Below are 57,671 nucleotides of genomic sequence, written 5' to 3'. Positions count from 1 at the left end.
CACCTCGTGGCCGGCCTCGCTGAGCATCCGGCGCATCTCTTCGAGAGCGGCGCGGCCCACGCCGACCGCCATCGCGGCCACCATCGGGCGCGTGTTGTCGAAGGTCTGCATCACGCCGCCGAAGCCCTTTTCGACGTTGATCTCCGCGGTGCCGAGCAGATTGCCCGACGGCACGCGGACGTCGTCGAAGCGGATCACCGCGGTGTCCGACGACTTGATGCCGAGCTTGTGCTCGAGGCGGACCACGGCGATACCGTCGGCGTCGAGGGGCACCACGAAGCTCTTGATAGCCGCGCGGCCCAGGTTCTTGTCCAGCGTCGCCCACACCACCACGTGGTCGGCCCGCGAACCCGCGGTGACGAAGATCTTCTCACCGTTGATCACGTAGTCGTCGCCGTCGAGCACCGCGGTGGTGGTGACCGCGGCCGAGTCGCTGCCGAAGCCCGGCTCGGTGATCGCCATGGCCGCCCACACGTCGGCGAAGCGCTCGAGCTGCTCCTCGTTGGCGACCGCGGCGATCGCAGCGTTGCCGAGACCCTGACCGGGGATCGACAGCATCAGACCGACGTCGCCCCAGCTCAGCTCGCGGGCGTTGAGTACCGACCGCAGATTGGTGCCGTTGACGGTGTCCTCGCCCGACGCTTCCGCGTCACCCGACCGTTCCTGTCCGCGCGACTGCTTGGCCAGTTTGCCCAGCTCATCGAGCTCGACGGGGTACTCGTGCTCGGCCAGGTCGTACTTGCGGCTGATCGGCCGGAAGATGTGCTCGGCCGCCAGGTGCGCGCGCTCGACCGTGGAGTTCAGCTTCTCCGGGAGCTCAAGATTGATCGCCATGGGAATTTATCTTACTACTCGGTAAGATAGTTTGCCAAGGGTCCCGCCACGACGCCTGCCAGACTGGGATCCGTGCACCCCCGCCGCCGGCTCAGTCCTCCGTCCCCCGCGTCTTGGCTCCGGCGGCTCGCAGCGACCGATCCCGGGCGTGCGCGAGCGATCAACGCCGCGTCCATCGCCCTCGCCGTGGCGGTCAGCGCGACCGTCGCCTGGTCCCTGGTGCACTTCGGCCACAGCGATCATGCGTTGCTGGCGATGGGCCCGTTCCTCGCCCTGTTCTCCGGCCTCGTCGTCAAGGACTCGACCCGCCGCGACCGCCTGATCACCACCGCACTGTTGGTGTTCCCGCTGGTGACCACCCTGAGCCTGGGCGCCCTGCTCGACCGCTGGCGCGCGGTGGAAATCGTGGTCTTCATCGGCATCGCCGGCACCGCCACCTGGCTGCGGAAGTACGGACCGCGCGCCAATGCACTGGGGATGATGGCCTTCTTCGGCATGTTCTTCGCTGTCTTCCTCCGGCCGCCAGTCAAGGAGCTGCCCCAGTTCTGGCTCGTGGCCGCGTGCGCCGTGGGCTCGGTCCTCCTGATCAATCTGACGCTCCTGCGCAGGGTTCCCCGTCGACAGATCACCACCCTGCTCAGCGAGTTCCGCAGCGCCTGCGTCTACTCGCTCGACGCCGCCCTCGACACGATCCCCGGTACGAAGGACGCCGAGCAGCGTCGTCTGGGACTGTCCCGGATCGACGACGTGAGTCGCGCCATCGACGCCTGGCAGTCCGAGTTCCGCACCGAAGCGGTGATTCACAGCCCGGCGACCGCCTTCGCCGCCGCCGTGCTCGATGCCCGCATCAGCGTGGAGCACGCCTGCCTCGAGATCCTGCACAGCCGCGGCCCCGAGGGGGCCACTGCCCTGCCGAGCCCGCTCACCGCGGCCGTCCACGAACTGCGGACCGCACTGTTGCCGGGCGCCGCGCCGGCCGCCGTCGCCGCTGCCGCCGAACGGGCCCGCTCGCACCAGCGCCTGATCGAGTCCGACAGCCCGGACGAACTCGCCGTCGTCATCACCAATCGCGCCGTCATCGCGCAGGCGACACTGCGCGCGATCGACCTGACCCGCCCGTATCCGGCAGCGGACGCCCCGGCGACTGCCCCCGCGACTCCCCCGGCGACTCCCCCGGCGACTCCCCCGGCGGCGCAGGCCGGTCCGCCCCCGCCGCACTCGCGCTGGCGGCCATGGCTGGGTTGGGAGCCCACCACCCGGATGGCGGTGCAGGTGATGGTCGCGGCGGCCTTGTCGACCGTCGTCGGCGAGCTGATCTCGGCTGATCGCTGGTATTGGGCGGTCATCACCTCGTTCATGATCTTCACCGGCGCCACCACGCGCAGCAGCATCTTGACCAAGGCGTGGCGACGACTGCTCGGCACGGTCGGCGGCGTCACCGTGGGCTTCGGCATCGCCTTTCTGCTCGCCGGCAATCCGGTGACCTTGATCGCGCTGTGCGTGGCCAGCGTCTTCTGCATGCTCTACTTCGGTCCGCTGAACTATCTCTGGCAGACGCTGTTCGTCACCATCCTGATCGCGTCGCTGTTCGGCCTGCTCGGCATCCTGTCCCCGCACGTCCTGGAACTGCGCGTGACGGAGACGGCGGCGGGTGTGGTCATCGGTACGGCCAGCGCCTACCTGGTCTTCTCGACCAGTTCCCGACCAGCGCTGCTGCATCAGATGGCCGCGTACTTCGACGCCCTGGACCATCTCCTGGAGCAGGTCCGCGCCGCCCTGAGCGGCCCCGGGCTCGAGCAGTCCGTGCTCGTCGGCGTCAGTCGGCTCGATGCGGCCCAGATCGCGCTGCAGGACTTCACCAAGAGCATGTCGTTGGGCTTTCTCACCGGTAAACGCGGTCTCGCCGCCTCGCTCGGTCGCTTGATGACGGTGATCACGCAGCGGGCCAATCAGCTCGGCCGGATGGCGGTCGTGTCGACCTCCGAGCCGCCCGCGCCGCACCGCGACGTCCTGGCGCCGATTCTGACCGGCGCCGTCGACCATGTGCTGGCATCGTCGGATCGGGCCCGCACCGCCATGGTGGAGAACCAGTACGCCGACACGCGTTCCTCGGACACCACGATCGTCGACATGTTCACGGAGTTGCCACCGGATCTGCGGGTCGCCCAAGCGGACATCGCGCAGATGTTGTCCCAGCTGAACTGGGCATTGCTGCGCGTCGTCGAGGTACGCGAACACTACTGAGCGCCGACCGGCTACCTTCGTATCCGATGTCCATTCCCGTGTATCCCCCGTCGCCCGTCGCGCCGCCGCCCGCCCTCGTGGTGGACGGCCAGTACCAGTTCGGCACCTACGACGGCCCCATCCCGATCATCAACCCGCTCGATGTCGGCGGCGCCGACCAGCGGTTCCACCCGCTGCGCCGGGCCAACCGGAACATGCGGCTCAAGGAGTGGGAAGCCTTCCAACTGGGCGACGACGACTGGTTCGTCCTCGGCGCGGTGTACAACGCGAAGGCCCTGGGCCTGATTCAGGTGATCGCGGTGAACAAGCATGCGGGGACCCTCACGCGCTGGCAGGTCAAGATGCCGCCGCCGACCCTGTCGGTGGCCCGCGGGCTGCTGGGCTCGTCGTCGCGCGGCCGCGTGGCCGACTTCCGCGTCGAAGTGGGCAATCACCTCGATCGCGGGCGCCTCGACGTGGACGCCCACCACCCCGGCAAGCGCGACCTGCCCTCGATGGGCCTGCACGTGACCGGCCGCTGCGGCCCCGACGAGGCGGCCCACCTGGTGGTGGTCCACCCGTTCAGCGCGGACCGTGCCCTGTACTCGCACAAGGTCATGATGCCGATGGCCGGCAACCTGGTGATCGGCGGCGACCACGTGGGCTTCGCCGAGGACCGCGGCTTCGCGATTCTCGACGACCACCACGGCGACTATCCCCGACCGATGCGCTACGACTGGGTCACCGCGGCCCGCCGCAACGCCGCCGGCGTGGTGGAGGGCTTCAACCTCACGCACAACCAGATCCTCGACCCGGCGCAGTTCAACGAGAACGCGATCTGGATCGGCGATCAGCTGCACCGCCTGCCGCCGGTGACCGTCGAACGGCCGCAGGGACCGTGGGGCAAGTGGCTGATCCGCGATGCCTCCGGCGCCGTCGACATCACTTTCACGCCGACCGTACGGTCGACGATGCACGTCGGCCCCGGCAAGGTGCTCGCCGAGTACTACGCGCCGTACGGCTGGTACGAGGGCGCCATCGAAGCCGAGCACGCCTCGCTCAACGTCGACGGCATGTTCGGCGTCGGCGAGCAGAAGCGCATCACCCTCTGACCCCGCCCCGCAGACCCCACCCCGCCCCGGCGTGTCGCGACCCTGACAGCGGGTCGCCGCCGGAGCCCGGAGCGCGAGGCGGCAACAGGGTCGCGACACGCTCGGCGGGCGGGCGGGGGTCGGCGGTTACGGGACGACGTTGACCATCTTGCCCGGCACGTAGATCACCTTGCGCGGTTCGCCGTCGAGCAGTGCGGCGATCTTCTCGTCCGCGAGGGCGGCCGCGACCACGGTGGCTTCGTCGGCGTCGGCCGCCACCTGGATCCGGCTGCGCACCTTGCCCTTCACCTGAACCGGAACCTCCACGGTGTCCTCGACGAGGTACGCCTCGTTCACCTCGGGGAAGGGGCCGTACGCCAGAGAAGCGTTGTGCCCCAAGCGATTCCAGAGTTCTTCCGCCAGGTGCGGGGCCAGGGGAGCGAGCATCAGGATCAGCCCCTCCACCGCCTCGGACGGTGCACCGCCGGGGTAGCTCTTGGTGAGGTGATTGGTGAACTCGATGAGCTTGGCGCCCGCGGTGTTCATCCGCAGCGCCGCCAGATCGGCGCGCACGCCGCCGATCGTCTTGTGCATCACCCGCAGGGTCTCGTCGGTCGCCGGGACGTCCTGCACGCGCACCGCGCCGGACTCCTCGTCGACCACGAGTCGCCAGACGCGCTGCAAGAAGCGCTGCGCACCCACCACGTCCTTGGTGGCCCACGGGCGCGACTGATCCAGCGGACCCATCGACATCTCGTAAACCCGCAGCGTATCGGCACCGTAGTCGCGGCAGATGTCGTCCGGCGCCACGGAGTTCTTGAGCGACTTGCCCATCTTTCCGTACTCCTGCGACACCTCCTCGTCGCCGTAGAAGAACCTGCCGTCGCGCTCGACGACCTCTTCCGCGGGGACGTAGACGCCGCGCGCGTCGGTGTAGGCGTAGGCCTGGATCATGCCTTGGTTGTAGAGGCGACGGTACGGCTCGCGGCTCGTCACGTAGCCGAGGTCGAAGAGGACCTTGTGCCAGAAGCGCGAGTACAGCAGGTGCAGCACCGCATGCTCGACGCCGCCGATGTACAGGTCCAGGCCGCCCGGGTCGTTCGCACCGTGCAGCTCCGGCCGCGGACCCATCCAGTACGCCTCATTCTCCTTGGCGCACAACGTTTCCTGGTTGGTCGGGTCGATGTACCGCAGCTGGTACCACGAGCTGCCGGCCCACTGCGGCATCACGTTGGTGTCCCGCGAATAGGTCTTCAGACCGTCACCCAGATCGAGGTCGACGGTGACCCACTCGGTGGCCTTGGCCAGCGGGGGAGACGGACGACTGTCGGCGTCGTCCGGATCGAACGAGACCGGCGCGTAGTCGGCCACCTCGGGCAGTTCCACCGGAAGCATGGACTCCGGCAGCGCCACCGGCGCGCCGTCCTCGCCGTAGACCACTGGGAAGGGCTCGCCCCAGTAGCGCTGACGGGCGAACAGCCAGTCGCGCAGCTTGAACTGGACGGTGCCCTCTCCGGCGCCGTCGGCCTCCAGCCGCTCGACGATCGCGGCCTTGGCATCGTCGACGGCCATGCCGTCCAGGAAACCCGAATTGACCAGCGGTCCGTCGCCGGTGAACGCGGCCTCGGCGATACCGGCCTCGCTGCCGATCACCTCGCGGATCGGCAGGCCGAAGGCGCCGGCGAACTCGTAGTCGCGCTCGTCGTGCCCGGGCACCGCCATGATGGCGCCGGTGCCGTAGCCGATCAGGACATAGTCGGCGATGAAGACCGGCAGCTGCTCCCCGTTGACCGGGTTCGTCGCGTAGGCACCGGTGAAGACGCCGGTCTTCTCCTTGTTCTCCTGCCGCTCCAGGTCGCTCTTCGCGGCGATCGACGCCCGGTAGGCGGCGACGGCGGCCTTCGGGTCGGCGGCGCCGCCCGTCCAGCGCGCGTCGGTGTCGGCCGGCCACTGCTCGGCCACCAGCTGATCGACCAGCTCGTGCTCGGGCGCCAGCACCATGTAGCTCGCACCGAACAGGGTGTCCGGACGCGTGGTGAAGACCTCGATCGCGGCGCCGCCGGGCACCGGGAACTGCACGCGCGCACCGTGCGAGCGGCCGATCCAGTTGCGCTGCATGGTCTTGACCTTGTCCGGCCAGTCCAGCAGGTCCAGGTCGTCGAGCAGCCGGTCGGAGTACGCGGTGATCCGCATCATCCACTGGCGCAGGTTCTTACGGAACACCGGGAAGTTGCCGCGCTCGCTGCGTCCGTCGGCGGTGACCTCCTCGTTGGCCAGCACGGTGCCCAGTCCCGGGCACCAGTTGACCAGCGAATCGCTAAGGTACACCAGGCGGTACGAGTCGAGCACCTCGCGGCGGGCCGCCTGATCCAGCTCGGACCAGATCCGTCCGTCGTTCAGAGTCCGTGCGCCGGAATCGAATTCGGCGATCAGCTCGGACATCCGACGGGCCTTGCCCTGCTCGGCGTCGAACCACGAGTTGTAGATCTGCAGGAAGATCCACTGCGTCCAGCGGTAGAAGTCGACGTCGGTGGTGGCGACGCGCCGTCGTTCGTCGTGGCCCAGACCCAGGCGGCGGATCTGCTGCAGGTACCGCTCGATGTTGGCCTCGGTGGTGGTCCGCGGATGCGTGCCGGTCTGCACCGCGTACTGCTCGGCCGGGAGACCGAACGAGTCGAAGCCCATCGTGTGCAGCACGTTGCGTCCGGTCATCCGCGCGAAGCGCGCATACACGTCGGAGGCGATGAAGCCGAGCGGGTGGCCCACGTGCAGGCCGGCCCCGGACGGGTAGGGGAACATGTCCTGGACGAACAGCTTGTCCGGCGCCTGCGCGTCCGAACCGGAGAAGGCGGAGAAGTCACCGGCGAGCGGCCCCACCAGGTTCGGGGCCGCGAAGGTCTGCTCGGTGGTCCAGTACTCCTGCCAGCGCGATTCGATGTCACCGGCGATCTGTGCGGTGTAACGATGTCCCGGGGTGCTGTCGGCGATGCTCACCCGACCAGGGTAAATCCTCGCCGATGTCGCTCGCACAGCGCCTCGGTCGTACAGTTGGGGGCGTGTATGCCGCCTCCTTGATCGTCGCCGTCCTCGCGTTCGCGCTCGCCGCGCTGTGGATCGTCGTCGGCGCGGCCGGGCTGGCGCAGAAGCTGCCCGGCAATCGGTGGGTCGGAGTCCGCACCCCGGAGACGATCCGTTCCGAGCGCGCGTGGGTGTTGGCGCACCGCGTCGCGGCTCCCGGTTTCCTCGGCGGCGGTGTGGCGGCAGCCCTCGGCGGCGCGCTCGCGCTGGTCAACTCGTGGGGCTTCCTCTACGCCCTCGGCGGCATCCTCCTGGGCCTGCTGGCCATCTCGGTGGTGAGCGGCGTGGCCGTGCGGGCCGCCGAAACCGTCGCCGAACCCGTCGAGTCGAGCGGCTGCAGCAGCGATTGCTGCTCCTCGACGCCCGACGACGCGGCTGCGCCCGACGCCGCGGGGGAGGCCGCCGCGGCGGCCGACTGCGGTGAGTCGAGCTGCGGATCCTGCGCACTGAGCGGCATGTGCCTGCCGCAATCCGAGGCCGCCTCCTCCGAATCGGGCAGCACCAGCGGGCGCTGATGTTCGGCAGAATCATGGCGAAGTCGCCGCTGGACGGCTTCGTTCTCTCCATCATGCTCGCGGTGGTCGTCGCCGCTTTTCTCCCGGCGACCGGTGTCTTCGCCGAGGTGCTCGACTACGTCGTCATCGCCGCCATCGCGCTGCTGTTCTTCCTGTACGGCACGCGGCTGCATCCCCGGGAAGCGCTGGAAGGCCTCACGCACTGGCGCCTGCACCTGACCATTCTGAGCTTCACGTTCATCCTGTTCCCGATCGTCGGCTTCGTGCTCGCGCCGCTGCTCAAGCACCTCATCGGTGCCGATCTGTCGATGGGCATGCTGTACCTGACGCTGGTGCCGTCGACCGTGCAGTCGTCGATCGCGTTCACGTCGATCGCCCGCGGCAACGTCCCGGGCGCCATCGTGAGCGCCTCGGTCTCCAACCTGCTCGGCGTCTTCCTGACGCCGTTGCTGGTGGTGGGGCTGATGAGCACCGATTCGGGCGTGCAGTTCTCCGGGGCGTCGATCACCAAGCTGATGCTGGAGATCCTGCTGCCGTTCATCGTGGGTCAGCTGCTCCGCCCCTGGGTGGCTCCGTGGCTGGCGCGCTACGCCGAACCGACGAAGTACGTGGACCGCGGTTCCATCGTGCTGGTGGTCTACGTGGCATTCAGCGAGGGCGTCCGCGAGGGCCTGTGGTCGCTGGTGAGCGCCTGGCAGGTGGTTCTGATGACGATCATCGCGACGGTGCTGGTGATCGTGATGCTGATGCTGTCCGGATGGCTGCCCAAACGCCTGGGCTTCTCGCGCGAGGACACCATCGCCATCCAGTTCTGCGGCACCAAGAAGTCGCTGGCCACGGGTCTGCCGATGGCCACCGTGCTCTTCGCGGGATCATCGGTGGGCCTGATCGTGCTCCCGCTGATGATCTTCCACCAGGTGCAGCTGATCCTGTGCTCCTGGCTGGCCACGCGCTACGGGCGGCAGTCGGAACCGGAGCCGGCGCCTGCCGCCTGAGCGGCCCCGTGGGATCAGCCCCGTCGGACCGCTGTGCGAGGCTGAGACGATGGGAACCTCACAGTTGCACGGACTCGTCGTCGCGGTGACCGGCGGCGCCGCCGGTATCGGTCGCGAGATCGCCGCCGCCGCACAGGCCGCAGGCGCCCGCGTGGCCATCGGCGACCGGGACCTCGATCAGGCGACCACGACCGCCGCCGACCTGGGCATCCGCGGCTATCCGCTGGACGTGACCGACGAGGCGTCGTACCGCGGGTTCCTCGACGCCGTCGCCGCCGATCTCGGACCGATCGACGTCCTGGTGAACAACGCCGGCGTGATGTGGGTGGGGCCGTTCGACGACGAACCGGAAGCCGCCACGGCCGCCATGTTCGACGTGAACGTCATCGGCGTGATCCGCGGCGTGCGCTTGGTCGCCCCCGAGATGGCCGCCCGCGGCCGCGGCCACATCGTCACCATCGCGTCGGCGGCCGCCAAACTCTCGCCGCCGGGGGAGTCGACCTACGCCGCGACCAAGCACGCCGTGCTCGGCTACCTGACCGGCGTGCGCGAGGAACTGCGGGGGAGCGGCGTGCAGATCTCGGCGATCCTGCCGGGCGTCGTGGACACCGAGCTGGCCGTCGGGACGGCGACCGGCGCGGCCAAACTACTGACGCCCCAGCAGGTGGCGCGGACCGTCGTCGACGTGATCGCGGCACCGCGGTTCGTCACCACCGTGCCGGGGTACATCGGCCCCTTGGTCGCGGTCACCGGCCTTCTTCCGCAGGCGCTGCGCGATGCGGTGCTGCGTCGAGCGGTGCCCGATCAGGTCGCCGCCACCGGTTCCGGTCGGTCCGCCTATCAGCGGCGGACCTTCGGCTGATCGGCGCGCACGGCGGAAGCCGCGCCGCAGCACTACGGCAGCCGACCCGATTCCGCATGACGGACCTGGACGCGATGGACCAGCCATCGCACCAGCACCAGGACCGCGGCCGCGCCGATCAGCCCGATGACCAGGACGCCCATCAACTGCACTCCGACGGTGGCACCGAGCACGTACGCGAGGAGCAGCACACACGTGGCCCACGTGCTGCCGCCGAGGAAGGTCGCCAGTGCATAGCGGTGTGCGGGCACTTCGGACATGCCGGCGGCGATCGGCACCAGCGTTCGGACGTAACCGATCCAGCGTCCCACCGGGACCGTGACGTAGCTGTTGTGCCGCACGCGCTCCTCCGCGCGTATCCATTGCTCGGCACCGAACTTGCGGCCCGCCCACGAGTTCTGGATCCGCGGCCCCGAATAGCGGCCGAGGGCATAGCCGGTCATGTCGCCGCACAGGGCCGCGACACAGGCGCAGGCGATGAGCACATAGATGTTGGGCTGACCGATCGCGGCAGCCACGCCCGCCGCGATCAGCACCGCTTCGCTGGGCAGGATCAGGCCGAGGATCAGCACCGACGTCTCGAGGAAGACCACGCAGCAGACGACGAGATACACCGCCCACGCCGGTGCCATGTCGACGACCGACGTCAACCAGTCGGAGATCTCGTCCATGTCAGTTGGTCAGCGGATCCATCGGGTAGGTGGCCAACAGGGGCAGCGGCCAATCCTGCCTGCGCAGAACGGCCTGCCAGACGTCGACGGTGGCCGGCGCCAGCAGGTCCGACGGCAGGCCGGGCGCGACCAACCAGCTGCCCTCGGCGAGTTCGTCGGCCAACTGGCCCGCATCCCAGCCGGCGTAACCGGCGAAGATGCGCAGGCCCGTGAGGACCGGTTCCAGGTCTTCCGGATCGGCATCGAGATCGACCATGCAGACTGGGCCGCGCACCTGGTGCAGCTTCGGCTGGGTCGCCAGATCGATGCCGGTCTTAGCCACCGCCAGACACACCGCCGACTCGGCTTGCACCGGTCCGCCGATGAAGACCGCGCGCGGCGACGCCGCCAATTCGGACCAGGCGGGGAGCACGTTGAAGACGGCGGCTTGGCTCATGCGGTTGAGCACGACACCCAGCGTGCCGTGCTCATCGTGCTCGATGACATAGATGACCGTGCGGGCGAAGGTCGGACCGGTCAACGTCGTCGACGCGATCAACACCGAACCCGGTCCCACCTGCGCCGGATCGCGAAAATCATCGCCAGTCACCAACCAATCATGGCACAGCGATCTTCGAGTCGTCTCCGCCCTCCCGACGCCTGCGAGATCGGTAGGCTCAATAAGTGGGATTCACTCGAGCGCTAGGGCATTCACCCGGTCTGTGGCGCTTGCTGCTGGTGCGGCTCACAAGCCAGCTCAGCGACGGCGCCTTCCAGGCCGCCCTCGCGTTCTCGATCCTGTTCAACCCGGACCGCCACACCGATCCGATGGCCGTCGCGCTCGGGTTCGCGGTCCTGCTGCTGCCGTATTCGGTGGTCGGCCCGTTCGCCGGCGCCCTGCTGGACCACTGGGATCGACGCCGAGTCCTGGTCTGGGTCAACGTGCTCCGGGCGATCGCCATCGCGCTGGTCGCTCTCGCGATGGGCACCAGCGCACCCGACGGCTTCGTGCTGGTCGCAGCGCTACTGGTGACCGGCTGCAGCCGATTCGTGGCCTCCGGCCTCTCGGCCGCGCTCCCGCATGTGGCCCCCCGCGACGTGTTGATCGAGATGAACGCCTTCTTCACCACCCTGGGCGCCGGGCTACTGGCCGGCGGCACCCTGATCTCGGTGGGCCTGCGCGCCGTCTTCGGAGCCAACAACGCCGGCTCGGCCGCCACGCTGCTCGCCGGCGCCGCGATCGCCCTCATCTCCGCGAGCATCGCCGTCGGTTTTCCCCGCCGCTTCCTCGGTCCCGACGTACCCGACGACGCCGGGCACAACGCGGTCTACGCGATGGCCCACGGCCTCGGGCACGGCCTGCGCGCCGCCGCGACCACGCGGACGGTCGCCGTGGTGCTCTCCGCGATCGGGGTGCACCGGTTCGTCTTCGGCATCAACACCCTGATGCTCCTGCTCATCGTGCGCTCGGCCGACCTCGGGCCGATTCGCGGGCACGACGTCGGGGCGTTGGCGGTGATCGGTGCGGGGGTGGCGCTGGGCGCCCTGGTCGCCGCGTTCACCACCCCCGCCGCGGTCCACCGGCTGGGTCGACGATGGACCATCGTCGCCTCGCTCGCCGTGGCGGTCGTGGCCGAAGCCATGCTGGCGCACATCACCTGGATCACCGTCATCGTCAGCGCCCTCCTGCTCGGGCTGGTCGGCCAGACCATCAAACTGTGCGGCGACCTCGCGATGCAGGCCGATATCTCGGATACCTATCGCGGCCAGGTCTTCGCCGTGCAGGACGGCCTGTTCAACTCAGCATTCGTCTTCGCGATGATCCTGGCGGCGACCGTCCTGCCCGCCGACGGCATCGACCCGATGCTGGTGATCCTCGCCGCCGGCCTCTATCTGTTCGCCGCGATCGGCGTGACGCTGATGCATCCCCGGCATGTCCCCACCCGACTCGAGACACCGGTCGACGTCCAACCCGTTCGATGAGCCGGTCACGCGCCCCCACCCCGGTCGGGAAAGTCTCTCCAGGAATCGTGAAATAAACCTCTCGGCGGGACTTCGCTGCGGCGGTGCCAGCTCGAATGGCTGCAGTTCCAGTACGCGATGTCGATGTTCGATCGCTTGCTGGCGCAGAGTCCGAACCCGGTGGCGACGCAGCACTCCCTGTTGGATCTGGAAGTGCAGACCGCGCTGGAACTGCAGCTGAGCATGCGGACCACCAACTACGCCGCCCATCGCCTGCTCGGTGACGCTCTCTGCGCGCGCGACCGGCTGCCGAAGGTGTACGACACCATGCGGTCCGGGCTGATCGATCACGATCGTTTCCACAAGATCGCCACGGCGACGGCGCAGCTGTCGGTCACCGCGACCGCCGAAGACGTGCGTCTGGTCTGGCAGATGTTGGACGCGGTGATCGCCGGTCGCTGCGATGACGACCCGCGGACCAAGGCGCAGGCGCGTTCGGACGCGGCGATCGCGTTGCTGCAGCGCAAGCCGTTCACCTGCCTGTGTGAGAGCGACGGCTGCACCGCGCAGATCGCGGAGCCGCAGCTCGATGCTCGGGCGGCGCGGATCGTGGTGCATGTGCTGTGCGACGCCGCGACCCTCGCGGGCGGTGATCAGTGCGGGTATCTCGACGGCTATGGGCCGATCTCGGGTGATCACGTGCGGCAGATCGCCGAGCGTGACGATGCGGTGATTCACGAACACCGCCTCGACGATCTCCTCGAACCCGATCCTGCCGCCGCGCAGATCGGCGACGACCTCGACGAGGCGGCGGTCCATCGAAAAGGACCCCGCCCCGACAGCCCGGACGAGTGCCGGGCCGATGACGCACACCCTGATCCGGAAAATCGTGAGAATGGCACTGCCGCAAGCGAATCCGAGCCCGGATCGGCGTTGAAGCCGCGGTTCCTGATCGCGAGAACGGCGTTGCCGAGCGATCCGTATCGGCCGAATCTGCTCGTCGATCTCCTCGCCCGGTTCCTGTGGGGAACGTGCTCGATCCCGGGGTGTGAACGGGCGGCTTTCGCCTGCGATCTGGACCATGTGGCCGAGTTCGACAACATCTGCCCGGACCGCGGCGGCCCTACTTGCATTTGCATTCTACTTCCCAAGTGTCGCTTCCATCACCTGTTGAAAACCAGCCTGGAAGGCTTCGTCGACGAGCTCTGGATCGACGCCGACGGCCGGTATCACTCGGCCGTCACCACTCCGGGCGGGCAGACCGTCGAAGCCCTGGCGCCGAATCAGTGGCTGATGCCGCGGCTCGCGCAGCTGCGGTGCCGGCACCAGCTGGCCGAGCCGTCGGCCACCGGGATCGCGACCGGCAGCGTCGACGAGTGGCCGCAGCGGGCGAGCGGGCTGACGCGGACCGAGGCCAAGCACGCACGACGCCGGGCCGAGCGGAACGCGAACGCGGCACGACGGCGGGCGGCCGAAGCGCACCTGACCAAGACACAGCTCGACGCGCGCGCAGCCGGCCGGGCTGCGACCCGACTCACGATGGATCCGGAGAGCGAACCGCCGTTCTGACCGCAGTGCTCAGAACAACGGCACCACCCGGTCGGCGCGACCGTCGCCGTCGGTGTCTTCCAGGGCCTGATCGGGCAGGCCGTCGCCGTCGTCGTCGATCTCCAGGCGGCCGAGGGTGGCGGGGAGCTCCCACAGTCCGGCCCCCGAGTCGGTGAAGCCGGTTTCGGCGATGCCGTCGTCGTCGAGGTCGAGCATCGCCCGGTCGGCGACGCCGTCGGCATCCGTGTCCCACATCGCATCGTCGCGCAGACCGTCACCGTCGAAATCCAGCGCGACGGCGTCGAGGGTGCCGTCGTGATCCAGATCCAGATCCGCCGGGCTGTGCCACGTCGACAGCGTGCCGTCGCCGGTGCCGAAGAAGTACTCGAGGCCGTCCATACCGGTTAGACGCTCGGCGCCCCGGCACGGTTCCGCGACACGCCCGACGGCGGGTCCCCGGGTAACGGATCCGGCGTCAGTAGCCCATCGTGCGGATGGCGGCGGCGAGGTCGTCGAGCTGCGAGCGCTGCACGTCCAGGTGCGGCGAGATGCGCAGCAACGACTGGTCGCCGGCCAACGGTGCGCGCCACGACTCCGCGGCGGTCACCAGGATGCCCGTCTCGCGCAGCGCGACCTGCGCGGTGGCGACGTCACTGGCCTGCCAGCCCGGGGGCGGCGCCAGGGTCACCAGGGCCGACGGCTCGTCGATCGGCTCCAGTACCTCCCACGAACCGATGCCGTCGAGTCGCTCCCGCGTGATCTGACCGATCTTCGCCAACTCCCGGTACACCCGCTGCTGACCGAACGCCTGCAGGTCGGCCACCGCCTGTCCCAGACCGAGACCGCCGGCCACGTAGGCCTCCGACGACTCCACTTCCACCGGACGGATCGCGTCGCCGCGCACCGCGAGGAAACCCACGCCGCGCGGCCCGGTGAGCCACTTGCGAGAGGTGCCGTAGACGATGTCGGCCCCGGTCACGGTGGGGACGTGCCCGACGGCCTGCGCCATGTCGACGACCACCGCGACGCCCGCATTGTGGGCCACCTCGACGATGTCCATCACCGGCTGCACCACGCCGCTGGCCGAGCCGACCTGACACACGTGGATGAAGTCCGGCTGCTCGAACTGCAGCATGTTCTCCAGCGCGTCGGTATCGACATGCCCGTATCGGTCCGCCGACGGCATGGTCCGCACGGCGATGCCGCGGCGCTCGAACTCGTCGAGGTTCGGACCGAACTCGTTGACCGCCACCCAGACGGTGGCCGCGAGCGGCAGGTTCCAATTGTTCAGCAGCGCGCGCAGGCAGGTCCGTGCACTGTCCCGGAACGAGAGCTCCTCGGGCAGATGTCCGATCAGGGTGGCGAGATCGCGGCGTCCCCGCGCCAGCTGCTCCGCCTGCTCATCGGCGGCGACGTACGAACCGCGCTCGGCTTCGCGCCACAGGTGCGCGGTGATCGTGTCGATGGTCGCGCGCGACGCACGGCCCGCCGAGGCGGAGTCCAGGTGCGCGATCGTCGGCTCGATTCGCGCGGCATGCCACTGTTCGCCCAGATCGCTGCAGTACATACTCTCGAATCTACCGTTGTGCCCACCATTGGCGTAATGCCGCGGCTGCGTCGTCCCGGGACAGCGGTCCCGCATCCAGGCGCAACTCCTTGAGGAAGCGCCACGCCTCGCCGACCTCGGGGCCCGGCGGGAGATCGAGGATCTCCATGATGGCGTTGCCGTCCAGGTCCGGGCGCACCCGATCCAAATCCTCGGCCGACTTCAGGTCGGCGATGCGGTGCTCGAGGTCGTCGTAGGTCTCCTGCAGGCGACGCGCACGACGCCGATTGCGCGTGGTGCAGTCGGCCCGCACCAGCTTGTGCAAGCGATCGAGCAGGGGACCGGCGTCGGTCACGTACCGGCGCACCGCCGAATCGGTCCACTTGCCTTCGCCGTAGCCGTGGAAGCGCAGATGCAGGAAAACGAGCTGGGCGACGTCGTCGACGGTCGCCTTCGGATACTTCAGCGCCCGCATCCGCTTGCGCACGAGCTTGGCGCCGACCACCTCGTGGTGGTGGAAGCTGACGCCGCCGCCGTCTTCGTGCCTGCGCGTGGCCGGCTTGCCGATGTCGTGCAGCAGCGCCGCCCAGCGCAGGATCGGATCGGGGCCGTTCTCCTCCAGCTCGATCGCCTGCCGCAGCACCGTCAGCGAGTGCTGGTAGACGTCCTTGTGCTGGTGGTGTTCGTCGATGGTGAGCTGCATGCCGGGGATCTCCGGAATGATCCGCTCGGCCAGCCCGGTCTGCACCAGCAGGTCGATCGCCTCGATCGGGTGCTCGCCGCACAGCAGTTTGTCGAGCTCCACCGCGATGCGTTCGACGGTGATGCGGTCGATCTCCCCGGCCATCGCCGTGGTGGCCGCCAACGTCCGCGGCGACAGAGTGAAGCCGAGCTGGGAGACGAACCGCAGACCCCGAAGCATGCGCAGCGGATCGTCGTGGAACGAATCCTCCGGCGCGGCGGGGGTGTCGATAATGCCGGCGAGCAGATCGTCCATGCCGTTGAGCGGGTCGACGAACTCCTGGCTGCCGTCGGCGGCGAGCTTCACCGCCATCGCGTTGATGCGGAAGTCACGCCGAATCAGGTCGCCGTCCAGCGTGTCGCCGAAGGTGACTTGCGGGTTGCGGCTGATCCGGTCGTAGACGTCGGCCCGGTAGGTGGTGATCTCGATGGTCTGGTCGCCCTTGGCGGCGCTGACCGTGCCGAACTCGATCCCCGTCTTCCAGATCACGTCGGCCCACGCGTCGAGGATGTCGGCGATCACCTCGGGTCGGGCGTCGGTGGTGAAATCCAGGTCGTCGCCCAAGCGCCCGAGGACGGCGTCGCGCACACTGCCGCCCACCAGGTACAGCTCGTGCCCGCGCGCGGTGAAGAGCTCCGCGAGGGGCGTGAGGACGTCGCCGAGGTCGCGCAGGGTGATCGCGGCGGCGGCGAGGAGCCGAGCGCGTCGCTCCGCTCGAGCCGCGATCACGGCGGCATCTGCGGCAGCACTTTCGGTCATGACATGCCAGCCTACCGAGCCTGCCGGGTCGCTTGAGCTAACGGTGGGTAACGAGCGGATAGAGTCGTAGTGTGTCTGCTGAGTCGTCGGTGAGCCGACCGGACGTCGTGAACGACGGTCCGGCATCTGCCGACGGCCAAACCCCCCGGTCCCGATCCAAGCGCAGGGGCCGTCGACGCGGTCGTCGACGCGGTAAAGGCGGCGGTCAGAACGCCGCGGCCGTCCCGTCCACCACCGGCCAGGGCGACGCGGCCCGCGACAACGGCGGCGACCAGAAGAACTCGCAGAACCAGAAGAAGAAGCCGTCGGCACCCACCGGCCCGAAACCGTCGGATCTGGCGGGCCCGCGCGTGCGCAGCGAAGCCGGCACCCCGGCCGCCATGCCGCCCACCCGCCGGCGTCCGAACAGTGCGTCCCGGTCGTCGACCAAACCGGCGAGCCCCGCCGGCGGCAAGACCGCCGAGACCCATCAGCGGACCAACACCGGCGGCACCAACGGCCAGCAGCCCGCCCAGCGACTGCGCACCGTGCGGGAGACGTCGGCCGGCGGTCTGGTGCTGTCGAACCTGCACGACCCGTTCGATCAGTTGAAGGCCGTGCTCATCGGCCGGATCGATCGTCGCGGACGCATGATGTGGTCGCTGCCCAAGGGGCACATCGAGACCGGTGAGACCGCGGAGACCACCGCGATCCGGGAGATCGCCGAGGAGACCGGCGTCAGCGGAACCGTGGTGGCGACCCTCGGCAAGATCGACTACTGGTTCGTGAGCGACGGGCGCCGCATCCACAAGACGGTGCACCACTACCTGCTGCGCTACACCGGCGGCGAGCTCTGCGACGGCGACTACGAAGTGAGCGCCGTGGCGTGGGTGCCGTTGAGCGAGCTGCCGCGTCGGCTCACGTATTCTGACGAGCGACGGCTCGCCCGCACCGCCGAGAAGGTCATCGAGGAACTCCGCGATGACCCGGCTCGGCTGGCGCAGTCGGAAGCCGAGGCCAATCGCACCGAGCCGAACGACTATGAGAAAGCCGCCGCAGCCCGCAATCAGCGCCGCAACGAGCCGCCGGCCAAGCCCCGACGGCGACGCCGTCGACCGCGACGCGGGGGAGCCGGGAATCGTACCGACGGTGCGGGCTGACCTCGCGCGGCATCTGGCCGCCCTGCTGGCGAGCGTGCTGCTGGTGCTCGGTCTGTCCGCGGCACCGTTCCTGGCGGCACCCGCCCACGCCGAAGAGCCCCGCTACGCGACGTTGACCGTCACCGAACTCACCCCGTCGTCGGTCACCAGCGCCGGCGAAGACGAGGTGAAAGTGCGCGGTCGCCTCACCAACACCTTCGACCGGCCGATCAACAACCTCCAGTTCCGGCTGCAGCGCGGTCCGCTGGTGCGGACCGCCGTCGCCCTGCGGACCTCGCTGATGGCGCCGCCGTCGAGTTTCGCGGTGCAGACCGCACCGCAGACCATGGACCAGACCCTCGCGCCGGGGGAGAGCGCCGAGTTCGAGCTCACCGCCCCGGTCAGCGGACCGGAGGGCCTGCAGATCGACACCACCGGCGTCTATCCGCTGCAGATCACCGCCAGCGGGGTGCCCGAATCCGGCGGCGCCGTCCAGCTGGCGCAGTCCCGCACGCAGTTGCCGGTGGTCTCCCTGCCCGCCGACGCCCGACGCGCCGCCGAGTTCACCGGCGCGGCCGGCGACGGCAGCGACTCACGACTCGGCCGCGACGGCTCGCTGGCACCGGACACCTCGGCACCGGCCGCCCTCACCATGATCTGGCCGTTGGCGGCGGCACCGCAGCTCGCGCCCGGAGTGCTCGGCGGCGGCACCGAACCCGTGCGGCTGATCAGTGATCAACTCGCGGCTTCCCTCGCCCCACAGGGCCGCCTCGGCGCCCAACTCGAGGCCCTGGAGAAGGTCCGCGAGGGTGTCGATTCGCGCGTGGCGGAGACGCTCTGCGTCGCCGTCGACCCCGATCTCCTGGTCACCGTCCACGGCATGACGCTGGGGTACGAAGTCAGCGACGATCCAGCCGATCCGACGTCGGGGAGTAGTCCGGGCACCGGCCAGGAGGCGGCGACGGACTGGCTAGCCAAGCTGCGCGCGATCGCCGACGACCTGTGCATCACCGCTCTGCCGTTCGCGCAGGCCGGCCTGGACTCCCTGGCGACGATCGACGACGCCGGCCTGTCGACGGTGGCGGTCACCGGCGCCTCGGACATCGTCGACGCACTGCTCGACGTCGAATCGCTGCGCGGGATCGCCATCCCAGCCGTCGGCACGCTGTCCGAGGCCGGCCGCACCGTCCTGTCCACGCACGATCTGCAGGCCGCCGTCGCCTCGTCGTCGCTCGAGCCGGAACGTCCCGACGAGGCCGGTCGCTACCGTTCCGGACCGGTGGCACTGCAGTCGTACGAGGTGCCGATCAGCGCGGCGCTCGGCGCTGCGGGCACCGCACCGGTGGTGCCGTCGATCCTGCCGAGCTGGCAGCAGCCCACACTCAACGACGAATCCGCCGTCACCCGCCGCCAAGCCGCCGTCGCGGCCCTGGCCTTCCCGATGCTGACCGTTCCCGACTCCGAGAACGGCGACGGCCCCGGTCCCCTGACCGGGCGCAGCGCCTTCGTGATGCCGCCGACCTACTGGTCACCGACGGTCGACGACGCGATGAGCCTGCTCAACGCGGCCGATCTGCTGCTGGCCTCGGGCACCGCCGAACCGCTGAGCCTGCGCACCCTGTCCGAGCAGCTGCCCGCGGCGTCGAACGCCGCGAAGCTGGTGACACCGGGCGACGTCGAACCCCTGGTGGCGCAAGGCTTCCCGATCAGTGCGGCCGACGCGGCGATGGTGCGGAGCAATCAGGGCGTCACCGGCGCCCTGGAGGGTTCCCTGGTGCGCTCGCCCAATGTCACCGCGACCCCGCAGTCGTACCTGGCGCCGCTGCGCGAGGACGCGCTCCGCGCCATCGCCACCCCGCAGTCGCAGACCCTGGAGCAGACTCGCGCGGCGCGGTCCATGCGAATCACCGCGGTCACCACCACACTGGATCGCATGAAACAGTCGGTGGCGCTGCTCGACCCCGGAGGCCGGTACACGCTGGCCTCCGAGCGCAGTCCGCTGCTGCTGATCGTGCGGAACGACCTCGCGCTGCCCATTCGCGTCCAGATGGACATCGAGGCGCCGGACGCTCTCAACGTCGGCGACGTCGGCGTGCAGGAGATCCCGCCGCTGGGCACCCGGCAGATCCAGATCCCGACGCGCGCCTCCACCTCGGAGCGCGCCACCGTCGAGATCTCGATGCTGACCTCCACCGGCGTCCCGCTCAGCGAACCGATCTCCCTCTCCATCTACTCCAACGCCTACGGCAAGCCGCTGTTCTGGATCACCATCGCCGCCGGCGTCGCCCTCGTCCTGTTGACGGCACGACGCCTCTGGCACCGCTTCCGGGGCGAACCGGATCCGGCCGACGAAGACCGACCGGAGCCGGACGCCGATTCGCTCCGCGTCGCTTCCGCTCCTTACGCCGAGCGCGTCGAACGGGCCCGCGAGCAGCCCGAGGCGCCACTGCCTCCGCCCACGAGCGACCGGGAGGACGACTCATGAGTGCAGATCGACACCGCCCGCCCGGATCCCCGCGGCCGTCCGGCCCGCTCGCCGAGGCGCCCGAACCCCACGCGCTCGCCAGCAGTGAGATCCTCGCCGAGGAGACCGCGGCCCAAGGCGCCCAGCGAGACGGGGGAGTCGACGACTCCGACGCCTCGGTGATGCGGACCGGCGGCTCCATCGCCGTCGCCACGCTCGTCAGCCGCATCACCGGCTTCGTGCGGACCGTTCTGGTTCTGGCGATGCTCGGCGGCGCCCTGTCGTCCGCCTTCCAGGCCGCCTACGTACTGCCGAACATGATCGCCGAGGTGGTCCTCGGCGCGGTGTTGACCGCGATCGTCATCCCGGTCCTGGTGCGCGCGGAGATGGAGGACTCCGACGGCGGCGCCGGCTTCATCAATCGGATCTTCACGCTCACCGTGGTGATTCTCGGCGCGGCCACCGTGATCGCGGTCATCGCCGCGCCACTGTTGACCTTCCTCAACGTGGGCGACGGCAAGGTCGACAGACAGCTGACCACAGCGCTGGCCTACCTCCTGCTGCCCGCGATCCTGTTCTACGGCCTGTCGGCGCTGTTCATGGCCATCTTGAACATGAAGAACGTGTTCAAACCGGGTGCCTGGGCCCCGGTCCTGAACAACGTCGTGCAGATCGCGACGCTGGTGCTGTTCTACGTCATGCCGGGCGAGTTGACCCTCAACCCGGTCAAGATGAGCGACCCGAAGCTGCTGGTCCTCGGCGTCGGCACCACCATCGGCGTGGTGATCCAGGCCGGCATCCTGCTGCCGTACCTCAAGCGCGCCGGAATCAAGCTCCGCCTCCAGTGGGGGATCGACGACCGGCTCCGTCGCTTCGGCGGGATGGCCGTGGCGATCGTGGCGTACGTGCTCATCCTGCAGGTCGGCATGGTGATCACCTACCGGATCGCCGCCTCGGCCACCGACTCGGGCATCTCCGTCTACGCCACGCACTGGCAACTGCTGCAGCTCCCGTACGGCGTTCTCGGCGTCACCATTCTGACCGCGATCATGCCGCGGCTGTCGCGCAACGCTGCCGCCGACGACACCGACGCGGTGATCGACGACATGTCGCTGGCGACCCGGCTGACCATGCTCGCACTGGTGCCGACCGTGGTCTACATGACCTTCTTCGGGCCGGCCCTCGGCGTGGCCGTCTTCAACTTCGGCCGATTCGACCAGGGGCAGGCCGCCCAGCTGGGTTCGGTCCTGGCGTGGGGCGCCTTCACCCTCATCCCGTACGCGATGACCCTCGTCCAGCTGCGTGTCTTCTACGCCCGCGAGGACGCCTGGACCCCCACCCTGATGGTCCTCGGCATCACCGTCGTCAAGGTCGCCGCGTCGTTCCTCGGTCCGGTGCTGTTCTCCGACCCCGAACTGGTGGTGCGCTGGCTCGCCCTCTCCAACGGTCTGGGGTACCTGGTGGGCGCCCTGGTGGGTCACTACCTGCTGTATCGACGCCTGGGCGACGCGAAGATGCGACACCTGGCGCGCACCACGACGCTCACCATCGTGGTCTCGCTGGCCGTGACGGCGGCCGTCTGGGGCATCGCGCGACTCACCCGGTTCTCCGCGATGGCCACCCAGGCCGGCAAGATCGGCTCGGTCGCGTACCTCGCCATCACCGGCATCGTGGTCCTCGGCGTGATCTACCTGCTGCTGGTGGCCCTACGCATCCCGGACATGGTCACCATCAGCAACGCGGTGATGCGCCTCGTCGGCCGGTTCATTCCGGCGCTGGCACCGACGCCGTCGAGCTCGGACGCGGACGACCAGCGCGACGCCACCACCATGACGGTGCAGTTCCCGCGGATCAATCCGGACGAGGCGCTCCCGTACTCCGGCCAAGTCGAGGTTCGACGACGGTTCGACCGCGGTTCCGCCAGCTGGCAGGAGTACGCGGTGACCAGCGGTGGCGCTGCCGGGGAGACCACCGTGATTCCGCGCATCGGCGCCGATCCCCGCCCCCTGCCGTCGCAGATGGTGACGCGCACCGACCTGCCCAAGCCACCAGCCACGCCCGGACGAGGACGACCCCCGATGACCGACACTTCGCCCGCGCAGCCGCGCGGACCCCGACTGGTCGCGGGCGCGGCGATCGCCGGCGGACGCTACCGACTGCTCGAGCCGCACGGCGGCACACGCGGTCTCCAGTTCTGGCAGGCGCACGACGGCCAGCTCAACCGCGAGGTGGGCCTGACCTTCGTCGACCCCGATCAGCTCGCTCCGCCGTACCGGCCGGAAGACCGCGACACGGCGCCCGACGGTCCGCAGGCCATTCTGAACCGCACGCGTCGCCTGGGGCAGCTGCACACCGCCGGTGTGGCCCGCGTTCTCGATGTGATCCGCGGCGCGTCCGGCGGCATCGTCGTCACCGAGTGGATCCCCGGAACGTCGCTGGCCGACGCCGCGCAGGCCAACCCGTCCGCCACCGGTGCCGCCCGCGCCGTACGCACCCTCGCCGCCGGTGCCGAAGCCGCGCATCGCGCCGGGGCCGCACTGTCGATCGATCACCCGGACCGCATCCGGGTCAGTATCGACGGCGACGCCGTCCTGGCCTTCCCGGCCGTCCTGTCCGGCGACGACCGGGCCTCCGACGTGCGCGGTCTGGGCGCGGTGCTCTACGCCCTGCTGCTCGATCGCTGGCCGCTCGACGCCGAGACCGGCCGCACGGTGATGACCACCGCACAGCGCACCGACCCGATCGGCGGCCTGGCGATCGCCGACCCGGACACGCGGGGCAGCGACCCCGACCGGCCGGTGCCGCCGGTGCGCGTGCACCCGGAGATCCCGTTCGAGATCTCGGCGGTGGCCACGCGCGCACTGGAGGGCGGCGGCGGCATCCGCACCGCCGGCACCGTGCAGCACATCCTGGACCAGGCGACCGTCGTCGACCTCGCGACCGATGTGATTCCTCGCGTCGCCGACGACCGGACTCCGGTGTCGGTGGCCCCGCTCAGCCGCACCCGCAAGGAACGGCTGCTCGGCGAGGGTGAGGCGGGCAAACGGAACGGGGCACTGCTGATCGGCGCCGGACTGTTCGTCCTGTTCGTCATCGTCGCGCTCGTGCTGTGGCTGACCAACGCCTTCAGCGGCGACGATCCGAACGATCTGGACGCCTTCCTGCCCGACAACACGTCCTCCGCACCCGCGTCGCCGGGGAAGAGCGTCCCGGTGACGCCGCTCGGGGTCACCGTCTTCGATCCGGAGGGCGAACCCGACACCACGGCCGCCGCGAACGTCGGCAACGTGCTGACCGGGGCCGCGCCGGCGTGGAAGACGTCGCAGTACCGCGGTCTGGCCGCATACGGCGGTCTCAAGGACGGGATCGGGCTCATGTTCCGCCTGCCCGAGGGTGCCTCGGTCTCGCAGATCCAGGTGCGCACCCCGACGCCGGGGTTCGCCGTCGACATCCGGACCGCGAACAGGGCCAAGCCCGCGTTGAACAGCACGTCGGTGGTCGGCAGCGGGAAGGTCGACAAGACCACCACCACGCTGACGCTCGACGCGCCGGCGAAGTCGGGCTACCTGCTGATCTGGATCACGGCACTGCCCGGGAACGACGACGGGCTGTATCAGGCGATCATCAAGCAGATCTCGTTCACCCGGTCGTGACCGGCTCCGGCCGGCGCGCCGGAGTCCATCCGGGCGGACCGAGGACGTAACCGAGTTTGTCGCGGAAGCGCGGCGCACCGGCGACATCGCGGGCGAGGCAGAAGATCCAGCATGGTCCTCCATTCGGACGAATCTTCGCCTGCTTCTGACATTCACACTGCTCAGAATTTGCCCGGCGCGGTTTTCGAGGAGAACGCTCGATAGTATGAGCGTGATGACGAACGACAGTGAACGGGTCTACCGCGGAGTGAGCGCCGACCAGCGCCGCAAGCAGCGCCGTGCCGCGCTGATCGAAGCCGGCCTCCAGCTCTTCGGTACCGAGGGATATCCCAATGTGCCGGTGAAGGCCATCTGTGACGAAGCCGGACTCACCCAGCGCTATTTCTACGAGTCGTTCAGTGAACGCGAAGCACTGCTCGATGCCGTGTACCGCTTCTGCGTCGAAGAGGCGCGCACCGGAATCACCACCGCGGCGCTCGGTTATCTGGCCGAGATCCCGGAAGTGATGGCGGGGGAGCCCATTCCGGACGAGCACATGCCCGGCCTCGCCAACGTCACCTTCGGCGCGTTCCTGCACCAGCTGACGTTCGATCCGCGGCGCGCACGCATCATCTTCATCGAGGTGGTCGGTGTGAGCCCGGCACTGGAACGGCTCCGCATCGGCGCCATCCACGACTGGGCCGACTTGATCCTGAGTTTCACCGCACCGACCGAGCGCGAATCACCGCGTCGGCGCCTGGCCGCGATCGGTCTCGTCGGCGCCATCACCCAGCTGCTGGTCGACTGGCAGATGGCGACGGTGGATCCGATCGGCCCGCAGTCCGGTCCGGAACTCTTCTCCACCGAGGCCATTCACGAGGTCATCACCTCGATGCTCGTCGCCACGTACGAGCACATCCTGCGACTCTGAGCCCCCTCATGCTCGGCGCGGCACGGCGGCACCGAGCACGGTGACCACCTCGGGAAGATCGTCGACGACGAACTCCCACTGCGAACCGTCGCCCAGGGTGAGGCACAGGCGCTCGATCTTCCGGGCGAAGCGTCCGCCCTGACCTTCGATCGTGCCGATGGCCGCCACATGCTTGGTCGCCACGGAGAAGCGCATCCCGTCCACCCGCGCCGCGAGACCCTTCGGCTCGAAGGTGATGTGCGTCTTCGTCAGTATCAGTCGGCCGGCGGCCAGGCCGCGCCCCACCGGGCGACGAGCCTTCCAGACCTGCAGCGGCGCGTCGTCGTTCATCGGTAGCTCCCCTTCGGGTGTCGAATGCGGCGGTCGGACGAGGACCGGCGGGTGATGACCCGAATCTACCGTTGCGACCGCGGACTCACCTGAATCGCGGCCGCGGGAACACCACCACCTAGGCTGTTGTTGAAGCTTGACGACGCATCCCGCCCCAAACCCTGCAGCACGGAGGACCCATGACCGAGACCGACAACACGATCCACGACCTCATCATCGTCGGATCCGGGCCGGCCGGTTACACCGCCGCGATCTATGCCGCGCGCGCAGAGCTCAAACCCCTTGTCTTCGAAGGCATTTCGTACGGCGGCGCGCTGATGACCACCACCGAGGTGGAGAACTTCCCCGGCTTCCGCAACGGCATCCAGGGTCCGGACCTGATGGAGGAGATGCGCGAGCAGGCCACCCGCTTCGGTGCCGACCTGCGAACCGAGGACGTCGATGCGCTCCGCCTGGAAGGCGAGATCAAGGAAGTCGAGGTCGCCGGTGAGGTCTACCGCGCCCGCGCCGTGATCCTGGCGATGGGCGCCGCCGCCCGCTACCTCGACGTGGTCGGCGAGCAGGACTTCCTCGGTCGCGGCGTCTCGTCGTGCGCCACCTGCGACGGCTTCTTCTTCCGCGACCAGGACATCGTCGTCGTCGGCGGCGGCGACTCGGCGATGGAGGAAGCCACCTTCCTCACCAAGTTCGCACGGAAGGTCACCCTGATCCACCGTCGCGACGAGTTCCGCGCGTCCAAGATCATGCTCGAGCGGGCCCGCGCCAACGAGAAGATCGAGTTCCTCACCAACGCCACGGTCAGCGAGGTACGCGGCACCAACGGTGTGGAGGAACTGGAGATCACCGACACCCGCACCGGCGAGGCCACCGTCCTGCCGATGACGGGCATGTTCGTCGCGATCGGACACGATCCGCGCAGCGAGCTCGTTCGTGGGCAGGTGGAACTCGACGACGACGGCTACGTCCAGGTCGAGGGTCGGTCCACCTACACCGCGCTGCCCGGCGTCTTCGCCTGCGGCGATCTGGTCGATTCCACCTACCGCCAGGCCATCACGGCCGCCGGGAGCGGCTGCAGCGCAGCCATCGACGCCGAACGCTGGCTCGCCGCCCGCGAGTCCTGACCATCTGCCTATCGAAGGAGAAACCCATGGGCGCCCACACCATCGATGTCACCGACGACACCTTCCAGAGCACGGTCCTCGAGTCCGACAAGCCCGTTCTCGTGGACTTCTGGGCCACCTGGTGCGGTCCCTGCAAAATGCTCTCCCCGGTGGTCGAGGAGATTGCCCGCGACCACGGCGATGCCCTCACCGTCGCGAAGGTCGACGTCGACGCCAACCCGCGGACCGCGCGTGATCTTCAGATCATGGCGGTGCCGAGCCTCATCCTGTTCCAGGGCGGCAAGGCGGTCACCACCATGCGCGGCGTGAAGTCGAAGGCGGCCATCCTGCGCGAGCTGGCACCCGTCCTCGGCTCGGCCTAACGGGATACAGCATTCGGCCGGATCACCTGAAGCAGCATTCGGCCAGAACATTTGTCGGGTTCCACGCCGACCTGAGAGAATGAGCGGTGTCGTCACGTCCACGAACCGCCGTCGCGGGCGTCAGATCGATGAGGGAAGCGGGTTTTGTATGGCAACGTTGCGTCCGGGGGACCGTGGCTCGGGTGTGGCCGAGATCCGCGCCATTCTCGTCGGTCAGGGACTGCTGGCAGCCTCCGACCAGGCGGACGATCTCTTCGATGCAGCCTGCGAGCGGGCCGTGCGGGCGTTTCAACAGCAGCGCGGGTTGATGGCGGACGGCATCGTCGGACGCTCGACCTATGCTGCCCTCCGCGAAGCCTCCTACCGGCTCGGCAGCCGGGTGCTCACCTACCGGCTGTCGGCACCGATGTCCGGCGACGACGTCGCCACCCTCCAGGGGCGCCTGCAGAACCTGGGCTACTACCACGGTCTGGTCGACGGCATCTTCGCCGAGACCACCCACGATGCGGTGCGGCTGTACCAGGCCGAGTACGGCCTCACGTCGGACGGCATCTGCGGACCGGCGACGCTGCTCTCGCTCAATCGGCTCGGCTCCCGAGTGACCGGCGGATCGCCACACGCCATCCGGCAGGAAGAGCTGGTCCGCAGTTCCGGTCCGCAGCTCACCGGCAAGCGGATTCTGATCGATCCGTACGGCACCGACGTCGACGAGGCCGAGAAGGCGATTCTCTGGGATCTGGCCGCGCGGTTGGAAGGCCGCATGGCCGCCGCCGGCATGACCACATCGCTGTCTCACGACCGCACGTCGTCGCCCAGTGACGACGAGAAGGCCCGCATCGCGAACATGATCGACGCGGACCTGATGATCTCGCTGCGAATGGGCCACTATCCGAACGCGCAGGCGCACGGCGCCGCGAGCTTCTACTTCGGCAACCATCACGGCTCCTACTCGACGATCGGTCGGCACCTCGCCGGCTACGTCCAGCGGGAAGTGGTGGCTCGGACACCGCTGCTGGATTGCCGCGTGCACGAGCGCACCTGGAATCTGTTGCGGCTCACCAGGATGCCCGCCGTGATGCTCGACGTCGGCTACTGGACCAATCCGTCCGATGCCCGGCTGCTGAGCTCGCCCGAGTTCCGAGACACCATCGCCGAAGCGATTTTGGTGGCGGTCAAGCGGCTGTATCTGCAGGGTCAGAACGACCGCCCCACTGGGACGTACACTTTCGCCGATCTCCTTGAGGCAGAACGGCTTTCGTACTAGCTCTCGGACAACCGACCGACGAAAAAGGGCTGAGGTTCCACGTGAAACCTCAGCCCTTTCTGCTGCTCGGCGATGGACGACGACACTCGATCAGTGCACGGCCTGCAGCGAGATCGTCTCCGAGATCACCAGCTTGGACAGCGCCCGTTCCACCTGGCTCTTCCAACCGAGTCCTTCATCGAGGTCCAATCGCAACCGCGGCAGATACTGATCGTCGGCCACCACCTCGAAGCCGGAGGAGACCAGAAAGTCGGTGGCCATCAGGCACTCGTCGCACACGTTTCCCGGGACACCGCCGCCGAGCAGGAGTGCGACCAGATCCTTCGCGAGGTCCGCGTCCGACGCCGAGTACCCGAAGGCCTCGATCGCCCGCACACCGCGTCCGATCGCATCCGCCACCACGGCGTCCAGGAGCAGGGGGGCGACCTCGTCGAATCCGGGTTCCGTGGTGATCTTGGTCAGCAGGACCGCATCAGCACCCACCGGCGCCGTCGGGAACCGCTTGGCGCGCGGAACCCGACTCGGCGGCGCGTAGAAGGCGGTGCCGACCACGCGGCCCGTCGTCGACTCGATCGCCGTCTGGCAGCAGGTGCCCCATTCCAGGAGGAGACCCGACACCCACGCCTCCTTGTCGAACTCACTCTCGAAGCCGCCGAGCGAACCGGTCAAGGCATCGTCGAGCGTGTCGGCGACCGCTTCCGGATCCACCTCCCAGAACACGCAGCGGCGAGTGTGGAGTGGTAGACGGTCGAAACCGTCCAACTCCAACGGCGCCACGGAGACCCCCATCGCGCCCGCCTCCTCTCGATGTCAGTTCCCCGTCGGCGATCTCGCCGCCACCGGGGTGATGCCCTAGTGTCACAGTGACGTTGACAACCGGTACTCCGGTGTCACCGTCACACGGTCGATCAAGCTTGCTGTTCGGCGATCACACCGACGATGCGCTCCAGATCGTCGACCGACCCGAACTCGATGACCACCTTGCCCTTCCGCTTGGACAGGCTGACGGTGACCTTGGTGTCGAGTCGATCCGCCAGCCGGTCGGCCACATCCTTCAGGCCCGGCATCTGCATCGGAGGCCGACGCTTGCTCGGGGTGGGGGAGTCGGGCGCACCGTCGTGGTTGGCGAGCGTGACCGCTTCCTCGGTGGCGCGCACCGAAAGACCCTCCGCCACGATGCGTGCGGCCAATGCTTCCTGCGCCTCGGCGCCGGCGTCCAGTGCGAGCAGCGCGCGCGCATGTCCCGCCGACAACACCCCGGCAGCCACCCGACGTTGGACGGGAATGGGGAGCTTCAGCAGACGGATCATGTTGGTGATCACCGGGCGCGAGCGACCCAGCCGGTTGGCCAGCTCCTCGTGCGTCACCTCGAACTCGTCGAGCAGCTGCTGATAGGCCGCCGCCTCTTCCAACGGATTCAGCTGTGCTCGGTGAATGTTCTCCAGCAGTGCATCGCGCAGCAGATCACTGTCGCTGGTCTCGCGGACGATCGCCGGAATCCGCTCGATGCCGACGCTGGTGCTCGCGCGCCAGCGGCGCTCGCCCATGATCAACTGATAGCGAACGCCGTCGGCCGTCGGCTCGGCGAGCTCCCGCACGACGATCGGCTGCATCAGCCCGAACTCGCGGATGGAGTGCTCCAACTCGGCGAGGGCTTCCTCATCGAACACGGTGCGGGGCTGTTCCGGATTGGGCTCGATCTCCGCCGGCGGGATCTCACGGTAGACGGCACCGACCTCGTCGACCGTCGGTTCCGGATCGGGGCGGACGGCGCCGCCGAGAAGAACATCCGCCGCGGCGCTTCCCATCCGGGTGGTGTTGATGCCCTGTCGCTTGGTCTTCGTCGCCGTGGTTCCGGTCGCCGTCGTCGACGCCGTTGCCGAACCCGCACCCGCGGCGTCCGCGGGCTGCTCGGTCTCCACCGGGCCGGTCGGGATCAGGGCCGCCAGACCGCGTCCCAGTCCACCGCGCTTGGGGGTGTCCCGCTGCGTCACTTCGCATTCTCCTTCAGTACCTGCATGGCCAGTTCCCGCGAGGCGTCCAGGTAGCTCATGGCGCCACGTGAACCCGGGTCGTAGTCGATGATCGTCATCCCGTAGCCCGGTGCCTCGGACACCTTCACACTGCGCGGAATGATCGTCTGCAACACCTTGCTACCGAAGTGCGACCGCACCTCCTCGGCCACCTGATCGGCAAGCTTGGTCCGGCCGTCGTACATCGTGAGCAGGATCGTGGACACGTGCAGCTCCCGATTCAAGTGCGCCTGAATCAGTTCGATGTTGCGCAGCAACTGACCCACGCCCTCGAGGGCGTAGTACTCGCACTGGATGGGGATGAGCACCTCGCGCGCGGCCACCATCGCGTTGACCGTCAGCAGTCCGAGCGACGGCGGGCAGTCGATGAGGACGTAGTCGATACCGAGCTCGTCGAGCACCTCGTCGTCCAGCGCGTTGCGCAGACGGCTCTCGCGGGCCACCACCGACACCAGCTCGATCTCCGCGCCGGCCAGATCGAGGGTCGACGGCACGCAGTACAGTCGCTCGTTCGAGGGCGACTGCTGAATGGCTTCGCGCAGCGGTACGTCGTCGAGGAGCATCTCGTAGACCGAGGCGATACCCGGCTTACGGTGATCGATTCCCAGGGCGGTGCTCGCGTTGCCCTGCGGATCGAGATCGATCACGAGCACACCTAGACCGTGGAGCGCCAGACCCGCGGCCAGGTTCACGGCCGAGGTGGTCTTGCCGACGCCGCCCTTCTGATTGGCGACGGTCATGATCCGGCGGGTGGCCGGGCGGGGGAGGGTACCGGCTCCACCCGGGGTGAGGATCTGGCTGGCCCGTTCGGCAGCCGCCGCGATCGGTGTGTCCCCCAGTTCCACGGTGCTGTGCGCCACCGGAGTTTCACGTGGAACCGCGCTCTGCGATTCACTCTTGCTGTGGTTCGCCACCCCGACACCCCTCTGGTTGTTGTCCCTATTCTGCGTCTTACGCCGGAAGGAAACCAACTCTCAGCCCTTCCTCTTCGCCCGGCGCTCCGCACGTCGCTGTGCCTTGCGGTCGCCGGCGGTCTCCACGCGCGAGGCGATCACCACGGTGGTCGGCTCACTGAGTCGAGAACCGACTTCGCGGGTGGTCAGCTCTTTGAGGCCCACGCGCGCCGCCGCCTCGCGATGCTCGACGATCTCGTCCGCGGCGGAACGCCCCTTGAGAGCCACCAACTGTCCGCCGACCCGAACCAGGGGAGCGGACCACCGCGCCAGCCGATCCAGGGGGGCGACCGCCCGCGACGTCACCACGTCGGCGGATACCACCTGATCGATCACCGCCTGTTCCTCCGCGCGGCCGCGCACTACCGTCACGTTGTCGAGGCCGAGCTTCTCGATCACCTCGGCGAGAAAAGTGGTCCGACGCAGCAGGGGATCGATCAGGACGACGTCCAGATCCGGTCGGGCGATGGCGAGGGGGATCCCCGGAAAGCCCGCTCCGCTACCGATATCGGCAACGCGCAGATTCGGTCCGATCGCCTCCGCAACCGCCGCACTGTTCAGCACGTGCCGCGTCCACAGCCGCGCCGGCTCACTCGGGCCGATCAATCCGCGAAGCACGCCTTCCTCACTGAGGATCTCGACGTACTTATCTGCTAGTCCCACCCGATCACCGAAGATCTCCTCGGCGATCTCTGGGCGCGGCTCACAACCATCGGTTGTCTGGTTCACGCCACAACTCCTTTTGTCTGAGTCCACTGTTTCACGTTGAACCGGCACCCACCTAGTCGAGTGTCCACATCCCCGCATATCACCGTTCTACACGCCTCCCGCACGACGTTCCACGTGAAACCCAGGCACCGAACACCGCACCCACGAGCTCTATCCGCCGCCTGAACCCCGTCCACCGGCTGATCCTGTTGAAGCCACCTCACGTCGGCTGAGCTTGTCGAAGCCCCACCAGTACCGCCCGCTGAGCCCGTTGTCCAGGCCCCACCTCTGAGCGACAATGTCAGAGCCTCACGGCGGCCGGTCCCGCCGAGGACCTCTCGATGGCTGACCCTCTCGATGTCCCACCCCATCCCGACCCGGCGGCCCGGAGGACACGCCACCCACCAGCCCACCCGGTGCCCTCACGTATGAGCCCGGTGGATCCTGCCCACCGCTTCTCCCGGCCGTCCGCACCGGCGGCTTACCGCGATACAACCGCCGCAGTCGTGGCGCTCCACAGGACAAAACACTTCTAGCGGGGGAGGGGAGTCAACGAATCCTCCGCCCACGGGCTCGCTTCACGTGAAACGTTATCCGCCATCTCCAGGATCGGGACGAGGCTTGCGAATGCTCCGTGCCCACCGCTCATGTGCGAACCCACCGAAGACCCCACTGATTGACGCCGGCAGAGTTCCCAGCGCCACACAAACGCAGTCCATGGCAGCAAAGCAGGAGCAGCAGTCCGAGTCGGCGCGCAGGACTTCGGCAAGCTCAGCCAGCGGAGAACCACTGCCGTATCGAGGCATCGAGGCCTCCGGCGAACAACTCGAGGACCCAACCCCCGGTCCAGTTTCACGTGAAACTCGCGAGCGCACTCGAGGCGCGGCGCCCGCCGCCACCCGGCAGGGGGAGGGGGTGGATAGTCCGCCATCCAGTCCCAGCTGCGCCCGAGGGAGCAGGCATCCGGAGAGATCCCCTGGGGCAAATCCTCCATGACACGGACTTCGTCAACGAGAGTGCCGGGGGCGCCCCCTTGGGCGAGAACCAGTATCTCGGCAGAGGTGAGTCTCCGTCGGCCGACCGGGGAGGCTTCGACAAGCTCCGCCAGCGGGGAACGCTGTATCGGCGGAGCGGGGCATCACCGGACGGGTGAGAGTGTTTCACGCGAAACACCGGAATATCAGCGATGTAATTCCGGCAGACGAGGGCACCCTGTTCAGAGCGTCACGTGACGCGTCGATATGCGCGGCCCACGCACGAGCCCTGAAACGACAAAATCGCCGCAACCCTCATCGAGAGAGTTGCGGCGATCGTGTGAGTCGCTCGCGGGCCGAGCCCGGGATACGGCAACGCCGTGCGGTCAGCCCTTCAGGACCACGACGCGACGCTTGGGCTCGGCGCCCTCGCTCTCGCTGTAGACGCCGTCGACGGCGGCGACCGCGTCGTGCACGATCTTCCGCTCGAACGGAGTCATCGGATCCAGCGACTCGCGCTCGCCGGAATCCCGGACGCGTTCGGCGACTTCGGTGCCGAGTGCGGCCAGACGCTCACGACGGGTGGCTCGCCACCGGGCGATGTCGAGCATCAGTCGGCTGCGGTCGCCGGTAGCCTGCTGGACGGCGAGACGCGTGAGTTCCTGGAGCGCATCCAGGATCTCACCCTTGCGCCCCACCAACTGATCGAGATCTTCGCCGCCGTCGATGCTGACGATCGCACGGTCGCCATCGACGTCGAGGTCGATGTCGCCGTCGAAGTCCAGCACATCGAGGAGCTGCTCGAGGTAATCGCCGGCGATCTCGCCTTCCTCGACCAACCGATCCTCATCGTCGTCATCGTCAGAATCCACCGCGTCGTTCTGGGCGGGGGAGTCCACTGCGGCATCGTCCACGGCGGGAGACTCCACCACAGCGTCGTCGACGATGGTCTCGTCGTCGACCTGTGCCGGTGTTGCTTGCTCAGTCATTTCAGTACCTCACTTGATTCACGAGAAGTTCAATGGTGGGCGGGCTAGCGACCGCCGCGGCGGTTCTTCTTGCCCTTGTTGCCCTTGCGCTGGCCCGGCTTGTGTCCCGGGGCACCCTGCTGCTGCGGCTTCGCCGGTGCCGTGTTCTCCCGCGCCACTGCGGTTTCGGGCACTCGACGTTCGGCCTCGGTCCGCGACTGCGGCCCGGCCTCACCGGGCTTCAGCACCGAGTCGCTCAGCGCCGACGCCGTGTCCGAGATCGCGCCCGAACCACCGACCTTCTTGCCGTGCGCGGCGACGGCTGCCTCGTGCCAGGCCTGCGCGGCCGCCACGTGCTCGGGGTCGACCCCGGCCGACTCACCCAGCAGCGAGACGCCTTCGCGGCCTTCCAGTTCGCGGGTGTTCTTCTCCGCGGCGGGCACCGAGGCCTGCTTCCACGTGCCATCCGACGGGGCGGCGGCGATCAGCTTCACCTGAGCCAATTCCCGCTTGTAACCGGCCACATCCACCTGCGACTCGGGGCCGGCCTCTTCGGCCTGCTCGATGATCTGGTCGTAGATCGCCGCTGCCTGGCGGGCGTAGATCCGGGCATCGTCGAACTTGCCGGCACGGAACATCGCGATCGACACCATGCGTGCCCAATCGGCCTTCCGATCCCGGCTCAGCTCGGGCACCGGTGCGTTCTCGTTGGCCTTCTCCCAGGCCTCTTCGTAGGCCGTCAGAATGCCGTTGTCCTCCCGCATCACGGTGTTCAGACGGGCGTCGTGTCCGTCGTTCAGCCAAGCGAGGAGCTGCTGGCGACGCAGGGTCAGGTAGGCATCGAGAGCGCCCATCTCGGCGTCCTCAGCGGTGGCTTCCTTGCGAGCGGCGTCGGTCCACTGGAAGGCCAGGGACGCACGAAGCTCCGCGTCATCGGACAGGCGCACCAGTTCGTCGGCGGCCTGCACCAGACCGTTGCGGTCCTTGTAGGCCCATTCGGTGTTGCGCTGGCCGTAGCGGGTCACCTTGCGGAACTCGCCGATGGCGTCGCCGACGCGGCCTTCCGCGAGGGCCAGGTAGCCGCGATCCATGGCCTTGCCCGGGGCGAAGTTGCCCGGCAGGGGACGCTCGCCCGGTCGGGGAGCGGAGGCGCGACGCTTCTCCTCGCGGATCGCCTTCGCGTGGTCTTCTTCCTTCGCGATGCGTCCGAACACGATGTGCTGCTGCACGTAGGTCCACCCATTGTTCGCCACCCAGTAGAGCAGGATGGCGACGGGGAAGAACGGACCGGTGACGAGAATGCCGAGCGGGAAGATCCACAGCGACAGCCGGTTCATGATGCGGGTCTGCGGGTTCTCCAGGGCTTCCGGAGTCTGGCGGGCGACCGAAGCGCGCGAGTTCATGTGCGTGGCGAACGAGGCGACGATCATCAGCGGCACCACCACCGCGGCGATCTGCCAGCGGGTGAAGTCCAGGGGTGCACCGGGCTGCAGGAACGCGGCGAACTCAGTGGTGGGCTGGGTGATGAACGACGACAGCGGCACGCCGAACAGCCGCGAGTCGAGGAAGTTCTCCACCTGCTCCGGGCTGAAGGCGTAGTTACCCAGCGAGCGGGTGGCCTCCGCGCTCAGGCCTTCCTGGCCCATGCCGGTGCCCATCCGGTTGAACGAGCGCAGCACGTGGAACAGACCGATGAACACCGGGATCTGCAGGAGCATCGGCAGGCAGCCGAGGAGCGGGTTGAAGCCGTGCTCCTTCTGGAGCTTCTGCATCTCCTCGGTCATCTTCACGCGATCGTTTTTGTACTTCTTGCGGATCGCCTGCATCTGAGGATTGATTTCCTGCATCTTCTTCGTCGTGCGAATCTGCTTGACGAAGGGCTTGTACAGGATGGCGCGCAGGGTGAAGACCAGGAAGACCACCGAGAGCGCCCACGCGAGGCCCGACCACCCGGGGCTGTCTGGGGTGAGCTTGTCGAACACCCAGTGCCAGACCCACATGATCCAGGACACCGGGTAGTAGATGAAGTTGAGCACGGCTCACTGACCCCTATCTGACATAGCTTGCCCACCGTCTGAGGTGGAGCCATTGGTATGGGAAGTCTGGGCATCCCGGTCACGACGGCGTGGGCGTCGTTCGGGTACCGGGTCGTAACCGGGCTTGTGCCACGGTCCACATTTGAGAAGTCGCCAGATCGACAGCAGCGAGCCGTACACGAAACCGCGCTTCTGCAGGGCTTCAACGGCGTAGGTGCTGCAGGTCGGCTCGAATCGGCAGGTCGGCATCCGCATCGGGGAGACCCACGTGCGGTACAGCTCGATGACGAAGATGAGCGCTTGTCGCGGAAAGGCGTAGAGCTTCGCGCCGAAGGACGTCATCAGTGCACCGATTCGGCGGCCGCGACCGCGGTCGCCACCTTGCGATGCTCGAAACCGCGCCGGAGCTGGCGTTCGAAGTCTGTCGAGGAGCACGCTGCTGCGCTCGGGCGCGCGCGAACCACCACGTAGGCCTCGGAGGAGCCCAGTGCGCTCCGCGACTGCGCGAACGCATGCCGGAGGCGTCGAGCCACCGCATGCCGCGTCACCGCGTTGCCGACCTTCTTGGAGACGATGAGCCCGAGCCGCGGTCCGCCGAAGACGGCCACGTCGCTGCGAGCATCGGTGGAGTCGGGCCAGCGGGCCGGCAGCGGGAGTACGTTGATCGTCAGATCACGCGCCGAAACCCGCACGCCCTTATCGAGTGTGCGGGTGAAATCGGAACTGCGCTGCAGTCGCGTTGAGTCAGCAGACACCGGAGGGGTCGACCCGACTCTCGACCAGCTCAGGCGGTGAGCTTGGCGCGGCCCTTGCGACGACGGCCGGTGACGATGGCGCGGCCGGCGCGCGTCCGCATACGCAGACGGAAGCCGTGCACACGGGCACGACGACGGTTGTTGGGCTGGAAAGTGCGCTTCCCCTTAGCCATGGGAACTCCTCGGTCTCGTTACAACTGTGGTCTACGGCCCGCATGGTTCCAGCGGCGCAGACCGCGCCGAACCCGGCCCGGCCAGGTTCGATTCAGCCCATGCTCGGGCGACCAGTCGAGACTACTCAGGGTGCGTGTCCAAATCAAACGAGCACCGTCGCGTCGGCTATTCTGCTCGCTTCACCCGGCAGACGACACAATCGCTCCCGTCGCCTGTGGAAATCGTGTCACCCGAGTTCCACACTTGTGGATAACATTGTGGACAGTTCGTCGGCAGGTGCAGGTTTCGGACCCAGCGGTTGTCGACGCGCTGTGGAAGTGCGTTGTGGATGTCCCTCTCGATCGAGGCGACGATCCACGTCGAAGCTCAAACATCTAGGAGGACATCGGTGGCCGACGAACATGGCTCGTTCAGCGCGATCTGGAGTCGCGTGGTCGACGAACTGCACAACGACCTCGCACCGGACACCCAGCCGCTGAGCCGCATGCAGAAAGCGTGGCTCTCGAACGTCCGACCGTTGACCTTCACCTCCGGATTCGCACTGCTCACCGCACCGAATGCACTGATCCAGGAACAGATCGAGCGAAACCTGCGCGACACCATCAGCGATTCGCTGAGCCGTCACCTCGGGCAGCCGGTGGAAGTGGCGGTCCGCATCGCCGAACACCAGGACGAGCCGCCCGCCGCCCCCCTGGTCGTCGAGCCCGCCGTCGATACCGGTGCCGCGACCGCCCGACCTGCAGCGCCGGCGGCTCCCGAGCCGGAGGCCCCCGTGCGCGCCGTGCCGCCGCAGGATTCCGGCGGCACCCGCGACTGGGCCGCCTACTTCGAGGATCGCGACACCACCGCGCCCTCCGACAGCACGGTCACGCTGCACCCGAAGTACACCTTCGACACGTTCGTCATCGGCGCGTCGAACCGGTTCGCCCACGCTTCGGCCGTCGCCGTGGCCGAAGCCCCTGCTCGCGCCTACAACCCGCTGTTCATCTGGGGCGAGTCGGGACTGGGGAAGACCCACCTGCTGCACGCCGCGGGCCACTACGCGCAACGACTGTTCCCGGGCATGCGCGTCAAGTACGTCTCCACCGAGGAGTTCACCAACGACTTCATCAACTCGCTGCGTGACGACCGTCAGCAGGCGTTCAAGACGCGCTATCGCGAAGTGGACATGCTGCTGGTCGACGACATCCAGTTCCTCGAGGGCAAGGAAGGTATCCAGGAGGAGTTCTTCCATACCTTCAACACGCTGCACAATTCGAACAAGCAGATCGTCATCTCCTCGGACCGTCCGCCGAGCAAGCTCGCAACGCTGGAGGATCGGCTGCGGACCCGCTTCGAGTGGGGCCTGATCACCGATGTCCAGCCGCCCGACCTGGAGACCCGCATCGCGATCCTGCGGAAGAAGGCGCTCAGCGACCAGCTCGACGTGCCGGATGAGGTGCTCGAGCTCATCGCTTCCCGCGTGGAACGGAACATCCGCGAGCTCGAGGGCGCCCTGATCCGCGTCACCGCGTTCTCCTCGCTGCAGAACACCGCCCTGGATCTGTCGCTGGCCGAGATGGTGCTCAAGCAGTTCATCCCGGAGTCGGGCGTGACCGACATCAGTGCGGCCGGAATCATCGCGATCGCGGCGGACTACTACGGCATCAGCGTCGACGATCTGATCGGCACCAGTAAGAGTCGGCCGCTCGTGGGCTACCGGCACATCTCCATGTACCTGTGCCGCGAACTCACCGACCTCTCCCTGCCGCAGATCGGTGAGGCGTTCAACCGCGATCACTCGACCGTGATCCACGCCGATCGGAAGATCCGCAACACGATCGGCTCCGACCAGGACGTTTACAACGACGTTCAGCAGCTCACTGCTCGTATCAAGCAGAAGACTCGCAGCTGAGTCTCAAGTACTCCTGCAGGGTTGTGATTCGTCGTGACTGCGGCCGCCGCGCCCATCGGCGCGTGCGGCCGCAGTCGGCGAAATCCCAGGTCGCAGTTCTCCCACGGCCTGTGGAAAGCCTGCGGACAACTGCCCCCGAACCTGTGGACCGCATCTGGACGGCTGGGGATACACAGGGTCTTCCACAGGCATCGGGAGTTGTCCACCGCCGTCGTCCACTGACGGTCCACATCAGAAAATGTGTGTTCACCTGCATCGACAGCTGATTTCCACAGGTTCCACAGGACTTATTACTACAAGTATTTTGTCTCTAAAGATCTTCTTTTTAAAACAAGCTTGGGGATACACACCCACAACGCCACTCGGCTCGCGACACGCCAGGGTCGGCCAAGTCGCTTCCCGATCTGAGTCACAAGATCCGTCCGCCGGGCTCTACAGTGGGATTCGGCGACCACCCGTCGCCTGACCCGAGTTCCCTCGCGGTCGGTTCGTCGAGAAGGGCAATCAGAGCAGATGAAGTTCCGTGTCGTGCGCGACGAGTTCGCCGATGCCGTCACCTGGGTTGCCCGCAGCCTGCCGTCCCGTCCCCCGGTCCCGGTGCTGGGCTGCGTGGTCCTGACCGCCGGCGAGGACGGTCTGCGCGTCTCCGGATTCGACTACGAGGTCTCCGCCTCCGAGGTGATCTCCGCGGAGGTCGCCGAGACCGGTACCGCGCTGGTCTCCGGTCGCCTGCTCGCCGAGATCACCAAGGCACTGCCGAACAAGCCGGTCGACGTGACGATCGACGGCGCCCGCGTCGCGATCGCCTGCGGCAGCTCCAAGTTCTCGCTGCCGACCATGCCGGTCGAGGACTACCCCGAACTTCCCGACGTGCCCGAAGAGACCGGCACCGTGTCCGGTGATCTCTTCGCCGAGGCCGTCTCGCAGGTGGCCGTCGCGGCCGGCCGGGACGACACCCTGCCGATGCTGACCGGCGTCCGCATGGAGATCGACGGCGACCGCGTGGTGCTGGCCGCCACCGACCGTTTCCGTCTCGCGGTCCGCGAGCTCGAATGGCACCCGCGGGACGCCGGCGCCACCGGCGCCGCCCTGGTCCCGGCCAAGACGCTCTCCGACGCGGCCAAGTCCGCCGGCGCGGACCACGCCGGCTCGGTGGCCCTCGCCTTCGGGTCGAGCACCGCGATCGGCGCCGAGGGCATCCTCGGCATCACGAGCAACGCGAAGAAGACCACCACCCGGCTGCTCGACGCTGAGTTCCCCAAGTTCCGCCAGCTCTTCCCGGCCAGCCACACCTCGGTGGCCTCGATCGAGAGCGCGGCGCTGATCGAAGCGATCAAGCGCGTCTCGCTGGTCGCCGAGCGCGGCGCCCAGATCCGCATGGACTTCTCCAACGACTCGGTGCTGCTGACCGCCGGCGGCGACGAGGCCGGCAAGGCCGAGGAGTCGGTCGACGTGCAGTTCTACGGTGATCCCATCCTGATCGCCTTCAACCCGACCTACCTGCTCGACGGCCTGGCCGCGATCGGTGCCAAGACGGTGCAGTTCGGCTTCACCAACCCCGAGCCCGACGGCTCCGGTGAGCGTCGTGCGGCGATCCGTCCGGCGGTGCTGCGCCCGGGTTCGGAGGACGAGCCGGTGGCCGACGAGAGCGGCGCCTACCTGGCACCGGCGAGCGACTTCAGCTATCTGCTGATGCCGGTGCGCCTGCCGGGCTGATCTCCTCTTGTTCGTCCGCGATCTCGCGCTGACCGACTACCGGTCGTGGGACACGGTGCATCTCGAGCTGCGTCCAGAACCCACGATCCTGGTGGGGCGCAACGGTTTCGGCAAGACCAACCTGCTCGAATCGCTCTTCTACGTCGCGACGCTCCGCTCGCACCGGGTGTCCTCGGATGCTCCGCTGGTGCGGACCGGGGCGGCGGCGGCGCGCATTCGGACCACCGTCGAGAACGACGGCCGGGAGCTCACCGTCGAACTGACGATCCGGGAGAAGGGCGCCAACAAGGCCACCCTGAACACCGCACCGGTGCGTCGCACGCGTGATGTCCTCGGTGTCTTGCGCACGGTGCTGTTCGCGCCGGAAGACTTGGCGTTGGTGCGCGGCGAGCCGGGGGAGCGACGACGTTTCGTCGACGAGATCACCGTGCAGCTGCGACCCATCGCGGCCGCGGCGCGCACCGATTACGAACGGGTGCTGCGGCAACGCTCGGCGCTGCTCAAGACCGCGGGCTCGGCGATGCGCCGGTCCTCGGCCGAGGCGGATTCGGTGATGAGCACGCTCGACGTGTGGGACGAGCAGTTGGCGCAGTTCGGTGCGGAGGTCACCGCCGATCGGTTGGCGGTGGTGCGCGCACTGAATCCGCTGGTGGAGCAGGCGTACGCGTCGATCGCACCGCATTCGCGGCGGGCCGGCATCGCGTACCGTTCGGCGGCCGGTCCGGAATTGGACGAGATCGCGGGCGGGGCGGAGACGGTCGCCGACATCCGGGAGATCCTCGGCGATCGACTCCGCGAGGTGCGTAGCCGAGAGATCGATCGGGGCGTCTGCCTGATCGGTCCGCACCGCGACGACCTCTACCTGCACCTGGGCGAGGAGCCGGCCAAGGGGTTCGCCAGCCACGGGGAGTCGTGGTCCATGGCGCTCGCACTGCGCTTGGCGTGCGTCGAGATTCTGCGGGCCGACGGAGTGGAGCCGGTGATCATGCTCGACGACGTCTTCGCCGAACTCGACGTCGCCCGACGGGAGAAGCTGGCCGAGTTCACCGCCGACGCCGAGCAGCTGCTGATCACCGCCGCGGTCGGCGCCGACATCCCGCAGGTGCTGTCCGGACGTCGCATCTCTGTCGGTGTCGTGGAGGACGATGCGGGGCGTCGCTCGGCGATCATCGGTGACGAGCGGGCAAGCGAGGAGGCGGGATGAACGACGATCAGGCCGAACGCTCATCGGGCTACGAGGTGGCGCGGCGCGCGCTGGAGCAGGCGCGTGCGGAGGCTCAGGCCGCGGGCAAACAGGTGGGCCGCGGACGCAGCGGGCCGATTCGCTCCGGTAGCACCGGTGGGCGGGATCGTAAGCGTCGTCGCTGGTCGGGCGCAGGTCCGGACAGTCGTGATCCGCAGACGCTGGGCAGTCTGACCGGCGCGGTGGCGCAAGCGCGGGGCTGGTCGTCGAAGATCAACGAGGGCACGGTCTTCGGTTCCTGGGCCGCGGTGGTCGGCGCGGACATCGCCGCGCACGCCGAACCCACCTCGCTCACCGACGGCGTGCTGCACGTGCGCGCCGAGTCGACCGCATGGGCCACCCAGCTCCGCTACATGCAGTCGCAGATCCTGGCCAGCATCGCCGCGGCCGTCGGCCACGGTGTGGTCAAGAGCCTGCGGATCACCGGACCCGCGGCGCCGTCGTGGCGCAAGGGACCGCTGCATGTGTCCGGTCGAGGACCCCGCGACACCTACGGGTAACCCGCTGGTCGCGGGAAATCCGTTTCGCGTCGCTGCGCGCGTCGAGACGCGATAGAACTCGGCTGAACACAATCGGACCCATGTTGACCGAGATTCGCCGATCTACGGCGACGTGAGGACGTGGCGAAGCAACGTTCTGCACGCCTACGAAGTACACTGGCTCCAAGTGTTCTCAACGAGAAGGAGCGGACGCGTCCCGTGGCCGACACCAGCAAATCCGAGTCGAAGAAGACTGGCAAGAGCAACCCCGGCGATTACGGCGCCGACTCCATCAGCATCCTGGAGGGCCTCGAAGCCGTCCGCAAACGACCCGGTATGTACATCGGTTCCACCGGTGAGCGGGGTCTGCACCACCTGATCTGGGAAGTCGTCGACAACTCGGTGGACGAGGCGATGGCAGGTCACGCGACGCGCGTGGACGTGACGCTCACCGCCGACGGTGGTGTCGAGGTGGTCGACGACGGTCGAGGCATGCCCGTCGGCATGCACGCGACCGGCGTGCCGGCAGTGGAGGTCATCATGACCCAGCTGCACGCGGGCGGAAAGTTCGACTCCGACTCCTACGCGGTGTCCGGCGGCCTGCACGGCGTCGGTATCTCGGTGGTCAACGCCCTCTCGACCAAGGTGGAGCTGGAGATCGCGCGCAACGGCGGCCTCTGGCAGCAGACCTACGACTACGCCAAGCCCGGACCCCTCACCGAGGTCGGTGCCAGCACCAAGACCGGCACCACCGTGCGGTTCTGGCCGGACCCGGAGATCTTCGAGACCACCGACTTCCACGCCGAGACGGTCGCCCGGCGTCTGCAGGAGATGGCCTTCCTCAACAAGGGCCTGACGATGACCCTCACCGATGAGCGGGTCACCGACAACGACGCCGAGGCCGAAGAGGACGACGCGAGCATCAAGTCGTCCGAGGAGAAGGCCTCGGCCATCGCCAAGGTGAAGTCCCGGACCTACCACTACCCGGACGGGCTGGTCGACTACATCCGCCACCTCAACCGCACCAAGACCGCCATCCACAGCACCATCGTGGGCTTCGGCGCCAAGGGTGAAGGCCACGAGGTGGAGATCGCCATGCAGTGGAATGCCGGCTACTCCGAGTCGGTGCACACCTTTGCCAACACGATCAACACGATCGAGGGCGGTACCCACGAAGAAGGCTTCCGCGCCGCGCTGACCAGCACGGTCAACAAGTATGCGCTGGACAAGAAGCTGATCAAGGAGAAGGACGGCAAGCTCACCGGCGACGACATCCGCGAGGGTCTCGCCGCGGTGATCTCGGTGAAGGTCGGCGATCCCCAGTTCGAGGGTCAGACCAAGACCAAGCTCGGCAACACCGAGGTCAAGGGCTTCGTCCAGAAGGCCTGCAATGAGCATCTCGGCCACTGGTTCGAGGCCAACCCGGCCGAAGCCAAGATCATCATCCGCAAGGCCGCCGACTCGGCGCAGGCCCGGATGGCGGCCCGTCGTGCCCGCGAACTGGTCCGCCGCAAGACCGCCACCGACATCGGCGGTCTGCCCGGCAAGCTCGCCGACTGCCGCAGCAACGACCCCACCAAGTGCGAGGTCTACATCGTGGAGGGCGACTCGGCAGGCGGCAGCGCCAAATCCGGCCGCGACTCCATGTACCAGGCGATCCTCCCGCTGCGCGGCAAGATCATCAACGTCGAGAAGGCTCGCATCGACCGCGTGCTGAAAAACGCCGAGGTGCAGTCGATCATCACCGCCTTCGGCACCGGCATCCACGACGAGTTCGACATCGCCAAACTGCGCTACCACAAGATCGTGCTGATGGCCGACGCCGACGTCGACGGCCAGCACATCGCGACGCTGCTGCTCACCCTGCTGTTCCGTTTCATGCGGCCGCTCATCGAGCACGGTCACGTATTCCTGGCGCAGCCGCCGCTGTACAAGCTGAAGTGGCAGAAGGGCTCCGCCCCGGACTTCGCCTACAGCGACCGCGAGCGGGACGCGCTGCTGGAGGCCGGCAAGGCCGCGGGCAAGAAGATCAACATGGACGACGGCATCCAGCGCTACAAGGGTCTGGGCGAGATGAACGCCAGCGAGCTGTGGGAGACCACCATGGATCCCGAGGTCCGCGTGCTCAAGCAGGTCACCCTCGACGACGCGGCCGCCGCCGACGAACTGTTCTCCATCCTGATGGGCGAGGACGTCGCCGCACGTCGCGGCTTCATCGCTCGCAACGCCAAGGACGTCCGTTTCCTGGACGTCTGAGACACCTCGCGACTCCCTCACCATCCTCGCGCCGGTCGAACCCGTCGGAACCTGAGTTGCCGGTCGAGCACCGCCTCGCCTCCGCCGGTTCGGCCCGCCGAAACCAGAAAGTGAACCCATGAGCGACGACACCAACGTCCCGGACGACGCAGCGGCGGTCACCCACGACCGCATCGAGCCCGTCGATCTCGGGCAGGAGATGCAGAACAGCTACATCGACTACGCGATGAGCGTGATCGTGGGCCGCGCGCTGCCCGAGGTGCGGGACGGCCTCAAGCCCGTGCATCGTCGTCTCCTGTACGCGTCCTTCGACGCCGGTTTCCGCCCCGATCGCGGTTACGTGAAGTCGGCCCGCCCGGTCTCGGAGACCATGGGCAACTACCACCCGCACGGCGACAGCTCGATTTACGACGCCCTGGTGCGTCTGGCTCAGCCCTGGTCGCTGCGCTATCCGCTGATCGACGGGCAGGGCAACTTCGGCTCGCGCGGCAACGACGGCGCCGCCGCCATGCGATACACCGAGGCCCGGCTGACACCGCTGGCCATGGAGATGCTGCGCGACATCACCGAGGAGACCGTCGACTTCACGCCCAACTACGACGGCAAGACCGAGGAGCCGACGGTGCTGCCGTCGCGCATCCCCAACCTGCTGATCAACGGTTCCGGCGGTATCGCCGTCGGCATGGCCACCAACATTCCGCCGCACAACCTCAACGAGGTGGCCGACGCGGTGTTCTGGGCGTTGGAGAATCCGGATGCGGATGAGGAAACCACCCTCGAGGCCTGCATGGCCGCGGTCAAGGGGCCGGACTTCCCGACCGCGGGTCTGATCGTCGGCGGTCAGGGCATCAAGGACGCCTACACCACCGGTCGTGGCAGCATCCGCATGCGCAGCGTCGTCGACATCGAAGAGACCAAGACCGGTGGCACGCAGCTGATCGTCACCGAGCTGCCGTATCAGGTGAACATCGACAACCTGATCCACAACATCGGCGAGCAGATCAACGACGGCCGCCTCAAGGGCATCAGCAAGATCGACGACCTGTCGTCCGATCGCGCCGGCCTGAAGATCGCGATCACCCTGCGCCGCGACGCCGTCGCTCGCGTGGTGCTCAACAACCTCTACAAGCACACCCAGCTGCAGACGAACTTCGGCGCCAACATGCTGTCGATCGTTGACGGCGTGCCGCGCACGCTGCGCCTGGATCAGATGATCCGCTTCTACGTCGCCCACCAGATCGACGTCATCGTGCGTCGCACCCGATACCGGCTGCGCAAGGCGGAGGAGCGCGCGCACATCCTGCGCGGTCTGGTGAAGGCGTTGGACGCCCTCGACGAGGTCATCGCGCTGATCCGTGCGTCGGCCAACACCGACGCCGCGCGCTCGGGCCTGATGGACCTGCTCGACATCGACGAGATCCAGGCCGACGCGATCCTCGCGATGCAGCTGCGTCGCCTGTCGGCCCTGGAACGCCAGAAGATCATCGACGAGCTCGCCGAGATCGAGCGCGAGATCGCCGACCTGAAGGACATCCTGGCGAGCCCGGAGCGTCAGCGTTCCATCGTGCGCGATGAGCTCAAGGAAGTGGTCGACAAGTACGGCGATGAGCGCCGCACCAAGATCATTGCCGCCGAAGGCGACGTGGCCGACGAGGATCTGATCGCGCGCGAGGACGTCGTCGTCACGATCACCGAGACCGGCTACGCCAAGCGCACCAAGACCGACCTGTACCGCAGCCAGAAGCGCGGCGGCAAGGGTGTGCAGGGCGCGGGTCTGAAGCAGGACGACATCGTCGCCCACTTCTTCGTCACCAGCACCCACGACTGGCTGCTGTTCTTCACCACCAAGGGTCGCGTCTACCGGGCCAAGGCATACGAGCTGCCCGAGGCCAACCGCACCGCCCGCGGTCAGCACGTGGCGAACCTGCTGGCCTTCCAGCCGGAGGAGCGCATCGCGCAGGTGATCCGCATCAGCGGCTACACAGATGCCCCGTACCTGGTGCTGGCCACCCGCAACGGTCTGGTCAAGAAGTCGGCGCTGGAGGCCTTCGACTCCAACCGTGCCGGCGGCATCGCGGCGATCAACCTCCGCGGCGACGACGAACTGGTCGGCGCGCAGCTGTGCGCGGCCGACGACGATCTGCTGCTGGTCTCCAAGAAGGGCCAGTCGATCCGGTTCCACGCCGACGACGAGACGCTGCGTCCGATGGGTCGTCAGACCTCCGGCGTGCAGGGCATGCGGTTCAACGACGACGACGAACTGCTGTCGCTGAACGTGGTGCAGGACGACACGTTCCTGCTGGTCGCCACCTCCGGCGGCTACGCGAAGCGCACCGAGATCGCCGAGTACACGGCGCAGGGTCGCGGCGGCAAGGGCGTGCTGACCATTCAGTACGACCCGAAGCGCGGCGAACTGGTCGGCGCCATCATCGTCGACCTCGACAGCGAGGTGTATGCGATTACCTCCGGTGGCGGCGTGATCCGCACGATGGCCAAGCAGGTGCGCAAGGCCGGACGTCAGACCAAGGGCGTGCGCCTGATGAATCTGGGCGACGGCGACAGTCTGCTGGCGATCGCGCGCAATGCCGACGAGCCGGACGACGAGCCCGCGGCGGAACCGCAGTAATCGCTCGATGAGTCGTAGGGTTGTCACCAACCCAGCAGTGAGGACAGGTTTGTGACCAAAGGCAATCAGCCCGAGGACTCCGCTTCCGAGCGCGGTGCCGTGCCGCCGCCGTGGAAGCGCGGGGAGACGACCGCCGCGACCGGTTTGACGGCCGGCGACGTCGCCAAGGCCGCCGCAGCGGGACCCGGACAGTCGTCGGCACCGCTCGGCCCGCCGCCGCGCACCAACGCTCCCGGCGGGGGTTCGCCGTCGAGCACGCCGACGCGCGCCGTGCCCGCGCAGCAGCCGGAGGAGGCCCCGGAGCCCCCGACGACGGCTGTTCCGGCCGCCGCCCCGCAGCCGCCCGCCCCGGCGGGGCCGTCGCGGCCCCAGCCGGAGCCTCCGAGGCCGCCGCAGGGCGGTCCGCAAGGTCCGAAGCCACCGGGCCCGAAGACACCGACGGCGACGGGTGCCACCGGTCCGGCAGCGGCCGCTCCGGTGCCGCCCGCGGCAGGTCCGAAGAAGTCGGCCCCCGCGGGTCCGGCGGTCAACGAGCCTGCACGACGCGAACCGGCCGGCGAGGCGGGCAAGAGCGACGCCGTCGACCGCGCCTCGGTGCGCCGGATCTCGGCCGCTGCCACCATCGGCACCCCGATGCGCGCGGCGGTGCAGGTGCGGCGCGTGGATCCGTGGTCGATCTTCAAGGTGACCGGCGTGCTCGCCGTGGCCGGCTTCCTGATCTGGATGATCGCGATCGCCGTGCTCTACGGCGTGCTGTCGGGCATGGGGATCTGGGATCAGATCAACAGCTCGTTCGGCACCCTGGTGAGCGCTGACGGCACCAGCGACAGCGCCAACCTGATCTCCTCCGGGCAGGTCTTCGGCTTCTCGGCGCTGTTCGGTGTGTTCGCCGCGATCGTGATGACCGCGCTGGCGACCATCCTGGCCTACGTCTACAACGTCTGCGCCGACGTCGTCGGTGGATTCGAGATCACTTTGGCTGATTTGGACTGACCCCGGTAGCACGCGGATTTACGTCGCTGACCAGCCGTTTTGGTTGATCAAGATCCGTCGGGTAATGTTCCATTTCGGTTCAAGGGCCTATAGCTCAGGCGGTTAGAGCGCTTCGCTGATAACGAAGAGGTCGGAGGTTCAAGTCCTCCTAGGCCCACCACCTTGACCCACCGGCCCCGGCCGGTACGGGGCCTTAGCTCAGTTGGTAGAGCGCTGCCTTTGCAAGGCAGATGTCAGGAGTTCGAATCTCCTAGGCTCCACAAAGAGAGATTCCCGTCAGACCCGGTAAGCGCCCGTTCGCTTGCCGGGTTTTTCCTCTGCCGCAGACAACCCGAGGACCGCGATTCTCGACGGTTGGTAAAACAACGGCGTCCTGACGCCCACCGATGGCATATACGCATTGGTGGACGCCAGGACGCCGTTGTTCTACCGACGACCGGGTCGAGCCGGGCCGGAGGGAGTCAGGACAGGCCGACGAGGCCGGGCTGATCGCTCTCCGGCTCATCCGTAGCAGAAGCGACGGAGGCCACGGAGGCAACCGGGGCGACGGCTGGAGGAGTGGAGTCGGTTGGTCCGTTGAAGTCCTGGAGCCCGTCCGGGGTGTTCGCGTAGTGGTGGGTCACGCCTTCCGATTCGGCGAGCTCGGCGATGGCGCGGAACACGTCCTTTGACGCCTCGGCCCACGGCATCAAGATCGGGAAGACGTGGAACATGCCCGGCTGCTCCATCGCTCGCAGGCGGACGCCGCCGTCGCGAAGTTTGTCGCAGAACTCGCGGATCCCGTCGCGGAACATCTCCTTGTCGCCCCACGCGACGAAGGTGGGCGGGAACCACTCGGGTTTCGGCTGGGTGTACACCACCGAGACACGGCCGTCGTTCGGCTGGATGCCGCGCAGGTAGGCGGTCACCGGGATGTTCCACGGGAGCACGTCCGATTGCGAGTTCTCCATCACCGATTCCTGGTTGAGGTCCAGGTCCACCTCGGGGGAGAAGAGTGCGAGACCGGCGGGCTTCTGGAGGCCCTGCTCCTGCAGGTACACGATTAGTGACGTCGACAGTCCGCCGCCGCCCGAGTCACCGGCCACGATGATGTCGTCGGCACCGATGCCCATCTCGAGGAGGCCGCGGTAGGCGTCGGCGGCGTCGTGCAGGGCCGCCGGGAACGGGAACTCCGGCGACATCCGGTAGTCGGGGATGAAGATCTGGCAGCCGGACAGTCGAACGAGGGCGGCAGCGAACGCCGTGTACATCGACGGCGTGGTACCGAAGTAGCCACCGCCGTGCAGGTACAGGATGGTCTTGTCGTGCGCCTTGGGCGGGTCGTCGTGCGCGGCGACGGCCGGCTTCTCCCGGCACCAGAAGCCTTCCTGGCCGCCGACGACGCCGGCCTCGATCTCGACGCCACCGGCCGCGCCGACGATCGGGGGAAGGATCGTCTTGCAGATGTTGTCGAGGATCTTCTCCATCGACCGGAACTCCTCGATCGGCAGACTCACCGAGTAGCCGAGGAACGATCGGATGGTCTGGCGGGTCACCGCCTGACCGATGTTGTCGAGAACGCCGCCCGGGCCGCTCAGCGGCTTCTGGAACGGCACGCGCGCCAGCCCGTTGAGCATGGTGTCGGCCATGCCGATCACCGTCAGTGCCGCAATCGGCTTCGACGCGGTCTTCACACCTTCACGATCAGCCATAACCATGTGGTCGACCTTATGCGACAAACAGCCCGGGCGGCGAGGTCACGCGGCAGGAGATGGCGAGTACCGCCGGGTCAGTGGACGCGGCGGGCCACGAAGTCGGCGGCTCGAATGGTGTCGCCGTTCACCGAGTACAGGACGTGCTGCGGGGTCGGTCCGCCGACGGGGCTGCCGTCGCAGACGTTGTCGCCGGCGACGCAGTACCGCACGGTCTTGCCGCGGTAGGCCGCGCCGACCTTCATACCGGGTGCGCCGACCTGGCGGATCCAATGGGACGACGGCGTACCGAACAGCACCACCGCGGAGATGTGCTTGGCGTACTCGGCGCCGAGCGGCTCGGGTGCGTAGGAGCGGTAACGGAGGTACTTGGCGGGGATATTGATGCGGTCGGCCACGGCGTAGGTGGCGACCACCGCACCCTGCGAATATCCGCCGAGCACGATGTCGGTGTTCGGGCAGCGGCGAGCGATCGACTTGATCTGGCGCTGCGCATCCTTGATGCCGTCGACGACGTTGTGGGCGAACCCCACCCGGTCGGAGAAGTTACTGCTCGCGGGATAGTTCACCGCCGAGGTGCGAACGGACTTCCCGTGCACTCTGTCGTCGAGTGCCTGGTTGAACGACAGCCCGGTGATGCCGATCGGCGGTGCCATCTCGGCGGTTCCGCGTGCGAAGACCACCTGAACACCGGCGCATCCGGGCGCCGCGGTCGCGGGAGCCCCGCTTCCGACGATCACCGCGGTCATGGTCGCGAGAGCAGTAACGGCGATCACCAGTGCGCGTCTGAGCATGTGATCGATCGTACGGGACTTTAGTCCCGGTTCGCGGACATGTTCACGCTGACGTCAGAGCAGAATCCACAGGTACGACAGCAAGGCCAGCAACCAGAACGCCACCCACAGCCAGCCCAGGACGATGGCCCACTTGGCGAACGGCCCGCCTTCGTGACTGCCGGCTGCAGTCTCGGTGCGACCGCGGTAGCCCAGCCAGATACCGAACGGCACGGTGATCAAGAAAAAGCCCAGGCCGGAAAGCACGAAGCCGACGATCGCCGACACGCTCAGCTTCCCGCTGCTGCCGGTGGCAGCCGTCGCCGAGGAGGTGGAGGCCGGGGGCGTCACGGGCGCCTTCCCTTCTGCAGCATCGGGGGATTCGTTCGCGGGCTCGGTGGTGCGGTCGGCGGAGTAGCTCTTCGTCTTCTCGACGGGTGCGGCCGGATTCAGCACCGAGGTGCTCTGCGGTCCGGGTGCACCCTGCGGTGGCAGTGCCGAGTACGCGCGTGGGGGCCCGGAATCGGGTGTGGGCGGTGTGCTCGGTCGGGGCTCCGGCGTGACCGGACCGCTCTGCACCGGATAGCGGGGGGACTGACCCGGCTGCGGGCCGCCGTCCTGGGCGGGTCCGGCCGGGTTCGACGGCCGACCGGCACCCGGAGGCGTCTGACCACCCGGCGCCTGAGCGATGGGTGCCTGACCAGCGGGAGAATGCGCGCCTGCGGCCGGGCCGCGCTGGGCCGACAGCGGGGAACCGGGTGCTTGAGGTCCCGGCGCCCGCGGTCCCGGCGCTGGGGTGTTAGGCGCTGGGGTGTTCGGCATGGGGGCGCTCGATGACGGTCCCGACGGCCGCGGTGCCGGGGCCTGCGGCGCAGCAGACTGCTGCGACGGCGCCTGTGCTGCCGGGGACGGGCCTGCGGGCTGCGGCGTACCGGGGGATTGCGGTGCCGAGGGCCGTGACTGGGATGCGGGGGTGGGGGATCCGGGGGTGGGAGCAGCTGCAGCTTGCGATGCGGGGGTCGGCGGTCGCGGCGCGCTCGAGGAACTCTGCGCAGGTGATGCGGGCGGGGTCGGACTCGACGTGGTCGGTCCGCCGGCGGCCGGGGAACCGGCAGGGGCTGGAGGACGCGGTGGTGTCTGTCCGGGAGAACCGGGAGGAGGCGTAAAGCCGGCGGGACCGGCCGCACTCGGCGTCGGACCTGCCGCGGAATCGCGAGACTCTTCGGGTGCCACGAAACTAAACTACCCGCTCGGCGCCGTCGGCCCCACTTTCTCCCGCGATGCTCAGCGCACGTCCTCGATCCGCGGCGGCGCAGCGGCCACCGGCGGATGCACGGTGCGCGCCCGGCGCGCGGCCAGCACGATCACGGTCAGGACGGCGGCAACGGCGGACGCGGCAATGCCTGCGGCTTTGATCGACATGCTTCCAGCGTGCCAGGTCACCGGGCCCGGAGCCACTTGACGTGGTTGGATGGAAAGGGTGAGCGAAGAGAAGAAGACCGCGACCCTGCACACCAATCGCGGCGACATCATCATTGAACTGTTCCCGAACCATGCGCCCAAGACGGTCGCCAACTTCGTCGGCCTGGCCGACGGCTCGCGCGACTACTCCACGGCCAACGCCAAGGGCGGTGACAGCGGCCCGTTCTACGACGGCAGCATCTTCCACCGCGTGATCGACGGCTTCATGCTGCAGGGCGGCGACCCGACCGGCACCGGTCGTGGCGGTCCCGGCTACAAGTTCGACGACGAGTTCCACCCCGACCTGCAGTTCGATCGTCCCTACCTGCTGGCGATGGCCAATGCCGGACCGGGCACCAACGGCTCGCAGTTCTTCATCACCGTGGCCCCGACGCCGCACCTGAACCGTCGCCACAGCATCTTCGGTGAGGTCACCGACGCCGCGTCGCGCGCCGTCGTCGATGCCATCGGCGCCACCGCTACCGATCGCGCCGATCGTCCCGTGGACGAAGTGGTCATCGAGAGCATCGAACTCAGCTGAGAAGTGCAGCAGTATTGCTATAGGCATCCCGACCGCCCCACCGCGCTCTCGTGTACGCGGTGCGGGCGGTCGGCTTGTCCGGAGTGTCTACGGCCCGCCCCGGTGGGCCAGCATTGCGTCGACTGCATCGCCGAGGAGGCGGGTTCAGCCCGCGTCGGCACGGCCAGCCCGGTGGAGACCGAAGACCGCCGCACGGCGACGCCGTACGTCACCTACGCGCTGATCGGCATCAACCTGGTGCTGTTCCTCGCCTGCTTGGTGCAGGCCGGCGGCACTGATCTGACCCAGTCGATGATCATGGCCGACGGCATGCTGCCGACCGGCTTCTACCTCGACTACCAGTACTGGCGTCTGCTGACGTCGGGTTTCCTGCATTGGTCGGTGACCCACGTCCTGGTCAACATGGTGTCGCTGTACATCATCGGCCGCGACCTGGAACGCCTCTTCGGCCCGGCCCGGTATCTGACGATCTACCTCACCAGTCTGGTCGGCGGTAGCGCCGCGGTGCTCGCCCTGCAGCACGAGCCGAGCCTCGCCGCAGGCGCCTCCGGCGCGGTCTACGGCCTGATGGGCGCCCTGCTGGTGGTTGTCGTCCGCATGAAGCTGCCGACCACCTCGCTGCTGGTGGTGATCGGCTTGAACGTCGTCATCTCGTGGAGCATCCCCGGCATCTCGCTGTGGGCGCACCTGGGCGGTCTGCTGTTCGGTGCGCTCGGCGCGCTCGCGGTGGTGTGGCTGCCCGCGGTGACGCTGAAATCCACGCAACGCACGGCAGCGAAGGTGAATCAGGTCGGCTGGCTCGGCCTCGCCGGCCTATTCGTGATCGCGCTCGGCGCCGGAATCGGTCTGGTGACCGCGCTCAGCGTGTAACCGGCCCGCCATCCCGCCGGATCAGTCCAGATCCGGCTCCTGCGCGGCAGCGTCGCCACGGGTTCGATCCTTCACGACGAAACCCGCGGCGACCAACTCCTCGGCCACCGCCGCCGGATTGACGCCGAGATCCCACTGCCCGAACACCATCAGGCGATGCTCGGTGGTCTCCACCAGCAACTGGCGTGCGCGAAAGGCGAGGCGTCGGGTCGCGAGCAGTTCGATGGACTCGATGTCGTCGGGCCCCAGGTCGAACCGACCGCGGAGCGTGCCCACGGTCAGCAGCGGTCCGGCCGCCAACGACAACCGCGGTCGACGCAGCAGTGCCACCGCTCCGGACGCGATCACCACGGCGGCGGCGATCGCGAAGAGGATCATCGCCGGGCCCTCGGTGTACGACGCGGCCGCGGCGACCGCGAAGGCGGCACCGACACCGATCAACGCGACGCCGGCGGGGATCGGCGTCGCCCAATGCTGCACAGGCTTGTTCACAGAGTTATCCACAGGAGTTACCCACATGGGGATAAGTTACGCACATGTGATTTCCACACTGTGGATGAATTACACACATGTCATTCACTCTCGCTGTGACGATATTTCCGCAGGTCAGCGCCATCCCATGGTCATCAACAGGCCGACGACACCCAGACCGAAGCCGATCAGCAGGTTCCACGAGCCCAGATTGAACATCCAGTGGAGGATCTGGCCTTCCTTGCCGAGCGCGCTGGTGGCGCTGGAGGCGGCCAAGTAGTACACAAGCAGCCAGGCGAGGCCGGCGAGCATGAATCCGAACATGACGGTCTGGTACAGGACACCCGAGGGGCCCGCCTTGACCTTCACCGGCGTGCGGCTCGCCGTGTTGATCGTGTAGTCGGTCTTCTTCCGCACCTTTGACTTAGGCATACTCCTACGGTAACCCAGCGGACCCGACCAGCGGGAACCCGCTAACCTTGCACCGTGCGCATTCTCGTCATCGACAACTACGACAGCTTCGTCTACAACCTGGTGCAATACCTCGGCCAGCTTGGGATCGACGCCGACGTCTGGCGCAACGACGACGACCGGTTGACTGACCTCGACGCCGTCGTCGCCGAGTACGACGGGATCCTGCTCTCCCCGGGACCGGGCACGCCGCAGCGTGCGGGCGCGACCATGCCGATTATTCCGATCGCAGCCGCCGCCGGAACTCCGCTGTTGGGCGTGTGCCTGGGGCATCAGGCGATCGGGGCGGCCTTCGGGGCCACCGTCGACCGCGCACCGGAACTGTTGCACGGCAAGACGTCGCTGGTGACCCACAACGGCGAGGGAGTCCTGGCCGGACTGTCGGATCCGTTCGTCGCCACCCGGTACCACTCGCTGACGGTGCTTCCGGAGACCATTCCGGACGAGCTGACCGTGACCGGCCGCACCGAGACCGGCATCGTGATGGCCATGCGCCACCGCGACCTGCCGATTCACGGGGTGCAGTTCCACCCGGAGAGCGTGCTCACCGAAGGCGGGCACCGGATGCTGGCGAACTGGCTGCGGGTCTGCGGGCTGGACGTGCCGGAGGGGACGATCGCCGCCCTCGAGGCAGAGGTCGCCGGAGCCCTCGGCAATTAGCGCCCGGGAGGCGGTCTAGCCGGGGAGCAGGCTGGATCGTCCGATCACCACGGAGACGGAGTCTTCCTTCTTCATCGGGGTGCCGGCGGCCGGCGACTGCGAGATCACCTTGCCGTCGTTGGCGGATCCGAGGCCGACGGGTCGTTGCGTCGCGGTCAGCGTGCCGTCGCGCCAGCCCGCTGCGGTGAGGGCGCTCTTGGCCTGCTCGACGGTTTTGCCGCGCAGGTCGGGCACCACGAACTGGTTGCCGCGCGAGATGGTCACCTGCACCACGCTGCCGACATCCACGGTCTGCCCGGTGTTCGGCGAGCTGGAGACCACCTGTCCGGCGGGGCGCTCCGAGTCGCCGGCTACGGCGACCATCTCCAGGCCCATCTGCTCCAGCGTGGTCCGGGCCTGAGCCTCGGTCTGGCCGGTGAGGTCCGGTACCGAGACCTCCTTGGGGCCGGTGCCGATGAAGACGACGACGGTGCTGTTGACCGCGACCGAGCTGCCGGTGGCCGGGGTGGTTCGGACCACCTTGCCCTTGAGTGCGGCGGTCGAGTCGGTCTCCTGCGTCTTCACCTCGGTGAAGCCCTGCTTGCGCAGCGTGTCGGTGGCTTCCTTGGCGCTCTTGCGCCGCAGGTCGGGAATGGTGCGCCGTTCGGGACCGGAGGAGATGTACAGCGTCACCTCCGAGCCCTTGCGGGTGGGCACGGAGTTGCCGGGTGCCGTCCGGGTGGCCTTGCCTTCGGCCACCTCCAGGCTGGCCTCCTTCAGCGTTTTGACGCGGAAGCCTGCCTGTTCCAGGTTCTCTTCCGCGGCGTCGGCCGCGAGCCCGGTGACTCCGGGCACCGCGATCTGCTCGCCCGAGCTGTTCCACGGGGACCAGGCGAACAGCCCGATGCCGAGCACCAGCACCAGCATCAGGGCGATGGCCGCCTTCGCGCCGCGACGACGGTGCAGGGGCAGCGCGCCGTCGTACTCGGTGGCGCGGGCGTGGCGAGCATCGGCGCGCCGACGACCGCTGACCGGTGCGACGGCCCGGGTGGGCTCGTCGAGCAGGTCGTCGGCGTCGTCGAGGAGCATCGGCGCGAGCGGCTTGCCGCCGGCCAGCACCCGGATCAGGTCGGACCGGAACTCGGCGGAGGTCTGGTAGCGGTTCGCCGGGTTCTTGCTCATGGCCTTCATGACCACGGAGTCCAGTTCCGGTGCGACGTCCGGGTTCACCTGCGACGGCCGTCGAGGATCCTCGTGAACGTGCTGGTGGGCGACGGCGATCGGCGAGTCGCCGGTGAACGGAGGCTCACCGGTGATCAGTTCGAACAGCACGCAGCCCATCGAGTAGATGTCGCTGCGCGGATCCACCTTGATGCCGCGCGCCTGCTCGGGCGAGAGGTACTGCGCGGTGCCCATCACCGCGGACGTCTGGGTCATCGTGGCCGACGTGTCGTCCATCGCGCGGGCGATGCCGAAGTCCATGACCTTCACGGCGCCGTGATGGTCGATCATCACGTTGGCTGGCTTCATGTCGCGGTGCACGATCCCGGCGCGGTGCGAGAAGTCCATCGCCGCGGCGACGTCGGCCATCCAGGTCATCGCCTGGCGGGCGGCGATCGGACCGTTGGCGCGCAGGATGTCGCGCAGCGTCTCGCCGTCGACGTACTCCATCACGATGAACGGCAGTGGACCCTCGGGGGTGTCGGCCTCCCCGGTGTCGAAGACCTGGACGATCGTCGGATGGTTCAGCTTCGCCGCGTTCTGCGCCTCGCGTCGGAAACGCAGGTAGAACATCGGGTCGCGGGCGAGATCCGGTCGCAGGATCTTGATCGCGACGTCCCGGTGCAGGAGCAGGTCCCGGGCGAACTGGACCTCGGACATGCCGCCGAAGCCCAGCGTCTCACCGAGCTGGTAGCGATCGGAGAGCAGTTCTTCCGGATCCATCTATCGACCGCCGATACCGGGGATCTGCGGGATCCAGTCGGGAAGCTGATTGGGCGGCGTGGTGGTCTCCGGCGGTGCGGTCGGCTCCGGTTCCTCGCTGGTGGGAGTCTCCGAGGGCTCGTCCGGTTCCGACGTCTCGGTGGTCGGCGTGGGGCTCTGCGTGGTGGTGCGCGTGAGCGTCGTCGTCCGGTCCGGAACGGTGGTCTCGGTCTGGGTGGAGACCGACGGGGTGGTGTTCTCCCGGTTCGACGACCCCGACGAATCCACCAGCCAGTATCCGATCAAGCCGATCGCGGCCAGCAGCAGCAGACCGGCGACGGCGGCCAGCACCTTGTGCCCGGTGCTCCAACTGTCGTCGACGATCGGCGCCGGCGACGTCGCGGGCGGCCGAGGCGGCGTGGAGGTCGGGGCGGCGACCGGGGCGGTCGCGACACGCGTCGGCGGACGGGTGCCCGCGGCGACACCGCCGCGCGGCACCGGCGGACGCTGACCGCTGCGGACCACGGCGACGGCCTCCGCGAACTCGCCACCGGTCGCATAGCGCTGCTGCGGGTCCTTGGCCAGGGTGATCGCGATCAGCTCGCGGACCGGCGCCGGGACGGTGTCCGGCAGCGGGGGCGGCGGGTCCTGGATGTGTTTCATCGCCACGGTGAGCGGACCGTCGCCGACGAACGGGCGTTGTCCGGTCAGCGCTTCGTAGCCCACCACGCCGAGCGAGTAGACGTCGGACGCGGCGGTCGCTTCGCCGCCGGTGGCCTGCTCGGGGGAGATGTACTGGGCAGTGCCCATCACCATGCCGGTCTGGGTGACCGGTGCGGCGTCGACCGCCTTGGCGATGCCGAAGTCGGTGATCTTGACCTGCCCGGTGGGCGTGATCAGGATGTTGCCCGGCTTCACGTCGCGGTGCACCAGGCCCTGGATGTGTGCGGCCTGCAGCGCCCAGCCGGTCTGCTCCAGCATGTCCAGGGTGTGCGC

48 protein-coding genes, 2 tRNA genes and 1 pseudogene (2 of these 51 only partly in view) are annotated in these 57,671 nt (G+C 68.1%); 26 read left to right on the top strand and 25 right to left on the bottom strand.

The features are described from left to right. Positions 1-834, bottom strand: the 5' portion of a protein-coding gene (locus ABD989_RS05385; protein WP_246993055.1) for an acyl-CoA dehydrogenase family protein. The gene continues 354 nt to the left of window position 1, outside the view; the window shows 834 of its 1,188 coding nt (coding positions 1-834); its start codon is at positions 832-834; its stop codon lies off the left edge, out of view. A gap of 186 nt (positions 835-1,020) precedes the next feature. On the opposite strand from ABD989_RS05385, the gene ABD989_RS05380 reads away from it, so the two are divergent. After that, on the top strand, positions 1,021-3,078 hold the full coding sequence (locus tag ABD989_RS05380; RefSeq protein WP_345312695.1) for an FUSC family protein: 2,058 nt from the start codon (positions 1,021-1,023) through the stop codon (positions 3,076-3,078). Positions 3,079-3,104: 26 nt separating this feature from the next. Continuing rightward, on the top strand, positions 3,105-4,169 hold the full coding sequence (locus tag ABD989_RS05375) for a DUF2804 family protein (protein ID WP_345312694.1): 1,065 nt from the start codon (positions 3,105-3,107) through the stop codon (positions 4,167-4,169). Positions 4,170-4,295: 126 nt separating this feature from the next. Here the strand turns inward: ABD989_RS05375 and leuS are convergent, their stop codons facing one another. Beyond that, the gene (gene leuS, locus ABD989_RS05370) at positions 4,296-7,142 is read right to left on the bottom strand and encodes a leucine--tRNA ligase (protein WP_345312693.1); all 2,847 of its coding nucleotides are present in this window, start codon (positions 7,140-7,142) and stop codon (positions 4,296-4,298) included. A gap of 62 nt (positions 7,143-7,204) precedes the next feature. Here leuS and ABD989_RS05365 point away from each other — a divergent pair, with 62 nt between their 5' ends. The 3 genes from ABD989_RS05365 to ABD989_RS05355 are packed head-to-tail and all read left to right on the top strand — an operon-like array spanning position 7,205 to position 9,598. After that, complete coding sequence (locus ABD989_RS05365; protein ID WP_345312692.1) at positions 7,205-7,741, top strand: SdpI family protein; 537 nt, start codon at positions 7,205-7,207, stop codon at positions 7,739-7,741. Next, a complete protein-coding gene (locus ABD989_RS05360) occupies positions 7,741-8,736 on the top strand; it encodes a bile acid:sodium symporter family protein (protein ID WP_345312691.1) in 996 nt (331 codons plus the stop codon). The genes ABD989_RS05365 and ABD989_RS05360 overlap by 1 nt, the downstream gene beginning before the upstream one ends. A gap of 49 nt (positions 8,737-8,785) precedes the next feature. After that, the gene (locus ABD989_RS05355; protein WP_246993070.1) at positions 8,786-9,598 is read left to right on the top strand and encodes an SDR family oxidoreductase; all 813 of its coding nucleotides are present in this window, start codon (positions 8,786-8,788) and stop codon (positions 9,596-9,598) included. A 32-nt stretch (positions 9,599-9,630) separates the two neighbouring features. Here ABD989_RS05355 and ABD989_RS05350 read toward each other — a convergent pair whose 3' ends face one another. Next, entirely contained in the window at positions 9,631-10,269 is a 639-nt protein-coding gene (locus tag ABD989_RS05350) for a DedA family protein (protein WP_345312690.1), read from the bottom strand. A 1-nt stretch (position 10,270) separates the two neighbouring features. Continuing rightward, positions 10,271-10,858, bottom strand: coding sequence for a YqgE/AlgH family protein (locus tag ABD989_RS05345; RefSeq protein WP_345312689.1), 588 nt, complete (start codon positions 10,856-10,858; stop codon positions 10,271-10,273). Between the two features lie 74 nt (positions 10,859-10,932). Here ABD989_RS05345 and ABD989_RS05340 point away from each other — a divergent pair, with 74 nt between their 5' ends. Then, positions 10,933-12,231 (top strand): MFS transporter, encoded by a 1,299-nt coding sequence (locus tag ABD989_RS05340; protein ID WP_345312688.1) that lies wholly within the window; start codon positions 10,933-10,935, stop codon positions 12,229-12,231. A 123-nt stretch (positions 12,232-12,354) separates the two neighbouring features. Continuing rightward, on the top strand, positions 12,355-13,779 hold the full coding sequence (locus ABD989_RS05335; RefSeq protein WP_345312687.1) for a DUF222 domain-containing protein: 1,425 nt from the start codon (positions 12,355-12,357) through the stop codon (positions 13,777-13,779). 9 nt (positions 13,780-13,788) lie between these two features. On the opposite strand, the gene ABD989_RS05330 is transcribed toward ABD989_RS05335, so the two are convergent. The 3 genes from ABD989_RS05330 to ABD989_RS05320 all read right to left on the bottom strand — a co-directional run bounded on the left by ABD989_RS05330 (position 13,789) and on the right by ABD989_RS05320 (position 16,805). Then, the gene (locus ABD989_RS05330) at positions 13,789-14,157 is read right to left on the bottom strand and encodes a hypothetical protein (protein ID WP_246993083.1); all 369 of its coding nucleotides are present in this window, start codon (positions 14,155-14,157) and stop codon (positions 13,789-13,791) included. Between the two features lie 76 nt (positions 14,158-14,233). Beyond that, positions 14,234-15,325 (bottom strand): aminotransferase class V-fold PLP-dependent enzyme, encoded by a 1,092-nt coding sequence (locus tag ABD989_RS05325; RefSeq protein WP_246993086.1) that lies wholly within the window; start codon positions 15,323-15,325, stop codon positions 14,234-14,236. A gap of 10 nt (positions 15,326-15,335) precedes the next feature. Further along, positions 15,336-16,805 carry a CCA tRNA nucleotidyltransferase gene (locus tag ABD989_RS05320; protein WP_246993088.1) on the bottom strand — a complete coding sequence of 490 codons (1,470 nt, stop codon included), beginning with the start codon at positions 16,803-16,805 and terminating at the stop codon, positions 15,336-15,338. A gap of 71 nt (positions 16,806-16,876) precedes the next feature. Between ABD989_RS05320 and ABD989_RS05315 the strand changes: the two genes are divergently transcribed. The 4 genes from ABD989_RS05315 to ABD989_RS05300 all read left to right on the top strand — a co-directional run bounded on the left by ABD989_RS05315 (position 16,877) and on the right by ABD989_RS05300 (position 24,950). Beyond that, positions 16,877-17,944, top strand: coding sequence for an NUDIX hydrolase (locus ABD989_RS05315; RefSeq protein WP_345312686.1), 1,068 nt, complete (start codon positions 16,877-16,879; stop codon positions 17,942-17,944). Next, positions 17,934-20,408, top strand: coding sequence for a DUF6049 family protein (locus tag ABD989_RS05310; protein WP_345312685.1), 2,475 nt, complete (start codon positions 17,934-17,936; stop codon positions 20,406-20,408). Before ABD989_RS05315 ends, ABD989_RS05310 begins: the two co-directional genes overlap by 11 nt. After that, on the top strand, positions 20,405-24,040 hold the full coding sequence (gene murJ, locus ABD989_RS05305; RefSeq protein WP_345312684.1) for a murein biosynthesis integral membrane protein MurJ: 3,636 nt from the start codon (positions 20,405-20,407) through the stop codon (positions 24,038-24,040). Before ABD989_RS05310 ends, murJ begins: the two co-directional genes overlap by 4 nt. 214 nt (positions 24,041-24,254) lie before the next feature. Next, positions 24,255-24,950, top strand: a complete 696-nt coding sequence (locus ABD989_RS05300; RefSeq protein ID WP_246993100.1) for a TetR/AcrR family transcriptional regulator — start codon at positions 24,255-24,257, stop codon at positions 24,948-24,950. 6 nt (positions 24,951-24,956) lie between these two features. Here the strand turns inward: ABD989_RS05300 and ABD989_RS05295 are convergent, their stop codons facing one another. After that, positions 24,957-25,280 (bottom strand): hypothetical protein, encoded by a 324-nt coding sequence (locus ABD989_RS05295; protein ID WP_246993102.1) that lies wholly within the window; start codon positions 25,278-25,280, stop codon positions 24,957-24,959. A gap of 179 nt (positions 25,281-25,459) precedes the next feature. Here ABD989_RS05295 and trxB point away from each other — a divergent pair, with 179 nt between their 5' ends. The 3 genes from trxB (at position 25,460) to ABD989_RS05280 (ending at position 28,027) form a co-directional block, all read left to right on the top strand. Next, positions 25,460-26,401 carry a thioredoxin-disulfide reductase gene (trxB, locus tag ABD989_RS05290; protein WP_246993105.1) on the top strand — a complete coding sequence of 314 codons (942 nt, stop codon included), beginning with the start codon at positions 25,460-25,462 and terminating at the stop codon, positions 26,399-26,401. Positions 26,402-26,427: 26 nt separating this feature from the next. Next, positions 26,428-26,763: a thioredoxin gene (trxA, locus tag ABD989_RS05285; RefSeq protein WP_246993107.1), complete on the top strand. Its 336-nt coding sequence runs from the start codon at positions 26,428-26,430 to the stop codon at positions 26,761-26,763. Between the two features lie 148 nt (positions 26,764-26,911). Next, on the top strand, positions 26,912-28,027 hold the full coding sequence (locus ABD989_RS05280; RefSeq protein WP_345312683.1) for an N-acetylmuramoyl-L-alanine amidase: 1,116 nt from the start codon (positions 26,912-26,914) through the stop codon (positions 28,025-28,027). 90 nt (positions 28,028-28,117) lie between these two features. Here the strand turns inward: ABD989_RS05280 and ABD989_RS05275 are convergent, their stop codons facing one another. From ABD989_RS05275 to rpmH, 9 genes and pseudogenes are all read right to left on the bottom strand, one after another. Further along, positions 28,118-28,816 carry a hypothetical protein gene (locus ABD989_RS05275; protein ID WP_345312682.1) on the bottom strand — a complete coding sequence of 233 codons (699 nt, stop codon included), beginning with the start codon at positions 28,814-28,816 and terminating at the stop codon, positions 28,118-28,120. Between the two features lie 119 nt (positions 28,817-28,935). After that, positions 28,936-30,021 carry a ParB/RepB/Spo0J family partition protein gene (locus ABD989_RS05270; protein WP_345312681.1) on the bottom strand — a complete coding sequence of 362 codons (1,086 nt, stop codon included), beginning with the start codon at positions 30,019-30,021 and terminating at the stop codon, positions 28,936-28,938. Continuing rightward, positions 30,018-30,974, bottom strand: a complete 957-nt coding sequence (locus ABD989_RS05265) for a ParA family protein (RefSeq protein ID WP_425556481.1) — start codon at positions 30,972-30,974, stop codon at positions 30,018-30,020. Before ABD989_RS05265 ends, ABD989_RS05270 begins: the two co-directional genes overlap by 4 nt. A 60-nt stretch (positions 30,975-31,034) precedes the next feature. Further along, positions 31,035-31,742: a 16S rRNA (guanine(527)-N(7))-methyltransferase RsmG gene (rsmG, locus tag ABD989_RS05260; RefSeq protein ID WP_345312721.1), complete on the bottom strand. Its 708-nt coding sequence runs from the start codon at positions 31,740-31,742 to the stop codon at positions 31,035-31,037. A gap of 1,339 nt (positions 31,743-33,081) precedes the next feature. After that, positions 33,082-33,684 (bottom strand): Jag family protein, encoded by a 603-nt coding sequence (locus ABD989_RS05255; RefSeq protein WP_246993127.1) that lies wholly within the window; start codon positions 33,682-33,684, stop codon positions 33,082-33,084. Positions 33,685-34,784: 1,100 nt separating this feature from the next. Next, positions 34,785-35,699 (bottom strand): annotated as a pseudogene (gene yidC / locus ABD989_RS05250) (membrane protein insertase YidC); the annotation flags it as partial. Between the two features lie 3 nt (positions 35,700-35,702). Beyond that, on the bottom strand, positions 35,703-36,041 hold the full coding sequence (yidD, locus tag ABD989_RS05245) for a membrane protein insertion efficiency factor YidD (RefSeq protein ID WP_246993129.1): 339 nt from the start codon (positions 36,039-36,041) through the stop codon (positions 35,703-35,705). Then, positions 36,041-36,454 (bottom strand): ribonuclease P protein component, encoded by a 414-nt coding sequence (rnpA, locus tag ABD989_RS05240; RefSeq protein ID WP_246993132.1) that lies wholly within the window; start codon positions 36,452-36,454, stop codon positions 36,041-36,043. Before rnpA ends, yidD begins: the two co-directional genes overlap by 1 nt. Before the next feature lie 29 nt (positions 36,455-36,483). Then, the gene (gene rpmH, locus ABD989_RS05235; RefSeq protein WP_246993135.1) at positions 36,484-36,627 is read right to left on the bottom strand and encodes a 50S ribosomal protein L34; all 144 of its coding nucleotides are present in this window, start codon (positions 36,625-36,627) and stop codon (positions 36,484-36,486) included. A gap of 389 nt (positions 36,628-37,016) precedes the next feature. On the opposite strand from rpmH, the gene dnaA reads away from it, so the two are divergent. The 9 genes from dnaA to ABD989_RS05190 all read left to right on the top strand — a co-directional run bounded on the left by dnaA (position 37,017) and on the right by ABD989_RS05190 (position 48,095). Beyond that, the gene (gene dnaA, locus ABD989_RS05230; protein ID WP_425556484.1) at positions 37,017-38,522 is read left to right on the top strand and encodes a chromosomal replication initiator protein DnaA; all 1,506 of its coding nucleotides are present in this window, start codon (positions 37,017-37,019) and stop codon (positions 38,520-38,522) included. A gap of 513 nt (positions 38,523-39,035) precedes the next feature. Next, positions 39,036-40,238: a DNA polymerase III subunit beta gene (gene dnaN, locus ABD989_RS05225; RefSeq protein ID WP_345312678.1), complete on the top strand. Its 1,203-nt coding sequence runs from the start codon at positions 39,036-39,038 to the stop codon at positions 40,236-40,238. Positions 40,239-40,245: 7 nt separating this feature from the next. Next, on the top strand, positions 40,246-41,442 hold the full coding sequence (gene recF / locus ABD989_RS05220) for a DNA replication/repair protein RecF (protein ID WP_345312677.1): 1,197 nt from the start codon (positions 40,246-40,248) through the stop codon (positions 41,440-41,442). After that, the gene (locus ABD989_RS05215; protein WP_246993146.1) at positions 41,439-41,981 is read left to right on the top strand and encodes a DUF721 family protein; all 543 of its coding nucleotides are present in this window, start codon (positions 41,439-41,441) and stop codon (positions 41,979-41,981) included. Before recF ends, ABD989_RS05215 begins: the two co-directional genes overlap by 4 nt. A gap of 198 nt (positions 41,982-42,179) precedes the next feature. Beyond that, positions 42,180-44,216, top strand: a complete 2,037-nt coding sequence (gyrB, locus tag ABD989_RS05210; protein WP_345312676.1) for a DNA topoisomerase (ATP-hydrolyzing) subunit B — start codon at positions 42,180-42,182, stop codon at positions 44,214-44,216. A 118-nt stretch (positions 44,217-44,334) separates the two neighbouring features. Continuing rightward, positions 44,335-46,842, top strand: a complete 2,508-nt coding sequence (gene gyrA, locus ABD989_RS05205) for a DNA gyrase subunit A (RefSeq protein WP_345312675.1) — start codon at positions 44,335-44,337, stop codon at positions 46,840-46,842. A gap of 51 nt (positions 46,843-46,893) precedes the next feature. Then, positions 46,894-47,835: a DUF3566 domain-containing protein gene (locus ABD989_RS05200; protein WP_345312674.1), complete on the top strand. Its 942-nt coding sequence runs from the start codon at positions 46,894-46,896 to the stop codon at positions 47,833-47,835. 83 nt (positions 47,836-47,918) lie between these two features. Next, a tRNA-Ile gene (locus tag ABD989_RS05195) sits at positions 47,919-47,995 on the top strand. A gap of 27 nt (positions 47,996-48,022) precedes the next feature. Then, positions 48,023-48,095 (top strand) — tRNA-Ala (locus ABD989_RS05190). A gap of 201 nt (positions 48,096-48,296) precedes the next feature. On the opposite strand, the gene ABD989_RS05185 is transcribed toward ABD989_RS05190, so the two are convergent. The 4 genes from ABD989_RS05185 to ABD989_RS05170 form a co-directional block, all read right to left on the bottom strand. After that, positions 48,297-49,532: an alpha/beta hydrolase gene (locus tag ABD989_RS05185; protein WP_345312673.1), complete on the bottom strand. Its 1,236-nt coding sequence runs from the start codon at positions 49,530-49,532 to the stop codon at positions 48,297-48,299. A 71-nt stretch (positions 49,533-49,603) separates the two neighbouring features. Beyond that, positions 49,604-50,320, bottom strand: a complete 717-nt coding sequence (locus ABD989_RS05180) for a cutinase family protein (RefSeq protein WP_345312672.1) — start codon at positions 50,318-50,320, stop codon at positions 49,604-49,606. A gap of 54 nt (positions 50,321-50,374) precedes the next feature. After that, positions 50,375-50,755 (bottom strand): DUF4190 domain-containing protein, encoded by a 381-nt coding sequence (locus ABD989_RS05175; RefSeq protein WP_345312671.1) that lies wholly within the window; start codon positions 50,753-50,755, stop codon positions 50,375-50,377. A gap of 828 nt (positions 50,756-51,583) precedes the next feature. Then, the gene (locus ABD989_RS05170; protein WP_246993167.1) at positions 51,584-51,721 is read right to left on the bottom strand and encodes a hypothetical protein; all 138 of its coding nucleotides are present in this window, start codon (positions 51,719-51,721) and stop codon (positions 51,584-51,586) included. Between the two features lie 49 nt (positions 51,722-51,770). Between ABD989_RS05170 and ABD989_RS05165 the strand changes: the two genes are divergently transcribed. Further along, positions 51,771-52,301, top strand: a complete 531-nt coding sequence (locus ABD989_RS05165; protein WP_345312670.1) for a peptidylprolyl isomerase — start codon at positions 51,771-51,773, stop codon at positions 52,299-52,301. Positions 52,302-52,403: 102 nt separating this feature from the next. Then, positions 52,404-53,171: a rhomboid family intramembrane serine protease gene (locus ABD989_RS05160; RefSeq protein WP_345312669.1), complete on the top strand. Its 768-nt coding sequence runs from the start codon at positions 52,404-52,406 to the stop codon at positions 53,169-53,171. Positions 53,172-53,192: 21 nt separating this feature from the next. On the opposite strand, the gene ABD989_RS05155 is transcribed toward ABD989_RS05160, so the two are convergent. Together ABD989_RS05155 and crgA are read right to left on the bottom strand one after the other, a co-directional pair. Further along, positions 53,193-53,663, bottom strand: a complete 471-nt coding sequence (locus tag ABD989_RS05155; RefSeq protein ID WP_345312668.1) for a PH domain-containing protein — start codon at positions 53,661-53,663, stop codon at positions 53,193-53,195. Between the two features lie 114 nt (positions 53,664-53,777). Then, a complete protein-coding gene (gene crgA, locus ABD989_RS05150) occupies positions 53,778-54,074 on the bottom strand; it encodes a cell division protein CrgA (protein ID WP_246993186.1) in 297 nt (98 codons plus the stop codon). A gap of 54 nt (positions 54,075-54,128) precedes the next feature. On the opposite strand from crgA, the gene ABD989_RS05145 reads away from it, so the two are divergent. After that, positions 54,129-54,773, top strand: coding sequence for an aminodeoxychorismate/anthranilate synthase component II (locus ABD989_RS05145; RefSeq protein ID WP_345312667.1), 645 nt, complete (start codon positions 54,129-54,131; stop codon positions 54,771-54,773). A 15-nt stretch (positions 54,774-54,788) separates the two neighbouring features. On the opposite strand, the gene pknB is transcribed toward ABD989_RS05145, so the two are convergent. Beyond that, a complete protein-coding gene (gene pknB / locus ABD989_RS05140) occupies positions 54,789-56,696 on the bottom strand; it encodes a Stk1 family PASTA domain-containing Ser/Thr kinase (RefSeq protein ID WP_246993189.1) in 1,908 nt (635 codons plus the stop codon). After that, positions 56,697-57,671: the 3' portion of a protein kinase domain-containing protein gene (locus ABD989_RS05135; protein ID WP_345312666.1), read on the bottom strand. Its footprint extends 348 nt past the window's final position; only the last 975 of its 1,323 coding nucleotides appear in the window; its start codon lies beyond the right edge, outside the window; its stop codon occupies positions 56,697-56,699.

The sequence above is a fragment of the Gordonia alkaliphila genome, assembly GCF_039542465.1.
GTDB lineage: Bacteria > Actinomycetota > Actinomycetes > Mycobacteriales > Mycobacteriaceae > Gordonia > Gordonia alkaliphila.
The sequence above is the reverse complement of the archived record's forward strand: the minus strand, read 5'-3'. Positions and strand labels throughout refer to the sequence as shown.

Coding starts and splice junctions, on each gene's coding strand:
- ABD989_RS05275 (WP_345312682.1), bottom strand. CDS start 28,816: ATGGGGGTCTCCGTGGCGCCGTTGGAGTTGGACGGTTTCGACCGTCTA.
- trxB (WP_246993105.1), top strand. CDS start 25,460: ATGACCGAGACCGACAACACGATCCACGACCTCATCATCGTCGGATCC.
- trxA (WP_246993107.1), top strand. CDS start 26,428: ATGGGCGCCCACACCATCGATGTCACCGACGACACCTTCCAGAGCACG.
- ABD989_RS05215 (WP_246993146.1), top strand. CDS start 41,439: ATGAACGACGATCAGGCCGAACGCTCATCGGGCTACGAGGTGGCGCGG.
- ABD989_RS05330 (WP_246993083.1), bottom strand. CDS start 14,157: ATGGACGGCCTCGAGTACTTCTTCGGCACCGGCGACGGCACGCTGTCG.
- ABD989_RS05350 (WP_345312690.1), bottom strand. CDS start 10,269: ATGGACGAGATCTCCGACTGGTTGACGTCGGTCGTCGACATGGCACCG.
- ABD989_RS05185 (WP_345312673.1), bottom strand. CDS start 49,532: ATGGTTATGGCTGATCGTGAAGGTGTGAAGACCGCGTCGAAGCCGATT.
- rpmH (WP_246993135.1), bottom strand. CDS start 36,627: ATGGCTAAGGGGAAGCGCACTTTCCAGCCCAACAACCGTCGTCGTGCC.
- ABD989_RS05165 (WP_345312670.1), top strand. CDS start 51,771: ATGGAAAGGGTGAGCGAAGAGAAGAAGACCGCGACCCTGCACACCAAT.
- ABD989_RS05300 (WP_246993100.1), top strand. CDS start 24,255: ATGACGAACGACAGTGAACGGGTCTACCGCGGAGTGAGCGCCGACCAG.
- yidD (WP_246993129.1), bottom strand. CDS start 36,041: ATGACGTCCTTCGGCGCGAAGCTCTACGCCTTTCCGCGACAAGCGCTC.
- ABD989_RS05295 (WP_246993102.1), bottom strand. CDS start 25,280: ATGAACGACGACGCGCCGCTGCAGGTCTGGAAGGCTCGTCGCCCGGTG.
- ABD989_RS05375 (WP_345312694.1), top strand. CDS start 3,105: ATGTCCATTCCCGTGTATCCCCCGTCGCCCGTCGCGCCGCCGCCCGCC.
- murJ (WP_345312684.1), top strand. CDS start 20,405: ATGAGTGCAGATCGACACCGCCCGCCCGGATCCCCGCGGCCGTCCGGC.
- ABD989_RS05255 (WP_246993127.1), bottom strand. CDS start 33,684: ATGACTGAGCAAGCAACACCGGCACAGGTCGACGACGAGACCATCGTC.
- ABD989_RS05320 (WP_246993088.1), bottom strand. CDS start 16,805: ATGACCGAAAGTGCTGCCGCAGATGCCGCCGTGATCGCGGCTCGAGCG.
- ABD989_RS05280 (WP_345312683.1), top strand. CDS start 26,912: ATGGCAACGTTGCGTCCGGGGGACCGTGGCTCGGGTGTGGCCGAGATC.
- gyrA (WP_345312675.1), top strand. CDS start 44,335: ATGAGCGACGACACCAACGTCCCGGACGACGCAGCGGCGGTCACCCAC.
- ABD989_RS05360 (WP_345312691.1), top strand. CDS start 7,741: ATGTTCGGCAGAATCATGGCGAAGTCGCCGCTGGACGGCTTCGTTCTC.
- pknB (WP_246993189.1), bottom strand. CDS start 56,696: ATGGATCCGGAAGAACTGCTCTCCGATCGCTACCAGCTCGGTGAGACG.
- crgA (WP_246993186.1), bottom strand. CDS start 54,074: ATGCCTAAGTCAAAGGTGCGGAAGAAGACCGACTACACGATCAACACG.
- ABD989_RS05335 (WP_345312687.1), top strand. CDS start 12,355: ATGTTCGATCGCTTGCTGGCGCAGAGTCCGAACCCGGTGGCGACGCAG.
- ABD989_RS05355 (WP_246993070.1), top strand. CDS start 8,786: ATGGGAACCTCACAGTTGCACGGACTCGTCGTCGCGGTGACCGGCGGC.
- ABD989_RS05180 (WP_345312672.1), bottom strand. CDS start 50,320: ATGCTCAGACGCGCACTGGTGATCGCCGTTACTGCTCTCGCGACCATG.
- ABD989_RS05325 (WP_246993086.1), bottom strand. CDS start 15,325: ATGTACTGCAGCGATCTGGGCGAACAGTGGCATGCCGCGCGAATCGAG.
- ABD989_RS05170 (WP_246993167.1), bottom strand. CDS start 51,721: ATGTCGATCAAAGCCGCAGGCATTGCCGCGTCCGCCGTTGCCGCCGTC.
- dnaN (WP_345312678.1), top strand. CDS start 39,036: ATGAAGTTCCGTGTCGTGCGCGACGAGTTCGCCGATGCCGTCACCTGG.